This is a genomic window from Nocardioides sp. Z13_37, from assembly GCF_058355585.1.
This window is the reverse complement of record NZ_JBZGDV010000003.1, coordinates 170263-225614: the sequence shown is the minus strand read 5'-3', so window position 1 is coordinate 225614 and position 55352 is coordinate 170263. Positions and strand designations below refer to the sequence as shown.

Here is a 55352-nt window from a genome sequence, read left to right as displayed (position 1 = left end):
GGCTTCAACCTCGTCGGCTACGGCTGCACCACCTGCATCGGCAACTCCGGCCCGCTCATCCCGGAGGTCAGCCAGGCGGTCAACGCCAACGACCTCGCGGTCGTGTCGGTGCTGTCGGGCAACCGCAACTTCGAGGGCCGGATCAACCCGGACGTCAAGATGAACTACCTCGCGTCCCCGCCGCTCGTGGTGGCCTACGCGCTGGCCGGCTCGATGGACGTCGACCTGTTCAACGACCCCCTGGGTCAGGACACCGACGGCAACGACGTCTACATGCGCGACATCTGGCCGACGGCCAAGGAGATCGAGGACGTGATCGCGCAGGCGATCAGCTCCGACATGTTCGACTCCAGCTACCAGGACGTCTTCGCCGGCGACGAGCAGTGGCGCTCGCTGTCCACTCCCGAGGGCAACACCTTCGAGTGGGACGAGGACTCCACCTACGTGCGTCGTCCTCCCTACTTCGACGGGATGCCGCAGGACCCGGAGCCGGTGCAGGACATCGTCGGCGCGCGGGTGCTGCTCAAGCTGGGCGACTCGGTCACCACCGACCACATCAGCCCGGCCGGCGCGATCAAGAAGGACAGCCCGGCGGGCACCTACCTCGCCGAGCACGGCGTCGAGCAGCGCGACTTCAACTCCTACGGCTCGCGCCGCGGCAACCACGAGGTGATGATCCGCGGCACCTTCGCCAACATCCGGCTGCGCAACCAGATCGCACCCGGCACCGAGGGTGGCGTCACCAAGGACTTCACCAAGGACGGCGAGGTCACCAGCGTCTACGAGGCCAGCCAGAGCTACCAGGAGGCCGGCGTCCCGCTGGTCGTCCTGGCCGGCAAGGAGTACGGCTCGGGCTCGTCGCGCGACTGGGCGGCCAAGGGCACCGCGCTGCTGGGCGTCAAGGCCGTCATCGCCGAGTCCTACGAGCGCATCCACCGTTCCAACCTGATCGGCATGGGCGTCATCCCGCTGCAGTTCCCCGAGGGCAAGACCGCCGACGACCTGGGCCTCACCGGTGCCGAGATCATCTCGATCTCCGGCATCACCGAGCTCAACGACGGCACCACGCCCAAGACGGTCACCGTCAAGGTCGAGCCCGCGCCGGGCACCGACCAGGCGCACGGTGAGGCCAGCGAGTTCGAGGCCGTCGTCCGCATCGACACCCCGGGCGAGGCCAACTACTACCGCAACGGCGGCATCATGCAGTACGTCCTGCGCAACCTGCTTCGGGGATGAACGACCACGCTGCCGACCCGGCAGCGGTGTGGCGCGGCCGCGTCCAGGACGACCTGGACGCGGCCGGCCGGCCACCGCTCGGCGCGATGGCCGACTGGGAGGTCTTCCCCTTCGAGCGTGACGGGCTGAGCCCGAACGCGATGGGGGAGCGGGTCGTCCCCGAGCCCGTCCGGGCCCGCGACGCCGCGGCCGTGGCGTTGTCGTGACCGACCGGCCCGGCGACGTGGTGGACGCCCCCGACACCTCCGGCCCAGCCGGTACGACCGGGGCGCCCGAACGGTCCGACGCGCGGCCCGCCGAGTGGCCCGCCGAGCCGTCCGACGCGCCGGCCGGGCCGCCCGCGCCACTGCCGGCGTACCCGCCCGTCGCCGAGGAGCCGCGCCGCAGCCTGCCCCTCGTGCTGGCCGGCGTCGCCTCCGCGCTGGTGCTGGGTGCCGCGCTCGTGGCACCGCTCGTCGACCGCGCCGTCCGTGGTGACGAGCGTGCGCAGCGCGCCCTGGACCTCACGCTGGTCGAGACGTGGGACATCACCGACCGGACCCACACGATGGGCGACGTCGAGTACCCCCACGACCCGCCCGCGGGCGGGCCGCACGCGCCGGTCTGGCTGGCCTGCGGCGTCTACGACGAGCCGGTGCGCGAGGAGAACGCGGTGCACGACCTCGAGCATGGCACCGTCTGGATCACCCACGCCCCCGACCTGTCCGAGGCCGACCGCGCCCTGCTGGCCGAGCAGCTGCCCGACAACGGCATCATGTCGCCGCGCGAGGGCCTTCCCTCGCCCGTCGTGGTGACGGTGTGGGGCGCCCAGCTGCGCCTCGACGGAGCCGACGACCGCCGGCTCGGGCTGTTCCTCGCGGAGTATGGCGACGGGCACACCGCCCCCGAGTTCGGGGTGAGCTGTCGCGGCGGTACGCCCGACCCGCAGGGTGGGCTCCCGGGCGAGGGCACCAACGCCTGACCTCGGCTCCGGCCGCAGATCGTGGAGGATCGGCGTCACCAGGTGACGCGGATCCTCCACGATGTCGTGGTCAGCGCGCCAGGAACTCCAGCAGCGCCCGGTTGAACTCGTCGGCGTGGCTCACGTTGAGGCCGTGGGGCGCACCCTCGACGACCACGAGCTCGGAGCCGCCGACCGCCTCGTGGGTGCGCCGGCCCGAGCCCTCGAAGGGGACGGTGGCGTCGCTGTCGCCGTGGATGACCAACGTCGGCACCGTGATGGCCGTGAGGTCGTCGCGGAAGTCGGTCGTGCCGAACGCCTCCATGCAGCCCAGGGCGGCCTTCTGGTCGCTCTGGTGGCACAGCACGATGGCCTCCTGGCGCTGCGCCTCGGTGACCTTGAGCTCGCCGTCGGCGGAGAAGAAGTCGCGCATGAACCCGTCGAAGAAGCCGACCCGGTCGTCGGCGAGGCCGGCGGCCATCGCGGCGGCGGCCTCCTCGGTCAGCGGGCCCTCGGGGTTGTCGTCGCTCGCGAGGAGGTAGGGCGGCACGGCTGCCGCGAAGACCACCGAGCGCAGCCTGTCCTGGCCGTGGCGGGCGACGTAGCGGGCGACCTCGCCGCCACCCATGGAGAAGCCGACGAGCGTGGCGTCGGTGAGGTCGAGCTCGGAGAGCACGCCGTCGAGGTCGTCGGCGAGGGTGTCGTAGTCGTAGCCGCCCGAGGGCTTGTCGCTGTGGCCGAAGCCCCGTCGGTCGTAGGCCACGACCCGGTGGCCGGCCGCGCTGAGCGGTCCGACCTGCTCGCTCCAGGACTCGGACGAGAGCGGCCAGCCGTGGATGAGGACGACGGGACGGCCGGTGCCGCCCGAGTCCTCGACGTGGACCTTCGTGCTGCCCAGCAGCCCTGAGCTCGCGGTGACGTCAGGCACGGCGCTGTCCCTTCGTTGAGGCCCTCGCAGAGGGCCGTGGGGTCGTGCTTCGACCGTAGGCACGCCTGCGGGCAGGACATCCCACCCGCCGGGGTGGCCGGGGTCGGGCGGCCGGGAGGGGGCCCCGGGACGTGGCATAGCGTGGGCGACATGATCGTCGCCTTCTCCCTCTCACCCATGTCCAGCGACCCGACCGGGTCGGTCACCGACGCGGTCGCCGCCGCCGTGCGTGTCGTGCGCGAGTCGGGACTGCCCCACGAGACCAACGCCATGTTCACCAACATCGAGGGGGAGTGGGACGAGGTGATGGCGGTGGTCAAGCGCGCCGTCGACGTCGTCGCCGCGGTGTCCCCGCGGGTCGGGCTCGTGCTGAAGGCCGACATCCGCCCCGGCTACGACGGCCAGCTGACGGCCAAGGTCGAGCGGATCGAGGAGGCGTTGCGCGATGGACAGTGAGGTGCGCACCTACCGCACCGGTGGTGACGAGGTCGTGCTCGACCTGACCCGCGACGCGGCCGACTTCGTGTCGGGGCGCGGCGACGGGCTCCTGCAGGCCTTCGTCCCGCACGCGACCGCGGGGATCGCGGTCATCGAGACCGGTGCCGGCTCCGACGACGACCTGCTGGCCGCGCTCGGCGACCTCCTGCCCGCCGACGACCGGTGGCGCCACCGCCACGGCTCACCGGGCCACGGACGCTCCCACGTCATGCCCGCGATCGTGCCGCCGCACTGCACCGTGCCGGTGCTCGACGGACAGCTCGCGCTCGGCACCTGGCAGAGCATCTGCCTGGTGGACCTCAACGTCGACAACGCCGAGCGCCAGGTGCGCTGGTCGTTCCTGGCGGGCTGACACCGTGAGCGACGAGAAGGCGGTCGACGGCACGGTCGAGGTGCGCGAGGCCGGCGACGTGGACACGCCGGCCGTCGAGACCGTCGTGGAGGCCGCCTTCGGCGAGCACGGGGTGGCGATCAACGACGTGATGGCGCGCCTGCGAGGGGTGGAGGACATGGCGGTCGAGCTCGTCGCCGTCGCGGACGACGAGGTGGTCGGCTGCGTCGCGCTGTCGCGTGCCTGGCTCGACGCGCGCGAGCGGCTCGTCGACGTGCTGGTGCTCAGCCCGCTGGCGGTCGCCCCGGACCACCAGCGCAAGGGGATCGGGAACCGGCTGCTCGCCGAGGCCCGGGAGGCGGCCGAGCGTCTCGGTGCTCCCCTCGTGTTCCTCGAGGGCGACCCCGGCTTCTACGGCAGCCGCGGGTGGAGCGCCGCCTCGAACCACGGGCTCGAGCGACCCTCACGCCGCATCCCGGAGCCGGCCTGCCAGGTCCTGCTCCTCAACGGTCACGAGCCGTGGATGACGGGGCGGCTGGTCTACCCCGACGCGTGGTGGCGCCTGGACCTGGTCGGCCTGCGCGACCCGGAGCTCGCCGAGGTGGAGAAGGCGCTCGACTCCGACTGAGGCATCGAACAGATGTTCGATACGATGCCTGGGTGTTCCCCGCGCCGCAACCCCGCCAACGGCCCACGCCGCCCTCGGGACATGCGGGCGTGGCGCCGCCCGGCTGGCCGCGGCAGGTCCGGCCGCCCGACGCCCCCGACTGGGAGGTGACCGCCGCCAGCTGGCTGCTCGACCTCTGCCCGCCCGACTACCGCCGCTTCCCTGGCCTGCGCCGCCACGTCGTCGTGCTTGCTCGCTTCGCCGTGCTGCACGTCGAGGCCCAGCAGCTCGCGACCCGCCGCGGACTGAGCGAGATCCGCGGCGACCTCAAGGACGTGGCCGACGAAGCGGTCGTCCTCGCCGCGGTGCAGACCTTCCAGCTCGAGGACGCCCGCCTGCTCGGCGTACGCCGCGAGGTGGGCCTCGTCGAGGACGCGCTCCGCGGGCGTCGCTACCGGGTGCGCATGTGAGGGCTGGCTAGGGTCGGCGGATGCCCAACCCCGATCCCGACGCCCGTCCCGACCCCGGCCCCGACCCGCGCCGCTTCGCCGGCGTCATCCTGGTCGACCGGAGGGGCTGGATCCTGCTGCAGGAGCGCGACGAGCACCCGCGCATCGACCCCGAGAAGTGGGGACTCGCCGGAGGCCACGTCGAGCCCGGGGAGGACTTCGAGCCGGCCGCCCACCGCGAGCTGGAGGAGGAGACCGGCGTACGCCTGCCGCCCGGCGGGCTGCGGCTCTTCCGCGAGTTCGTCGTCGACCACCGGGAGGCCTACGGCACCTGGGACGTCATGCAGGTGTTCGTCGCCGCCACCGACCTCACCGACGCCGACATCGACTGCCGCGAGGGCCGCCGGATCGTCTTCGTCGACCCCGAGGTCGCGCGCGGGCTCGACCTGACGTCGGCCGCGATCGACATCGTTCCGGCCTTCCTCGGCAGCGACGCCTACGCCACGATGACCCCATGAGCCGCCCCCGCCTGACCGTGCACCCCGTCCCGTCGATGGGTGCCGAGGACGTGGTCGTGGCCGCGGACGGCACCGTCCTCACCGGCACGGAGGACGGCGTGATCTGGGCGCTCGACCCGGCCACGGGCAGCACCCGGCGGGTCGCCGACACGGGTGGCCGCCCGCTCGGGCTCGAGCTGCTGCCGGACGGCGACCTCGTGGTGTGCGATGCGCGCCGTGGCGTGCTGCGGGTGTCCGTCGGGACCGGCGCCGTGGAGGTGCTGGTCGACCGGGTCGAGGGCCGGGCGATGATGTTCTGCAACAACGCCGCCGTCGCGGCCGACGGCACCATCTGGTTCAGCGACTCCTCGCTGCACTTCGGCGTGGAGCGGTGGAAGGACGACTTCGTCCAGGACACCCGCACCGGCCGGCTGGTGCGCCGCGACCCCGACGGCTCCGTCGAGGTGGTGCTCACCGGGCTGGCGTTCTCCAACGGCGTGGCGCTGGCCGCCGACGAGTCCTACGTCGCGGTGGCCGAGTGCCGCGGGCGCACCGTCGTACGCCTGTGGCTGGCCGGGCCGAGGGCGGGGGAGCGCGACCACCTGGTCACCGACCTGCCGGGCTACCCCGACAACATCAGCCGGGGGAGCGACGGGCTCATCTGGGTGGCCGTGGCGAGCCCGCTCGACGGCCTCGTCGAGCGGCTGGGGTCCGCGCCGCTCCTGCTGCGCAAGGCGGTCACCCGGATCCCCGAGGCGCTCCAGCCCAAGCCGGCGCAGACGATCCGCGTGCAGGCCTACGACGACACCGGGCGGCTGGTGCACGACCTCGACCTCGAGCGGCCCGGCCACGGCCCCGGTTTCCACATGGTGACGGGTGTGCGGGAGCACGACGGACGGGTGTGGCTGGGCAGCCTCCACGAGCCGTCGGTAGCAGTCCTCGACCGCCCATGAAATAGACTCCTGCCCCATGGCTCTCCTCGACTCGATCGCCTCCCCGCGCGACCTCCGCGGCCTCACCGCGGAGCAGCTCGACGAGCTCGCGGCCGAGATCCGCGACGTGATGATCCGCACGGTCGCGACCAACTCGGGTCACCTGGGCCCCAACCTCGGCGTCGTCGAGCTGACCCTCGCGATCCACCGCGTGTTCGACTCGCCCCACGACCGCGTCGTCTTCGACACCGGGCACCAGTCCTACGTCCACAAGCTCGTCACCGGGCGCCACGCCGACTTCGACACCCTGCGCAAGGAAGGTGGCCTCAGCGGCTACCCCAGCCAGGCCGAGTCCGAGCACGACATCGTGGAGAACTCGCACGCCTCCACCGCGCTGTCCTACGCCGACGGACTCGCCAAGGCGTACGCGATCCGCGGTGACGAGCGCCACGTCGTCGCCGTGATCGGTGACGGCGCCCTGACCGGCGGCATGGCGTGGGAGGCCCTCAACAACATCGCCATCGCGAAGAAGAGCCGCCTGGTGATCGTGGTCAACGACAACGAGCGCTCCTACACGCCGACGATCGGCGGGCTCGCCACGGCGCTGACCTCGCTGCGCACCAACCCCCGCTACGAGCAGGTCCTCGACCTGGTGAAGAAGCGGCTCAACGCGGTGCCCGGCGTCGGCCACGCGGCCTACGACGCGCTCCACGCGGTCAAGAAGGGGATGAAGGACGCCATCGCCCCGCAGGGCCTCTTCGAGGACCTCGGCCTGAAGTACGTGGGGCCGGTCGACGGGCACGACCGCGCCGCGATGGAGCAGGCGCTGGCCAGCGCCAAGCGCTTCGACGGACCCGTGATCGTCCACGCGCTGACGCACAAGGGCCAGGGCTACGACCCGGCGCTGCGCCACGAGGCCGACCAGTTCCACGCACCCGGCCCGTTCGACGTGCAGACCGGGGCGGAGAAGCCCAAGGGCAAGATCTGGACCGACCACTTCTCCGAGGCCATCGTCGACCTCGGCGCCCGCCGCGACGACGTGGTGGCGATCACCGCGGCGATGGTGCACCCCGTCGGCCTCGACGTGTTCGCCGAGAAGTACCCCGAGCGCACGTTCGACGTCGGCATCGCCGAGCAGCACGCCGTCACGTCGGCCGCCGGCCTGGCGATGGGCGGCCTGCACCCCGTCTTCGCCGTCTACGCGACCTTCCTCAACCGCGCCTTCGACCAGGTGCTGATGGACGTCGCGCTGCACCGGTGCGGCGTCACGTTCGTGCTCGACCGCTCGGGCGTCACCGGCGACGACGGCGCCAGTCACAACGGCATGTGGGACATGTCGATCCTCCAGGTCGTCCCGGGCCTGCGCCTCGCGGCCCCGCGCGACGTCACGCGGCTCAACGAGCTGCTCGACGAGGCCGTCCAGGTCGACGACGCCCCGACCGTGGTGCGCTTCCCCAAGGGGCCGCCGCCGGAGGACATCCCGGCCATCGGGCGTGCCGGCGGCGCCGACGTGCTCGTCCGCTCGGGTGAGCGCGACGTGCTGATCGTGGCCGTCGGGTCGATGGCCACGACCGCGGTCGACGTGGCCTCGCGACTGACCGCCCAGGGGATCGGCGTCACGGTCGTCGACCCCCGCTGGGTGAAGCCGGTCGACCCCGCCCTGATCGACCTCGCCGGCGAGCACCGCCTCGTGGTGAGCGTGGAGGACAACGGTCGCGTCGGCGGGTGCGGCACCGCGCTCCTCCAGGCGCTCAACGACGCGGGCGTGCGTACGCCGTTCCGCCTCCACGGCATCCCGCAGGAGTTCCTCGACCACGCCAAGCGCGACGCGATCCTCTCCCGCATCGGGCTCGACGCCCAGACCCTCGCCCGCTCGATCGTGGAGGACGTCACCGCCCTCGACCGGGGGCTCACCGTCGTCGAGGTCGACCACACCGCCTGAGCCGTGCCCGGGCTGCCGCCCGGTGCTTCATACGAACCCGCACGTATGGGTGGCAGCTCGTATGACGCAGAGGAGCGCGCCAGCCAGGCACCCAGGGGAGGGCTCGACGGAGGGAACCGGGCGGTCCTAGGTTGCTTGGATGAGTCTCTTCCGGACGAAGTCAGTCGAGCAGTCGATCGCCGAGACCGACGAGCCCGAGCACCGGTTGAAGAAGAACCTCGGCGTCCTCGACCTGATGGTGTTCGGGGTCGGGGTCATCATCGGGGCCGGCATCTTCGTGATCACCGGCACGGTCGCCAAGACCAACGCCGGACCCGCGATCACCCTGGCCTTCGCGATCGCGGGCCTGGCCTGCGCGCTCGCCGCGCTCTGCTACGCCGAGTTCGCCTCGACGGTGCCCGTCGCGGGCAGCGCGTACACGTTCTCCTACGCCACCTTCGGCGAGCTGATCGCCTGGATCATCGGCTGGGACCTGGTCCTGGAGTTCACCATCGGGTCGGCGGCGCTCGCGACCAGCTTCTCGGGCTACTTCCAGGAGGTCTTCGACGGCACGTTCCTGGAGGTGCCGACCGCGCTGGGCTCGGCCGCCGACGGCACCATGGACCTCCCGGCGATCATCATCTCGCTGCTGGTGACGGGCGTGCTGATCGCCGGCATCAAGTTCTCCAGCGTGCTCAACCAGGTCGTCGTCGCCATCAAGCTGCTGGTCGTCGCGGCCGTCATCGTCTTCGGCATCAGCCACATCGACACCGCCAACTACTCGCCGTTCATCCCGCCGTCCGAGCCGGCGCCTCCGGGCGACGCCGGCTTCATGGACTCCTCCCTCATCAGCACCCTCCTGGGGAGCGACCCGGCGGTCTACGGCGTCGCAGGCGTGATCGCCGCCGCGGCCACGGTGTTCTTCGCGTTCATCGGCTTCGACATCGTCGCGACGACCGCCGAGGAGACGCGCAACCCCCAGCGCGACGTCCCGCGCGGCATCCTCGGGTCGCTGGCGATCGTCACCGTCCTCTACATGGCGGTCAGCCTCGTCGTCACCGGCATGCAGAACTACCGCGACATCGACGAGAACGACGCCGCCCCGCTGGCGACGGCGTTCGACGCGGTCGGCATGGAGTGGATGGGACGGCTCATCGCGATCGGCGCCTGCATCGGCCTGATCGTGGTCGTGATGATCCTGATGCTCGGCCAGACCCGCGTGGGGTTCGCCATGGCGCGCGACGGTCTCCTTCCCCGCCGCCTGGCGAGGGTCCACCCGCGGTTCGGGACGCCCTACATCTTCACCGCCATCACCGGCGTCGCCGTGGCCTGCCTCGGTGGCTTCGTCGACCTGGCCACGCTGGTGGAGATGGTCAACATCGGCACCCTGTTCGCGTTCGTGCTCGTCAGCGCCGGCGTCGTGGTGCTGCGTCGCCAGCGTCCCGACCTCCCACGCGGCTTCCGTACGCCCGCCGCCCCGCTGGTCGCGTCCGTCTCGGTGCTGATGTGCGGTTACCTGATGCTCAACCTGAAGGGCGACACGTGGGTCCGGTTCGTGGTGTGGATGGCGATCGGCCTGGTCGTCTACTTCGCCTACGGCCGCTCGCACTCCCGCCTGGCCGCCCGCGTCCCCGAGGACGTCACCTGACGCGGGCCCGGCTCACCAGCTCTCGCCGCGGGGGAGCACGAGGGCGGTGTCGCCGACCAGGTCCTCACCGGTGACGACGGGCTGGCAGCGGCCGGTCGCCACCTCGCACCGCATGAGGTCGACGCTCTCGTCCCGGAGGCCCTTCATCGCCAGGGCCGCGTAGGTGTCGTCGTCGAGCCAGCGATAGCCGGCGAGGAACGCGTAGTCCCCGATGTCGAACGGCAGTCGCTCGCCGGTCATCGTGTCGGAGACGATGTTCACGTCGGCGGTCTCGGAGATGAGGTGGCGGCCGTCGGGGGACAGGATCCCGTCCCAGCTCTCCACCTCGACCCCGGTGGCGAGGTCCGGCCCGACGACGTAGGCCTCCTCCTTGTCGGCGGGCGTTCCGCCCGCCCGGTGGTAGTGGAACACCCCGTTCTTGACGTCCTCCACCACTACGCGCGTGCCGGGCGCTCCCGTGAGCGGCTCGAGGCTGGTGTCGCCGCTGAACGGCTCCCACGCCGTGACGCCGTCGGCGGTCCGCAGGTAGACGGTCCGGCCGTCGACCGCGGCCACGGCGGCGGTCATGTCGGCCTCTCGCTCGAGCGGGGTGGCGGTCCCGTCGGTCACCGGGAGCCGGGTGACGCCCGAGCCCTGGGCCAGGTCGATGACGGCGTACGCCGGGTCGCCCTCGTCGGCGTCCACCCAGGCCACGACGTCGCCGTCGGACTCGAACCGGGCGGCCTCGGGGGCCGCCAGCACGCCCACCTCGAGCACCTCGCCGTCCAGCACGGCGTGGACGCTGCCGTCGGCCTCGGAGAAGACGAAGCCGGACGTCCCCTGCACCAGCGACACCGGTGCGGTGCCCCGGGCGCCCAGGTCGACGGTGGGCCCGTCGGGAGACATGTGCAGGACGGTGCCGCGCACCCACGCGACGGGGTCCTCCTGGTCCGCGGGCGCGGCGGCGACCAGGCCGTCGTCGTCGCCTCCGGCGCCGGCGAGCACGCCGGGGAGAGCGACGACGGCCGCGAGGGCGGCGGCTGCGGCCACCACCGCCCCGGCGTACCGGCGGCGGCGCACCCTCCCGTGGGCCGCGGTCATGATGGCGGACACGTCGACGACCGGAGGGTCGAGGCGGTCGGCACGCTCGGTCATCAGCTCACGCAGGTCGGTGGTCATCGCGTCGCCCCCATCAGCTCGTCCTCCAGGAAGGTGGTGTCCCGGCCGCGGTCGGCCATGGCCGTGCGCAGCTTGGCGAGCCCGGCGGAGACCTGGCTCTTGACGGTGCCGGGCGCGCAGCCCATCACCTCGGCGGTCTGGGCCTCGCTCAGGTCGTCGTAGAACCGGCAGACCAGCGCGGCCCGCTGCCGAGGCGGCAGGGCGAGCAGCGCCTGCCAGAGCCAGTCCCGCTCGGCGACCTCGGCCTCGTGACCCGGACGACCCGGGTCCGGCGGCTCCGCGCCCGGGCGCTCCGCGGTCCATCCCTTGCGTCGGTACCAGCCGATCGCCGTCGTGGTGATCGCCTTGCGCGTGTAGGCCTCCGCCTTGGCGGGGTCTCGCAGCCGCGGCCAGGCGACGTACGTCTTGGTCAGCGCCTCCTGGAGGAGGTCCTGGGCCAGGCCGCGCTCGCCGACCAACAGGTACGCCGTGCGATGCAGGGCGGCCGACGACGCGGCGACGAAGTCGGTGAAGGCGTCGGGGTCACGCCGCTCCATCGGTGCTCCTGCAGGTGGGTGGTCTCATGCCCCTCCTGACGCGACGGGGGCTCGGTCCGGTTCGGTGCCGGGGCGAGCAGTCTCCCGGAGACACCACGCCGGAGTGCCGAGTGGGCGCATCATGGGTCGGAAATGCCGCCGAGTCGGCGCATCATGGCTCGGAAATGCCGCCGAGTCGGCGCATCCTGCGGTCAGGATGCGCCGACTCGACGTGGTGTGAGCGTCAGGACGGGCCGACTCGGCCCGGTCGCGGGCTCAGTGGAACCGCTTGCCGGTCACCTTCTCCGAGATGCCCTGGACGTCGAGCATGAAGGTGAGCCCGCCGTTCCAGAACGAGAACCCGGCGCCGGTGATCATCGCCAGGTCGATGTCCTGCGGGGCGGCGACGACACCCTCGTCGAGCATCAGGCGCGCCTCCTCGGCGAGCCCGGAGAGGGCCGCCACGCGCAGCTCCTCCTTGGTCAGCTCGACCGGGGACTCCGGCTGCTCCTGCAGCGCCTTGATCTGCGGGTCGATGGAGAGGTCGGGCAGGTAGAACGAGGTCTTCTTCTCCGCCACGACCCGCTCGAGGAGCGGCGAGACGTAGAAGCGGTCCGGGAACGCCTTGACCAGCGTCTCGTTGTTGTGGAGCGCGATCGCCGGGCCGACGAGGCCGAGCAGCATGAACGGCGGCATGGGGGCGATGCCGGCGAACGCGGCGTCCGCGGTCTCGATCGGGGTGCCGGCGTCCACCGCCTTGGCGACCTCGCCCAGGAAGCGGCCGAGGAGGCGGTTGACGATGAACGACGGGCTGTCCTTGACCAGGATCGAGGTCTTCTTCAGCGCCTTGCCGGTCGCGAACGCGGTGGCCAGCGTGGCGTCGTCGGTCGCGTCGCCCTTCACGATCTCCAGCAGCGGCATGACCGCGACCGGGTTGAAGAAGTGGAAGCCCACGACCCGCTCGGGGTGCTGGAGGTCGGCCGCCATCTCGGTGATCGACAGCGAGGAGGTGTTGGTCGCCAGCACGCACTCGGGCGAGACGACCTGCTCGACGTCGGCGAAGACGGTCTTCTTGACCGACATCTCCTCGAAGACCGCCTCGATCACGAAGTCGGCGTCACCGAAGGCGACCTGCTTGTCGGTCTCTCCCGTGACCAGCGCCTTGTGCCGGTTGGCCTTGTCCTGGTTGATCCGGCCCTTGGCGAGCAGCTTGTCGATCTCGGCGTGGACGTAGGCCACGCCCTTGTCGGCGCGCTCCTGGTCGAGGTCGGTCAGCACGACCGGCACCTGGAGACGACGGACGAACAGCAGCGCGAGCTGGCTGGCCATCAGGCCGGCGCCGACGATGCCCACCTTCGTCACCGGGCGGGCGAGCGACCGGTCGGGCGCCCCGGCGGGACGCTTGGCGCGCTTCTGCACGAGGTCGAACGAGTAGAGCGAGGCGAGCAGCTCGGCGGTCTTCGACAGCGCCTCGAGGGCGTCGTCCTCGGCCGCGAAGCCGGTGTCGCGGTCGCTGTCGCGCGCCGCGGCGATGAGCTCGACGGCCTTCGCGGCGGCAGGGGACGCGCCGCCGGTCTTGGCCGCGACGATGCCCCGGGCGCGCTCGATCGCGGCGTCCCAGGCCTCGCCCCGGTCGACCTCGGGGCGATCGACGACGGTCTCGCCGCGTACGACGGACGCGGCCCAGAGCAGCGACTGCTCCAGGAAGTCGGCACCGCCGAAGACCGCGTCGGCCAGCCCGAAGTCGTAGGCCGCCTTCCCGCCCAGCGTCCTGCCCTGGTTGAGCGGGTTCTCGATGATCAGCGTCACTGCCTTGTCGGCACCGACCAGGTTGGGCACCAGCCAGGCGCCGCCCCAGCCGGGGACCAGGCCGAGCATGACCTCGGGCAGGCCGAGGGCCGGCGCGGAGTCCATGACGGTGCGGTAGGTGCAGTGCAGCGCCACCTCGAGGCCGCCGCCGAGGGCGAGGCCGTTGACGAGGCCGAACGACGGCTTGCCGCCGTCCTGGAGCTTGCGGAACACCGCGTGGCCGAGCTCGCCGACGGTGCGCACGGCGTCGGGGCCGCCGCCCTGGATGGCGGTGAGGTCGGCGCCGGCCGCCAGGATGAACGGCTTGCCCGTCACTGCGATCGCGTCGATCGTCTCGTCGGCGAGTGCCGCGTCGATCGCGTCGTTGAGGGCGAGCAGCGAGGCCGGGCCGAACGTGTTGGGCTTGGTGTGGTCCTCGCCGTTGTCGAGGGTGATCAGCCCGAACGTCACGCCCGGCAGCGCCACCGTGCGCAGGTGGGCGCGGGTCACGCGCTCGGCGTCGGAGACGATCGCCTGCGCGCGCTCGTAGATGCTGGTCTCGTGCGTGCTCACTTGGTCTCTCCCGTCGAGTCGGAGCTGCTGGAGCCGGCGCCGGTCCAGTGCGGGTTCTCCCAGATCACGGTGCCGCCCATGCCGATGCCGATGCACATGGTCGTCAGGCCGTAGCGGACCTCGGGGCGCTCCTCGAACTGGCGCGCCAGCTGGTTCATCAGGCGTACGCCGGAGGAGGCCAGCGGGTGGCCCATCGCGATCGCACCGCCGTAGGGGTTCACGCGCGGGTCGTCGTCGGCGATGCCGTAGTGCTCGAGGAACGCGAGCACCTGCACGGCGAACGCCTCGTTGACCTCGAACGCGTCGATGTCGTCGATGGTGAGGCCGGCGAGCCTGAGCGCCTTCTCGGTCGCCGGGATCGGGCCGGCGCCCATCACCTCGGGCTCGACGCCGACGAAGGCGTAGGTGACCAGGCGCATCTTCACCGGGAGCCCGAGCTCGCGCGCGGTCTCCTCGTCGGCGAGCAGCGCGGCGGTGGCGCCGTCGTTGATGCCGGCGGCGTTGCCCGCGGTCACGTTGCCGTGGGAGCGGAACGGGGTCTTGAGCCCGGCCAGCGACTCCATGGTGGTCTCGGGCCGCATCGGCTCGTCGAGCGTGGCCAGGCCCCAGCCCGCCTCGGCGGAGCGGGTCGCGACCGGCACCAGGTCGGGCTGGATCTTGCCGGCGTCGTAGGCGGCCTTGGTCTTCTGCTGGCTGCGCACGGCGTACTCGTCGACGCGCTGCTTGGTGATCGTGGGGTAGCGGTCGTGGAGGTTCTCGGCCGTCTTGCCCATCACGAGCGCGTCCGGGTCGACGATCCGCTCGGAGAGGATGCGGGGGTTGGGGTCGACGCCCTCGCCCATGGGGTGGCGGCCCATGTGCTCCACGCCGCCGGCGATCGCGACGTCGTAGGCACCGAACGCGATGCCGGACGCCGTGTTGGTCACGGCCGTCATCGCGCCAGCGCACATGCGGTCGATGGAGTAGCCGGGCACGCTCTGCGGCAGTCCGGCGAGGAGGGCGGCGGTGCGCCCGATCGTCAGGCCCTGGTCGCCGATCTGGGTGGTGGCGGCGACGGCCACCTCGTCGACGCGCTCGGGCGGCAACGACGGGTTGCGGCGCATCAGCTCGCGGATGCACTTGATGACGAGGTCGTCGGCCCGCGTCTCGGCGTACTGGCCCTTGGCCTTGCCGAACGGGGTGCGTACGCCGTCGACGAAGACGACCTCACGCTGTGGTCGGGACACTGGCTACTCCCAGGCTCTCAGTGGACAGGGTGAGATCACGTTACCCTTGGGTAACAACGCCTGCCCATCATCGGCGGGTGTGTGTCGGGTCACGAGGTCGGACTCACTAGGCTCCTGTCATGGCCGAACGACTCGTGCACATCGTCGACGACGCCGAGCTGTCGATGCCGGCCGACGCCGGCGACCTCACGCTCGTCGTCGTCCTCACCGGATTCCTCGACGCCGGCAAGTCCGCCGAGCTCGCCGCGCGCCACCTCGCGGGGCTGACGGAGGGCAAGGTCGTGGCGACCTTCGACGTCGACTCGCTGCACGACTACCGCGCCCGTCGCCCACCGGTGACGTTCATCCGCGACCACTACACCGACTACGAGGCGCCCCGGCTGGTGGTGCGCGCGATGCGCGACACCGGCGGTACGCCGTTCCTGCTGCTCGCCGGCCCGGAGCCCGACATCCGCTGGGAGGGCTTCGCGCGCGCCGTGCGGGAGGTCGTCGAGCGGTTCGGCGTCTCGCGGGTGGTCAGCATGGGCGCCGTGCCGATGGCGGTGCCGCACACCCGCCCGATCGCCATCACGCCCCACGCCAACCGCCCCGACCTCGTGCCGGGCGAGAGCCCGTGGCAGAGCGAGCTGCGGGTCCCGGCCAGCGCGCAGGCGCTGCTGGAGATCCGGCTGGGGGAGTGGGGCGTCGACGCGCTCGGCTTCGTCGCGCACATCCCGCACTACCTCGCCCAGATGGAGTACCCCCAGGCGGCGCTCGTGCTGCTCGAGCACCTCGAGATCGGCGGCCACCTCACCATCGACCTCACCGATCTCCGCGAGGCCGCCGAGATCACCATGACCGAGGTCGACCGCTACCTCGCCAGCCACGACGAGGTCGGCGACGTGGTGCGTGGCCTCGAGCAGCAGTACGACTCCTTCCGCGAGGCCGAGGCGAGCGGGTCGTCCCTGCTGGCCGGCGACGGGCCGCTGCCCACCGGCGAGGAGATCGGCAGCGCGTTCGAGGCGTTCCTGGCCGACCTCGAGGTCGACCCCAAGGACGACTCGGGCTCCCGCGACGACGATCCCGGCTGGGACGGCCGCTGATGGCCGGCAGTGCCCGGGAGCTCACGGCGCTCCTCGACCTCGAGCAGCTCGAGGTGGACCTCTACCGGGGCGCCCAGGCCGACACCGAGCGGCAGCGGGTCTTCGGCGGTCAGGTCGCGGCCCAGGCCGTCGTCGCAGCCACCCGCAGCGTGGACAGCGCCTTCGTGATGCACTCGATGCACTCCTACTTCCTGCACCCCGGCGACACCACGGTCCCGATCGTCTACGACGTCGAGCGCATCCGCGACGGCCGCTCGTTCGTCACCCGGCGCGTCTCGGCGCGCCAGCACGGGCGGGCGATCTACTACATGACGGCCGACTTCCAGGTGCTCGAGCCCGGCCTCGAGCACCAGGACCGGATGCCCGAGGTGCCGGCCCCCGAGCAGGGGATGCCGCTGGCGGAGCTCGCGCGCGGCCTGTCACCCGGGTCCATCGGGCAGTGGGAGCGGGAGTGGGCGGCGCTCGACATCCGCCACGTCGGCATGACGGGGCGCGGGATTCCCGACGATCCTGACCAGCCGGCGCGCGCCCGGCTCTGGATCCGGGTCGACGGCGACCTCGGCGACGACGCCACGACGCAGCAGGCGGCGTTCACCTACGCCAGTGACCTCACGCTCCTCGGCGCGACCCTGGTCCCGCACGGCGTCCACATCGGCTCGCCCCGCCTCCAGCCCGCCTCGCTCGACCACACGATCTGGTTCCACCGCCCCTTCCGCGCCGACGACTGGTGGCTCTACGACCAGTTCTCGCCCTTCGCCGGCGGCGCGCGCGGGCTCGCGCTGGCGCGGGTGTTCTCGCGTACGGGCGAGCTGGTCGCCACGGTCGCCCAGGAGGGCCTGATCCGGATGCGCGACGACCGCCCGTAGCCCGCCCGCGGCCGCCGCGCCGTCGTTGGTTCATCAAGGTATGTCGGTGAACCGGCACTTCCCTCGATCAGTTCACGCCGGGAAGTGCGGGTTGGTCTGCATACCTTGATGAACCGTCAGGCCGGGGAGGTGCGCCCGAGGAGGTGCGGGGAGCCGTCGGTGGGGTTGGTCATCGCGAACGTCCACCCGTCGTCGTGGCGCCGCGCCGCGTAGGCGACGGTGCCCGGCAGGAGCACCGGCTTCTTGAACGCCGCCTCGAGCGTCACGGCGGCCGGCAGCCGGTTCTCGATCGCGGCCACCGAGCGGGCTAGCGTCCACATCCCGTGGGCGATCTGGCGCGGGAAGCCCAGCGCCCGCGCCGTCAGCGGATGGAGGTGGATCGGGTTGGCGTCGCCCGACACCGCGGCGTACGTGCGGCCGAGGCCGGCAGGAAGGCGCCACGCCATGCCCCCGCCGGGCGGGTCCGGGACGTGCAGCCCGGCGGCGGGCTCGCCGTCGACGGACCGCCCGCGGCGCAGGTAGGTGGAGGTGGACTCCCACGCCGTGCCGTCGTCGCCGGAGACCGTGGTGGTGAAGTCCAGCAGCACGCCCCTCGCGTGCGGCCGCGGCTCGCCCGCCGCGGTGGTGACGTCGAGCCGCTCGCCCACCGCGACCTCGCGGTGGGCGGTGATGGCGTTCTCGACGTGGACCAGACCGATCGCGGCGTAGGGGAACGCGGGGTCGGCCATGATCGCCATGTGCAGCGGGAACGCCAGCACGTGCGGATACGTGAGGGGTACGACGTCGCGGCGGGGGAAGCCGCACACGTCGGCGTACGCGTCGACGCGGGTCCGCTCGACGACCACGCCACCGCGGCAGCGTGCCAGGCCGCTGAAGTCGCCGACGTCGCCCTTGCGGATGCCGGGCAGCCGGTTGACGAGCGGCACCGCCGGGAGCGCGGCCCGCACCAGCGCGGTCAGGCGGGCGGGCTCGCCGGACATCAGGCCCCCAGCATCATCTGGCCGCACACCCGCACGACGTTGCCGTTGACGGCCGCCGACCCGGGACTCGCGAGCCACGCGACCGTCTCGGCGACGTCGATCGGCAGGCCGCCCTGCGACATGGCGTTGAGGCGCTGGCCGACCTCCCGGGTCAGGAACGGCACGGCCTCGGTCATCCGGGTGACGATGAAGCCGGGAGCGACGGCGTTGACGGTGGTGCCGTCGTCGAGCTCGTCGCGCAGGCTGTCGACGAGGCCGATGACGCCGGCCTTCGACGTGGCGTAGTTGGTCTGGCCGACGTTGCCGGCGATGCCCGAGGTCGAGGCGACGCCGACGATCCGGCCGCCGGCGTGCAGGACCCCCGAGTCGAGCAGCTCGCGGGTGATCCGCTCGGGCGCGGTGAGGTTGACGGCGATGACGCTGCTCCAGCGGTCGGCGTCCATGTTGGCGAGCCTCCGGTCGCGGGTGATGCCCGCGTTGTGCACCACCACGTCGACGCCGCCGTGGTGCTCGCGCAGGTGGTGGGCGATGCGCTGCGGGGCGTCCTTGACGGTGATGTCGAGCACGAGGTGGTCGCCGTCGAGCTCGGCCATGAGGGTCTGCAGCTCGCTGGCCGCCTGCGGCACGTCGACCCCGACGACCCGCGCGCCGTCGCGGTGCAGCACGCGGGCGATCTCCTCACCGATGCCGCGGCTGGCCCCGGTCACGAGCGCGACCTTGCCGGCCAGGGGGCGGTGCGGGTCGGTGGCCGGCACCGTGGTCGCGGCGCCGTGGCTGCCGATGCGCACCACCTGGCCGGAGACGTAGGCCGACTTGGGGGAGAGGAGGAACGCCAGGGTCGAGGCGATCGCGCCGTCGACGGCCGGGGCGACGTAGACGAGCTGGACGGTGCCGCCGCGGCCGATCTCCTTGCCGAGCGAGCGGGTGAACCCCTCGAGTGCGCGCTGGGCGATGCGCTCGGAGCCGGTGCGCTGCTCGGGCGGCGTGCCGAGGACCACGACCCGCGGGCACGACTCCAGGCGCCGCATGAGCGGGGTGAAGAACTGCTGCAGCGCGACCAGGCCGGTGGTGTCGGTGATGCCGGTGGCGTCGAAGACGAGCGCCTTGGCGCGTACGCCCTCCTCGAGGGTCGTGGCCGACGCGATGCCGAGCCCGTCGAGCATGGTGGGGAGGGCCTCGGCGAGCCGGCCGGCGCCGCCGAGCACGACGATCCCGTCGACCAGGGGCGCGCCCTCGGACCAGCGGTCGAGCCGGGTCGGCTCGGGCAGGCCGAGGACCTTGACGAGCTGCTTGCCGATCGGGGAGGACACGAAGCCCTGGTAGCGGTCGCTCATGGTCGGTGCTTCCCTCTTCCGGGTGGGGGACGGGACGGGTGCGGCTGGGACACGGGTGGTGACGTGGCCCTCACGCCGTTGGCGGCGGCCGGCTCTGCGGCAAGGATAGGAACATGCAGCCCACCACCCGCCCCGTCGCCGTCGTCGGCGGCAACCGCATCCCGTTCGCGCGCTCCAACACCGTCTACGCCGGGGTCTCCAACCAGGAGATGCTCACCGCGGCGATCGACGGCCTGGTCGACCGGTTCGACCTGCGGGGCGAGCGGCTCGGCGAGGTCGTCGCCGGAGCCGTGCTGAAGCACTCGCGCGACTTCAACCTCACCCGCGAGTGCGTGCTCGGCTCGCGCCTCGCGCCCGAGACCCCGGCCATCGACATCCAGCAGGCCTGCGGCACCGGTCTGCAGGCGGCGATCCAGGTCGCCAACAAGATCGCCCTCGGCGTCGTCGACGCCGGCGTCGCGGGCGGCACCGACACCACCTCCGACGCCCCGGTCGCGATCAGCGACAAGCTCCGTCGCAAGCTGATGCGGGTCAGCGCCGCCAAGGACACCCCCGGCCGGCTCAAGGCCCTCGCCTCGATCCGTCCCGGTGACATCGGCCTCGACATCCCGCAGAACGGCGAGCCCCGCACCGGGCTCTCCATGGGCGAGCACGCGGCGCTGACCGCGCTGGAGTGGCGCATCACCCGCGAGGCACAGGACGAGCTCGCCGCGCGTTCGCACCACAACCTCGCCCGCTCGTACGACGAGGGCTTCCACGACGACCTCGTGACGCCGTTCCGTGGGGTGGAGCGCGACAACAACCTGCGCCCCGACACGTCGGTGGAGAAGCTCGCGGCCCTCAAGCCGGTCTTCGGCAAGGGCGCGGCGGCCACGATGACCGCGGGCAACAGCACCCCGCTGTCCGACGGTGCCTCCGCGGTGCTGCTCTCCAGCGACGAGTGGGCGCAGGAGCGTGGCCTCCCGGTGCTCGCGCACCTCGTCGACGCCGAGACCGCGGCCGTCGACTACGTCAACGGCCACGAGGGCCTGCTGATGGCGCCGGCGTACGCCGTGCCGCGGATGCTCGCGCGCAACGGGCTCACGCTGCAGGACTTCGACTACTACGAGATCCACGAGGCGTTCGCCTCGCAGGTGCTGGCGACGCTCGCGGCCTGGGAGGACCCGGTGTTCTGCACCGAGCGCCTCGGCCTCGACGCCCCGCTCGGCGCCATCGACCGCCACCGGCTCAACGTCAACGGCTCGTCGCTCGCCGCGGCCCACCCCTTCGCCGCCACCGGGGGCCGGATCCTGCCGGTGGCAGCCAAGCTGCTCGCCCAGAAGGGCTCGGGCCGGGCGCTGATCTCGATCTGCGCCGCCGGCGGCCAGGGCGTCGTCGCCATCCTGGAGCGCTGAGCCTCCCGGGACCCCGGACAGGATCAGGTGCGGGTGAGGCGGAACCACTCCCCGCGACGCCCGCCGGGCGCGCGGGCGGGAGCTGCGGCGTCGGTCGAGCCGATGCCCGACACGGCCGTCACGTCCCAGCCGCGGTAGGCGCGCTCGATGTCGTGGCGCACGGCGTTGCGCGCCCGGATGGGCCACGCCCGCGGGCCGCCCGTACGCATCAGGATGGTGGCGTCGGGCTCGGCGAGCTCGGTGACACCGCCGGCCATGAGGGTGCGCCCGGCGTCGTCGAGGCTCTGGAAGCAGCCGACGTCGAGGAACAGGTCGAACCGGTTGCCGACGCCGGAGTGCACCAGGTGGCGCACGTCGCCGATGACGAACCGGGCGTCGTCGAGGCCGTTGCGGCGCACGGCGACGTCGACGGCCTGGCGGACGAAGTCGACCCCCATCGCGTCCCAGCCGCGCTCGACGAGGAGCTTGGTGTTGGCGCCGCGGCCGCAGCCGAGGTCGATCGCGCGACGGAGCCGGTCGGGGCGCAGTGCCTCCTCGTGGTCGAGGAGGTGCAGGAGGGTGGGCTGGTCCTCGCGGCTCGCCTTCTCCCAGGGGGTGATCCCGGCGCGATATGCGGTGGCGTAGCCGATGCCCATATGAAGTTCCTGACCTGCGTGAGCGGAGAGTACCGCTGCCCTGGGAGCGTACTCCTCTTCCCGCTCGGGACCGCCTCGGCTGCTAGGGTCGCTCCCGATCGACATCCTTTAACGAGCCGTCCCGTGAGGCGGAGAAGGAGGTCCGGCGCGCAGATGCCTGCCACCGACGACACCGCGACCGACGACGCCGTGCCCGACGCGACCGCACCGACCGGACGCGCGGACCGCACCGAGCGCACCGTCCTGGACTCCCGCGACATCTCCCGGGCGCTGACCCGGATCTCGCACGAGCTGCTCGAGCGCAACAAGGGCGCCACCGACCTGGTGCTGCTCGGCCTGCACACCCGCGGCGTCCCCCTCGCGCGGCGCATCGCCGAGAAGATCACGGCCGTCGAGGGCGCCCCGGTCGCGGTCGGCGAGCTCGACGTGACGATGTACCGCGACGACCTGCGCTCACAGCCCACGCGGCGCGCGCACAAGACGGCGCTGCCCCCCGGTGGCATCGACGGCAAGGTCGTCGTCCTGGTCGACGACGTGCTGTTCTCCGGGCGCACCATCCGCGCGGCGCTCGACGCGCTGGCCGACCTCGGGCGACCCGGCGCCGTACGCCTCGCCGTGCTGGTCGACCGCGGCCACCGCGAGCTGCCGATCCGCGCCGACCACGTCGGCAAGAACCTGCCCAGCGCCCTCGCCGAGCGCGTCAGCGTGCGGCTGGCCGAGGTCGACGGCGCCGACGAGGTGACGATCTCGTGAAGCACCTGCTCTCCATCGACGACCTGACGACCGACGAGATCCTCGAGCTGTTCGAGACGGCCGCCGACATGCACGACGTGCAGAGCCGCGACGTCAAGAAGCTGCCTGCCCTGCGCGGTCGCACGGTCGTCAACATGTTCTTCGAGGACTCCACCCGCACCCGGTCGTCGTTCGAGATCGCCGGCAAGTGGCTCTCCGCCGACGTCATCAACGTCAGCGCCAAGGGCTCCAGCACGTCCAAGGGCGAGAGCCTGCGCGACACCGTGCTCACCGTCTGCGCGATGGGCGTGGACGGCCTGGTGATCCGCCACCCCGCCAGCGGCGCGGCGCTCCAGGTCAGCCAGTGGGTCGACGCGGCCGTCGTCAACGCCGGCGACGGCATGCACGAGCACCCCACCCAGGCGCTGCTGGACGCCTACACGCTGCGGCGCCACCTCGGCTCGCTCGAGGGCCGGCACGTCGCGATCATCGGCGACCTGACCCACAGCCGCGTCTTCCGCTCCAACGTCCAGTGCCTGACCAGGCTCGGGGCGCGGGTCACCGTCGTGGCGCCGCCCACGCTGATGCCGAGCGGGATCGCCGCCTGGTCGGCCGCGGCGGGCTTCGAGACGTCGTACGACATCGACGCGGTGCTGCCCGACGCCGACGCCGTGATGATGCTGCGCGTCCAGCGCGAGCGGATGTCGGGGGCGTTCTTCCCGAGCCCGCGCGAGTACACCGTGGGCTACGGGCTCACCCGCGACCGGCTCGCGCTGCTCAAGCCCGACGTGCCGATCTGCCACCCGGGCCCGATGAACCGCGGTCTGGAGATCGCCGCCGACGCCGCCGACGCGGCCCAGTCGGTGGTGCTGGAGCAGGTCTCCAGCGGGCTCGCGATCCGGATGGCCGTGCTCTACCACCTGCTGGCCGGGGAGACTCGGGAAGGGAACGCCTGATGTCGCTGGTGATCAAGGGGGCCTCGCTGCTCGGCGAGGGCGCCGCGGACCTGTACGTCGACGACGCGGGGCGGCTGGTCGACGAGGCGCCGTCCGGCGCCGAGACCATCGACGCCGACGGCCTGGTCGCGCTGCCCGGGCTCGTCGACCTGCACACGCACCTGCGTGAGCCCGGCCGCGAGGACGCCGAGACGATCCTGACCGGCTCCCGCGCTGCTGCCCTCGGCGGCTACACCGCCGTGCTCGCGATGGCCAACACCTCGCCGGTGACCGACACCGCGGAGGCGGCCACCCGGGTGTGGGAGCTGGGCCGCGAGGCCGGGCTCGTGCACGTGCAGCCCGTCGGGGCGGTGACCCGCGGGCTGGCCGGCGAGGAGCTGGCCGAGCTCGGGCTGATGCACCGGTCCCGGGCCGCCGTCACCGTGTTCTCCGACGACGGCAAGTGTGTCCACGACGCGCGCGTGATGCGTCGTGCGCTGGAGTACGTCAAGGCGTTCGGCGGCGTGGTGTCCCAGCACTCGCAGGACCCGAGCCTCGCCGGGCCGGCCGCCTGCTGCCACGAGGGCGAGCTCTCCGGTCGCCTCGGCCTGCCCGGCTGGCCAGGGATCGCCGAGGAGGTCATCGTCGCCCGCGACGTGATGCTCGCCCGGCACACCGGCTCGCGCGTGCACGTCGCGCACGTCTCGACCGCCGGCTCCGTCGAGGTGCTCCGGTGGGCCAAGGCCCAGGGCATCGACGTCACCGCCGAGGTGACTCCCCACCACCTCCTGCTGACCACCGACCTGCTCACCGGCTACGACCCGACGTTCAAGGTCAACCCGCCCCTGCGCCCGCAGGAGGACGTCGACGCCCTTCGCGAGGCGCTGGCCGACGGCACGATCGATGCGGTCGCCACCGACCACGCGCCGCACGCCCGCCACGACAAGGAGCACGCCTTCGTCGACGCAGCCTTCGGCATGCTCGGCATCGAGACCGCCCTCGCGGTCGTGCGCACCGCGCTGCCGGAGCTGTCGTGGAGCGACGTCGCGCGGGTCATGTCGGCGACACCGGCGCGGATCGCCGGGCTCGCCGACCAGGGCCGTCCGCTCGCCGCGGGATCGCCGGCGCACGTCGTGCTCGTCGACCCCGACGCGCAGGTCGTCGTGGACCGCGACGGCTCGGCCTCGCTGTCGCGCAACAACCCGTGGCACGGCCGCAGCCTCACCTCACGGGTCGTGCACACGGTCTACGGCGGCCGCGTCACCGTGCGCGACGGCGCCCTGGCCTGAGGCCGGAGCCGCGCCCTCAGCCGGCCCGGCCGGTGGCCGGGTCGCGGTCGGTCAGGCAGTAGACCTGCCCGCCCGGTGCGGTGAGCACGGTCCAGTGGTCGTGCACGGCCTCGAGCCGGGCGCCGAGCCGTACGTGCTCCGCGACGTCGGACGCGCGATCCGCGGTCGCGAGGTCGGGGTGGGCGCGCACCGTCCCGTCGGGCTCGTCGAGGCGCTGCAGCAGCAGGCGGAGCATGCCGTACTCGACGAGTCGGACGAACCCGGGGGACGAGCCCTCCTGCGGCCCGCGCCCGGTGAGGTCCGCCCAGAAGGCGACCTCGGCGTCCCACTGGCGGGCGGGCACGTCGAGGCAGACCTGGTCGAGGATCGTGGAGCCGTCGCGCACCAGGCTCGGCTCGCCGTCCACCAGCGTGTGGCAGAACAGCAGGCCGCCGGGGGAGCGCATGACCTCGACGTCGTCGTACGTCCAGGCCGGGGTCGCGCCCAGAGAGCTCGCGCGGGCCACGGCCGCCGCCCGGTCGGAGGAGTCGAGGTCGAGGTGCACGCCCGCCGGGCCGTCGACGGCCTGCACCTTGACGTACGCCGCACCCGAGGCGGGCAGCAGGGTGAGGAACTGGTCGTCCTCCCCGCGCCGCTCGGACGGCGTCCACCCGGTCACGGCGGACCAGAACGCCACCGCCTCGTCGAACGCGCTCACGGGCGTGTCGAGGAATGCCTGGATCCACGCGGTCATGTCGCCCATCCTGCCATCGGAGGCGGGTAGCGTCGGCGCCATGAGCACCCCGACGACCCAGCACGAGGCCGCGTGGCCAGCCGTCACCACACCCGAGCAGCTCGAGGCGCTGGTGGGACGGCCGGGGGAGCGCGCGCTCATCAAGGAGCGTTCCCGGCTCTCCGACATCGACCGCGCCTGGCTCGCGGCGTCGCCGTTCTGCGTGCTGGCCACCTCCGACGCCGACGGACGCTGCGACGCCAGCCCGAAGGGCGACCCGGCGGGCACGCTGGTGCACGTGGTCGACGACGCGACCATCGCGATCGCCGAGCGGCCGGGCAACCGACGCGTCGACGGCTACCGCAACGTGCTGGCCAACCCCCACGTCGGCCTGGTGTTCGTGGTGCCCGGGCGTGGCGACACGCTGCGGATCAACGGGCGCGCGCGCCTGGTGTCCGACGCGCCGTTCTTCGACGCCCTCGCGGTGCGGGGTCGCCGGCCGGTGCTGGCGATGGTCGTGGAGATCGAGACGATCTTCTTCCACTGCTCGAAGGCGTTCCGCCGAGCGCAGCTGTGGGAGCCCGGCACGTGGGATCCCGAGCAGGTGCCGCCGCGCGCCGTCATCGCCCACGAGCTCGAGCCGATCGCCGGTCAGGGGCTCGCCGAGCTGGAGGACTACTACCGCCCGGACAACTACGACAAGAGGCTCTACTGATGAGCGACTTCCCGCCCGTCGTCCCGCACCTGCTCCACACCGTCCTCGACGCGGTCGACGTCCGCCGGGAGGCGGAGTTCTGGCGGGGCCTGCTCGGCCTCGTCTACCGCGCAGGCGACGAGCCTCCCGACGACGGGTCTGCCGACGACACGGACTGGGTGGTCCTCACCCATCCCGACGGGCACCGCGCCCTGGCGATCCGGCAGGTCGACGCGCTCCCGCCGAGCCGCTGGCCCGAGCCGGGACACCCGACGGTGTCGCACCTCGACACGACCGTGCCGTCGGTGTCGGCGCTGGACGCCGTGCACGACCTGGTGCTCGAGCTCGGGGGCGAGCCGCGGCTGGACCGCACCGACGACGAGGAGGAGCCGCTGCGGGCGTACGCCAGCCCCGCGGGGCACGTCTTCTGCGTGTTGGTGTCCTGACGCAGGCTCGCTCCTCCCACGACGGGACGTCATGAGGACGTCCGGTCGGGACCGGGGATTCTCATGACGTCCGGATGCCCACGGTGGCGCAGCCGGTCAGGCCAGGCCGAGTGCCCGCGCCTCCTCCCAGAGGTCGTCGCGCACGCTCGGGTGGGCGGCGTGCTCGATGAGGTTGCGGGCCTGCTCGCGCTCGGTGCGCCCCCACATCCATGCCACGCCCTGCTCGGTGACCACCGCGCCGTGCTGGAGCGAGGTCACCGGCTCGTCGACGAGCGGCACGATCGTCGACACGTCCGCGCGCGGGTGCCAGCTGCGCAGCGCCATGAACGCCCGCCCGCCCGGCGAGTGGCTGGCCCCCACCGTGAAGTCGGTCTGGCCGCCGAACCCGCTGTGGATCCGCGCCCCGATCCGCGAGGCGTTGGCCTGGTCGAACAGGTCGACCTGGAGCGCCGTGTTGATCGACGTCATCGCCGGCTGCTGGGCGATGGCGGCGGGGGAGTTGGTCGTCTCGGTGCGCAGCATCCACACCCGCGGGTTGTCGTCGACCCACTCGTACAGCTCGCTGCTGCCGAACACGAAGGACGTGCGCACCGGGGTGCCGGGGTCGAGCGCACCCGCCCGCTCCAGCACCAGGACGCCGTCGCTGAACATCTCGGTCCAGACCTTGAGCCCGCGCCGCTCGAGCACCCCGGCGATCGTGGCATCGGGCACCTCGCCGATGCCGGCCTGCAGGGTCGCGCCGTCGCCGATCTCGGCGGCCACCAGCGAGCCGATGAGGCGGGCGTCGTCGCCGGGCGGGCGGGCCACGTGGGTCGTCATCGCGACGTCCACCTCGACGCCGACGTCGAGGTCGTCCACGGGCACCACGGCGTCGCCGAACGTCCACGGCATCCGCGGGTTGAGCTGGGCAACGACCAGGGCGCCGCGCTCGCGGGCCGCCTCGATCGCCGCCGGGAGCACGTTGACCTCCAGGCCCAGCGAGACCTGGCCGTCGCGTGGCGTGGTCGTGTGCACCACCACCACGTCGGGAGCCAGCGGGCCGTGGAAGAGCCGCGGGACCATCGAGAGCCGGCAGGGCACGTAGGCCAGCCGCGGGTGCCGGCGGAACCCCGGCCCGACGAACGTCGTCTCGGGGACCACGCCGTCGTGGATCGGCAGGCCGGGCTGGGCGTTGAGGGCGTGGAGGCGGGCCTGCGGCAGCTCCGCCAGCAGGGGACCCAGGAGGGCCACCGGGGTGGCGTAGTTGCCACTGGTCACCACCCGCGGACTCTCGAGTGAGGCGCAGTGCTCCCGCACCTCGCGGACGGCCTGATCGATCTCGACGACGCGCATGGCCACAGCGTGGCAGCCGCGCGCCGACAACCGCTGGGCCGACAGGCCCGAGCGGACTAGGCTGTTGGTCACCATGTGGGTCCAGGACTGACCCGACTCGCGTCCGCGGCGGCGCCCCCGAGCTGACCCTGTCGCCCTGGGCATCGCGGTCCTGACGTCCGGCCGAGCATCCACCGGTCCCGAGCGTCTCGACAGGCCGGCACGATGCCGGAGGGACGCGGTCTCGCTGGTAGGGTCGGGACCGGCTCGAACATCCTTTAACGATCCGTCCCGTGAGGCGGAGAAGGAGGTACGGCATGGCTCTGCCTGCCCCAGCGCTCTTGGTCCTCGAGGACGGGCGCACCTTTCGCGGTGAGTCGTTCGGAGCCGAGGGTGAGACCTTCGGCGAGGCGGTCTTCTCCACCGGCATGTCCGGCTACCAGGAGACGCTGACCGACCCCAGCTACCACCGCCAGGTCGTCGTGATGACGGCCCCGCACGTCGGCAACACCGGCATGAACGACGAGGACGCCGAGTCCTCGCGGATCTGGGTCGCCGGCTACGTCGTGCGCGACCCCGCCCGCGTGCCGAGCAACTGGCGCAGCGTGCGCACCCTCGACGACGACCTGCGCACGCAGGGGGTCGTCGGCATCAGCGGCGTCGACACCCGCGCGCTGACCCGCCACCTGCGTGAGCGGGGCGCGATGCGCGTGGGCATCTCGACGACCGAGACCGACCCGCAGCGCCTGCTCGACCGGGTGCGGGAGTCGGCGCAGATGAGCGGCGCCAACCTCAGCGAGGCCGTCAGCACCGCGAAGCCGTACGTCGTCCCCGCGGTGGGCGAGAAGCGCCTCACCGTCGCCGCCGTCGACCTCGGCATCAAGGCCAACACCCCGCGGATGATGAGCGAGCGGGGCATCGAGGTGCACGTGCTGCCGGCCACCTCCAGCATCGACGACGTGCTCGCGGTGGCCCCCGACGGTCTCTTCTTCTCCAACGGTCCCGGCGACCCGGCCGCCACCACCGGCCAGGTGCGGCTGCTGCAGGACGCGCTGCGCGCCGGCGTCCCCTACTTCGGCATCTGCTTCGGCAACCAGCTCTTCGGCCGCGCGCTCGGCTTCGGCACCTACAAGCTGAAGTACGGCCACCGCGGCATCAACCAGCCGGTGATGGACCGCACCACCGGCAAGGTCGAGGTCACCGCGCACAACCACGGCTTCGCGGTCGACGCCCCGCTGGAGGGCTCGACGACGACCGAGTTCGGCGAGGCGTCGGTCAGCCACGTGTGCCTCAACGACGACGTCGTCGAGGGACTCGAGCTGCGCGACGCCGAGGGCCGGTTGCTGAGCTTCTCGGTGCAGTACCACCCCGAGGCGGCGGCGGGCCCGCACGACGCCGCCTACCTGTTCGACAGGTTCTGCGACCTGATGACCCAGCGGAAGGACGCCTGACATGCCCAAGCGCACGGACATCGAGAGCGTCCTGGTCATCGGCTCCGGGCCGATCATCATCGGCCAGGCCTGCGAGTTCGACTACTCCGGCACCCAGGCGTGCCGCGTGCTCCGCGAGGAGCGCCTGCGGGTCGTCCTGGTCAACTCCAACCCGGCCACGATCATGACCGACCCGGAGTTCGCCGACGCGACCTACGTCGAGCCGATCACCCCCGAGTACGTCGAGAAGGTGATCGCCAAGGAGCGTCCCGACGCCCTGCTGGCCACCCTCGGCGGGCAGACCGCGCTCAACTGCGCGATGGCCCTCGACAAGGCCGGCGTGCTGGAGAAGTACGGCGTCGAGCTGATCGGCGCCTCGATCGAGGCGATCGAGCGCGGCGAGAACCGCCAGCAGTTCAAGAAGATCGTCGAGCAGCTCGGCGGCGAGTCGGCCCGCAGCGTCATCTGCCACTCGGTCGACGACCTGCTCGCCGCCGCCGACGACCTCGGCTACCCGATGGTGGTCCGCCCGTCGTTCACCATGGGCGGCACCGGCTCCGGCATGGCCTACGACGAGGCCGACCTGCGCCGCATCGGCGGGGCCGGCCTGGCCGCCAGCCCGACCACCGAGGTGCTCCTCGAGGAGTCGATCCTCGGCTGGAAGGAGTACGAGCTCGAGGTGATGCGCGACAGCGCCGACAACAGCGTCATCGTCTGCTCCATCGAGAACCTCGACCCGATGGGCGTCCACACCGGCGACTCGATCACGGTCGCGCCTGCGATGACGCTCACCGACCGCGAGTACCAGGCGATGCGCGACCTCGCGATCGGCATCATCCGCGCGGTGGGCGTCGACACCGGCGGCTGCAACATCCAGTACGCCGTCAACCCCGAGGACGGCCGGCTGATCGTCATCGAGATGAACCCCCGGGTGTCGCGGTCCTCCGCGCTGGCCTCCAAGGCCACCGGCTTCCCGATCGCCAAGATCGCGGCGAAGGTCGCCATCGGCTACACCCTCGACGAGATCCGCAACGACATCACCCAGGAGACCCCGGCCTCCTTCGAGCCGACCCTCGACTACGTCGTGGTCAAGGTGCCGCGCTTCGCCTTCGAGAAGTTCCCCGAGGCCGACCCGACGCTGACCACCCACATGAAGTCGGTCGGCGAGGCGATGGCCATCGGGCGCAACTTCACCGAGGCGCTGCAGAAGGCGCTGCGCTCCTTGGAGAGCAAGCACGCGCCGTTCGACTGGCACAAGGAGTTCGTCGAGCTCGACAAGGCGGCGCTGCTCGAGGAGATCAGCGTCCCGCACGACGGGCGGCTGAAGAAGGTGATGGACGCGATCCGGGCGGGTGCGACGCCGGAGGAGATCTTCGAGGCCACTGCCATCGACCCGTGGTTCGTCGACCAGCTCGCGCTGATCAACGAGGTCGCGGTGGAGCTCATCGGGGCCACCGAGCTGACCCCCGGTCTGCTCCGCCTCGCCAAGCGCCACGGCTTCTCCGACGAGCAGATCGGCAAGATCCGCGGCCTCAGCGCCGACGTGGTGCGGGGCGTACGCCACGCGCTGGGCATCCGGCCGGTGTTCAAGACCGTCGACACCTGCGCCGCCGAGTTCGCCGCGCGCACGCCCTACCACTACTCCTCCTACGACGAGGAGACCGAGGTGCAGCCCCGCGCCGAGGGCAAGGAGGCGGTGATCATCCTCGGCTCGGGCCCCAACCGGATCGGCCAGGGCATCGAGTTCGACTACAGCTGCGTCCACGCCTCCCTCGCGCTGGCCGAGGCCGGCTACGAGACGATCATGGTCAACTGCAACCCCGAGACGGTGAGCACCGACTACGACACCTCCGACCGGCTCTACTTCGAGCCGCTCACGCTGGAGGACGTCCTCGAGATCGTCCACGCCGAGCAGCTGGCGGGCCCGATCGCCGGGGTGGTGTGCCAGCTCGGCGGCCAGACGCCGCTCGGCCTCGCGCAGGGCCTCGCCGACGCCGGCGTGCCGATCGTCGGCACCACGCCGGAGTCGATCCACCTCGCCGAGGAGCGCGGGGCGTTCGGCCGCGTCCTCGCCGACGCCGGCCTGCCGGCTCCCAAGCACGGCACCGCGACGTCCTACCCCCAGGCCCAGCGCATCGCCCACGAGATCGGCTACCCCGTGCTGGTGCGGCCGTCGTTCGTCCTCGGCGGCCGCGGCATGGAGATCGTCTACGACGACGCCGCGCTGGAGGCCTACCTCGAGAAGTACGTCGCCAACGGGCTGATCAACGAGCGCCAGCCGGTGCTGGTCGACCGGTTCCTCGACGACGCGGTGGAGATCGACGTCGACGCGATCTTCGACGGCCAGGAGCTCTTCCTCGGCGGGGTCATGGAGCACATCGAGGAGGCCGGCATCCACTCGGGCGACTCCTCGTGCGCGCTGCCGCCGATCACGCTCGGCCGTGAGGAGGTCGAGCGCATCCGTCGCTCGACCGACGCCATCGCGCGCGGGCTGGGGGTGCGCGGGCTGCTCAACATCCAGTTCGCCCTCGCCTCCGACGTGCTCTACGTGCTGGAGGCCAACCCGCGCGCCTCGCGCACCGTGCCGTTCGTCTCCAAGGCCACCGCCACGCCGCTCGCCAAGGCCGCGGCCCGGGTCATGCTGGGGGAGTCGATCGCCGACCTCCGCGCAGCCGGGGTGTTGCCGGCCGAGGGCGACGGCGGCCACCTGCCCGACGGGTCGCCGATCGCGGTCAAGGAGGCGGTCATGCCCTTCGACCGCTTCAAGACCGCCGACGGCCGCACGGTCGACGCGCTCCTCGGCCCCGAGATGCGCTCGACCGGCGAGGTGATGGGCTTCGACGCCTTCTTCGGCACCGCCTTCGCCAAGGCCCAGGCCGCCGCCTACGGCTCGCTGCCGTTGTCGGGCAAGGTCTTCGTGTCGGTCGCCAACCGCGACAAGCGGCACATGATCTTCCCGGTCAAGCAGATCGCCGACATGGGCTTCGAGATCCTCGCCACCGCCGGCACGGCCGAGGTCCTGCGGCGCAACGGCGTCCAGGCCACCGTGGTGCGCAAGCAGTCCGAGGGCGAGGGCCCCGGCGGCGAGCGCACGATCGTGGGCCTGATCCGCGACCGCGAGGTCGACCTGGTGATCAACACGCCCCACGGCGCCACCAGCGGTGGCTCACCGCGTGCCGACGGCTACGACATCCGGACGGCGGCGGTGCTCACCGACATCCCGTGCATCACCACCATCCAGGGCCTCGGCGCGGCGGTGCAGGGCCTGGAGGCGATGCGCCGCGGCGACATCGGGGTTCGGTCGTTGCAGGACTGGGCGGCGCTCAGCGCCGAGCGGAACGCCTGACCGTGCGGGCCTACGACGTCGTCTTCGAGCGGGGCCTGACCCGGATCGACCCCGAGCGGGCCCACCACGCCGCGTTCCGGGCGATCCGCGCGGCGACGCCCGTGACCGCCCGGGCCCTGCGCGTGCCGGCCAGGCCCGTGCGCGCCCTCGGCCTGAGCTTTCCGCACCCGCTCGGCCTGGCCGCCGGCTTCGACAAGAACGCCGTCGGGATCGACGGGCTCGCCGCGCTCGGCTTCGGGCACGTCGAGATCGGCACCGTCACCGGTGAGGCACAGCCCGGCAACCCCACCCCGAGGCTCTTCCGGCTGACCGACGACCGCGCGATCGTCAACCGGATGGGGTTCAACAACGACGGCGCGGAGGTCGTGGCCCGCCGGCTGGCGGCCTGGCGCGCGGACGGCGGCTCGACCGTCCTGGGCGTCAACATCGGCAAGACCAAGGTCGTCCCCGAGGAGGAGGCCGCCCGCGACTACGAGAAGTCGGCCGGCCTGCTCGCGCCCTACGCCGACTACCTCGTCGTCAACGTGTCCTCGCCCAACACGCCGGGCCTGCGCGACCTCCAGGCGGTGGAGAAGCTCGAGCCGCTGCTGCGCGCCGTACGCCGTCGCGCCGACGAGGTGCGCCCGGACGACCGGGTGCCGCTGCTGGTGAAGATCGCGCCCGACCTGAGCGACGACGACGTGCTGGCCGTGGCCGACCTCGCCCTCGCGACCGGGCTCGACGGCATCATCGCCACCAACACGACGATCAGCCGTGACGGCCTCGCCACCCCCGCCGCCCGCGTGCAGGAGGTCGGCGCCGGCGGGTTGAGCGGGCGTCCGCTCACCCAGCGGTCCGAGGACGTCGTCCGGATGCTGCGGGAGCGCGTGGGCCCTGACCTGACCCTCGTCGGGGTCGGCGGCATCACCACGGTCGACGACGCGCGGCGCCGGCTCGCGGCCGGAGCCGACCTGCTGCAGGCCTACACGGCGTTCGTCTACGAGGGTCCGCTGTGGCCGCGGCGCATCGTGCGGGGTCTCGCCACGGATGGCTGAGCCACGGCCGGTGCCGGGCGGCGGGCAGGCGAGCGACCGGGCGAGCGACCGGGGGCGGGTCCCTGCCAGCGTCCACGTCGACGGCGAGGTCGTCGGCACCAAGCGCGCCGGGCGCTACCGCCACCTGACCCTGACGGCGCCGGGCGTGCCCGAGCGCTTCCGCGCCGGCAACTTCGTCGCCGTCAGCGTCGCCGGGCACGTCGCGCGGCGTGCGCTGTGGATCCACCGGGTGCGCGCGTCGAGCGCGTTCGGCCCCACCCTCGACGTCGTCGTCGAGCCGCGGGGGAGCGGCACCGAGTGGCTCGCCGCCCAGCCCGTCGGCGCGAGGATCGCGATCACCGGACCGCTCGGGCGGCCGTTCGCGCTGCCCAAGGACGCCGTGTCGTGCCTGCTGGTCGGCGAGGGCTACGCCGCCGCGCCCCTCTTCCCGCTCGCCGAGCGCCTGCGCGAGCGCGGGTGCGCGGTGTCGCTGGTGGTCTCCGCCCCCGACGAGTCGCGCCTGCTGTCCGCCCTCGAGGCCCGCCGCTCGGCCCGGTCCGTCACCGTGCTCACCGCCGACGGCTCGGTCGGCCAGCGCGGGCTGGTCGCCGACCACGTCGCCGACCTCGTCCGCCGCAGCGACGCCGACGTGGTCTACGCCGCCGGACCCCACGACGTCCTCCGCAGCGCCGCGGCCGCCGCCGAGCGCGCGGGGGCCTGGAGCCAGGTCGCCGTGGAGGCGCCGACGCCCTGCGGCACCGGGCTGTGCCACGGGTGCCCGCTGCCCGTCGTCGGGGAGGACGGCGTCGAGCGCGTCGTCCGCGCCTGCACCGAGGGTCCCGTCGTGCGCGGCGACCGGGTCCAGTGGGACGCCCTGTGAGCGCCGCCCCGCCCCTCGGCCTGCCCGGGCCGGTCATGGTCGCCGCCGGGTGCGGGGGCACCGGCCGCGAGCTCGAGGCGTACGCCGGTCCCGACGGCCTGGCCGGGCTCGCCTTCGTCACCCGCTCGATCACCCTCGACCCCCGCAGCGGCGGCCCCGGGCCGCGCGTGGCCGAGGTGCCGGGAGGCCTGGTCAACGCCGTCGGCCTGCCCAACCCCGGCCTCGAGCACTTCCTCGCCACCGAGCTGCCGTGGCTGGTGCGCGCCGGCGCCGCCGTCCTGGTCTCGATCGCCGGCGCGACGATGGGGGAGTACGCCGACCTCGCCCGCCGGCTCAGCCGCGCCCCCGGGGTCGCCGGACTCGAGGTCAACGTCGGCGCGCCGGACGAGGCGGGCGCCGGGCTGTTCGAGGTGCGCGAGCCCTACCACGCGGCCAGCGTGATCGCCGCGGTGCGGCGCGAGTTCCCCTCCGACCGGCCGGTCCTGGCCAAGGTGCGTCCCGACGTGTCCCGCGTCGTCGAGGCAGCCCGCGCCTGCCACGAGGCGGGCGCGACGGCCGTCGTGATCGGCAACGCCGTCCCCGCCGCCCTCCTCGACGGGCGGCCCGGTGGCCTCAGCGGCCCCGCGATCGCCCCGATCGTCCTGCGCTGCGTCGCAGAGGTGCGCCGCGCCCTGCCCGACGTGCCGGTCGTCGGGTGCGGGGGCGTCCACGACGTGCGCTCGGCCGAGGCCTACCTCGACGCCGGCGCGAGCGCCGTGCAGGTCGGCACGGCCCTGCTCCACGACCCCACGACCGTCACCCGGCTGCGCGCCGACCTCGCAGCCCGACCCGAGGAGACCCGATGACCCCGTTCGGCACCCGCCTGGCCCACGCCATCGAGGAGCGGGGGAGGTTCTGCGTGGGCATCGACCCGCACGCCGGGCTGCTGCGCGAGTGGGGGCTCGGCGACGACGTGGCCTCGCTGGAGCGCTTCGCGCTCACCGTCGTCGAGGCGGTCGCCCCGGTGGTCGGCGTCGTCAAGCCGCAGAGCGCGTTCTACGAGCGCTTCGGCAGCCGCGGCATCGCCGTGCTCGAGCGGGTGGTGGCCGAGTCGCGGGCGGCGGGCGCGCTCGTCCTGATGGATGCCAAGCGCGGCGACATCGGCTCGACGAGCCAGGCCTACGCCGACGCCTACCTCGACCCCACGTCGCCGCTCGGCTCCGACGCCGTCACGGCGAGCCCGTACCTCGGCTTCGGCTCGCTCGACCCCATGCTCGAGGCCGGGCGGCGCCACGGCGGCGGGGTGTTCGTGCTCGCGCTGACCTCCAACAAGGAGGGCCCCGAGGTGCAGCACGCCCGCACCGGCGACACGACGGTCGCGGGCAGGGTGCTGGCGCACCTCCGGGAGGCGAACGCCGGGGCGGAGCCGGTCGGCTCCTTCGGGGCCGTGGTCGGGGCGACGATCGGGCACACCGACGAGGACCTCGACATCAACGGACCGCTGCTCGTACCCGGCTACGGCGCGCAGGGCGGCACCGTCGACGACCTGACCCGCATCCTCGGCGCCGCGGCGCGCTGGGCGCTGCCGAGCTCCTCGCGTGAGGTGCTGCGGGCCGGGCCCGACGTCGCCGCGCTGCGTGACGCCGCCCGGCGGGGCAACGACGCCGTGCGGGGCCCCGGGGCGTGAGACGCCTGGTCCCGGCGCTGCTGCTGGCGAGCCTCGCCGTCGGTGGATGCTCCGGTGACCGGCAGCAGGACTACTGCGCGGCGGTCGAGGAGCACCAGGCCGAGCTCGCCGAGGTGGCCGCGTCCGGCGACCCGATGGCCGTCCTCGAGGCGCTGGACGCCTACGACGACCTCGCCGGGCGAGCGCCACGCGGCATCGCCGACGACTGGTCGGCGGTCCTGCGGCCGCTGCACCGCCTGGACCGCGCCCTGACCGAGCACGACGTCGACCCCTCGACCTACTCCGCCCAGGACCCGCCCGCCGGACTGTCCAGGGACGCCCGGGCCGAGATCGAGTCGGCCGCCCGGGCCGTCGGCTCCGAGCCGACCGTCGAGGCGATGGCCGAGATCGAGCAGCACGCGCTGGACGTGTGCGGCACGCCGCTGTCGGGCTGACGAGGCCCGGGCGGCGCGCCGGCGCCGCCCCGACGGTGCGTCCCACCGCTCGACGGGAGGACGGGGGACGGGCGCGGACGTGGCACGACCGACGAGGACTGCCGCGGTTCGGGTGGGTCTCACGATGGTCCCGGCCACGGGGTCGATCTCGCCGCGACCGCGGCAGTGTCGCGGGCGTCACGCTGCGGGCGCAGTGGCCGCGGGCCCGATTGCCCGACCACTCGCGACCTGACTAGATTGAGCCGAACCAGCCGGAACCCGCTTCCGACCCGTGCCCGACCCCGAAGGATCCCTTCCGTGGCCTTGCCCCCTCTGACGCCCGAGCAGCGCCAGGCAGCCCTCGACAAGGCTGCGGCCTCCCGACGCGAGCGGGCCGAGGTGAAGAACCGACTGAAGAACTCCGGCGGCTCCATCGTCGACGTCCTCCACGAGGGCCAGGTCAACGAGGTCATCGGCAAGATGCGCGTCGTCGAGCTGCTCCAGTCGGTGCCCGGCCTGGGGCGCGTGCGCGCCCGCCAGGTGATGGAGCGCCTCGGCATCGCCGAGAGCCGCCGCGTGCGCGGGCTCGGCGTCAAGCAGGTCGCCGCGCTCGAGCGTGAGTTCGGCCCCGACGCGTCGTGACCGACCCCGCTGCCACGCCTGTCACCGACCCGCCCGGCGCCCGACCGACCCGTTCGCGCCTGATCGTCCTCGCCGGCCCGACGGCCGTCGGCAAGGGGACGGTCGCCGCCGCGGTGCGCGAGACGCACCCCGAGGTGTGGATCTCGGTCTCCGCCACCACCCGCGCCCCGCGTCCGGGCGAGGAGGACGGCGTGCACTACTGGTTCGTCTCCGACGACGAGTTCGACGCGATGGTCGCCCGGGGTGAGCTGCTCGAGTGGGCCGTGGTCCACGGGGCCGCCCGCTACGGCACCCCCCGCGGTCCCGTCGACGCCGCGCTGGCCGCCGGCCGCCCGGCGATGCTGGAGATCGACCTGCAGGGCGCGCGCCAGGTGCGCGAGACGATGCCCGACGCGCTGTTCGTCTTCCTCAAGCCGCCGTCGTGGGACGAGCTCGTCCGCCGACTCGTCGGACGCGGCACCGAGACCGAGGCCCAGCGCGAGCGTCGGCTGGAGACCGCCCGGGCCGAGCTGGCCGCCGAGAGTGAGTTCGACGTCACCATCGTCAACCACGAAGTTCACGCTGCAGCCGAGGAGTTGGTAGCCTTGATGGTTGGACCTGCTCCGTCCACACCCTTCACCACCGACTAGCGAGGCACCCACACCGTGGCATCTCCCACCATCGCCGCCGAGGGCGTCACCAACCCCTCGATCGACGACCTGCTCACCAAGACCGACAGCAAGTACAAGCTGGTGCTCTACAGCGCCCAGCGTGCCCGCCAGATCAACGCCTACTACTCCCAGCTCGGCGAGGGCCTGCTGGAGTACGTCGGCCCGCTCGTCGACACCCACGTGCAGGAGAAGCCGCTCTCGATCGCGCTCCGCGAGATCAACGACGACCTCCTGACCTGCGAGGACATCGACCCCGCCGCCGAGGCCGCTGCCGCCGAGGCCGCTGCCGGCGACACCACGGAGTGACGCGAGCCTCTCGATGACCGCACGGGTCGTCCTGGGCGTCTCCGGCGGGATCGCGGCCTACAAGTCCTGCGAGCTGCTGCGCCGGTTCACCGAGTCGGGGCACGACGTCACCGTCGTGCCCACGGCCTCGGCGCTGGAGTTCGTCGGCGCGCCCACGTGGGCTGCGCTGTCCGGCAAGCCGGTCGCGACCGACGTGTGGACCGGCGTCCACGCCGTGCCCCACGTCCACATCGGCCAGCAGGCCGACGTGGTCGTGGTCGCCCCGGCCACCGCCGACCTGCTCGCCCGGGCGGCACACGGCCTCGCCGACGACCTCCTCACCAACACCCTGCTCACGGCGCGCTGCCCCGTGGTGTTCGCCCCGGCGATGCACACCGAGATGTGGGAGCACCCCGCGACCCAGGCCAACGTCGCGACGCTGCGGCAGCGGGGAGCGGTCGTCATCGAGCCCGCCGTGGGGCGCCTCACCGGTGCCGACACCGGCAAGGGCCGCCTGCCCGAGCCCGGTGAGATCTTCGAGCTCGTGCGCCAGGTCCTCGACCGCGGCGCCGACGCCGCGCAGGACCTGGCCGGACGCACGGTGGTCGTCTCCGCCGGCGGCACCCGCGAGTACCTCGACCCCGTCCGCTTCCTCGGCAACCGGTCCTCGGGCCTGCAGGGCTACGCCCTCGCCCGGGCCGCCGCCGCGCGGGGCGCGCACGTCATCCTGGTCAGCGCCAACGTGAGCCTGCCCGACCCGGCCGGCGCCAGCGTCGTACGCGTCGAGACCACTGCGCAGCTGCGCGACGCGGTCGTCGCCGCGACCGCCACGGCCGACGCGGTCGTGATGGCCGCGGCTCCCGCCGACTTCCGCCCCACCGCGACGAGCGAGGCGAAGATCAAGAAGGCCGACGACGGCTCGGCGCCCGCCATCGAGCTCGAGCAGAACCCCGACATCCTGGCCGAGATCTCCCACGACCGGGCCCGCGAGGGCGCCGTGATCGTCGGCTTCGCGGCCGAGACCGGCGACGCCACCGGATCCGTGCTCGACCTCGGCCGGGCCAAGCTCGCGCGCAAGGGCTGCGACCTGCTCGTCGTCAACGACGTCAGCGGGGGAGCGGTCTTCGGCAGCGCCGACAACGAGGCTGTGGTGCTCGCTGCCGACGGCGCGGCCGTCGAGGTGCCCCGGGGCTCCAAGACCGCGCTGGCACACGTGATCTGGGACCAGGTCGTCCGGCGATTCGCCGGCTGAGACATCGGTCCCAGAGGCTGGTCAACAGGTACGTTTTCATCCGACCGACCCAGAGAAGAATCGAGAGCACCGTGGCTGGACGCCTGTTCACCTCCGAGTCAGTGACCGAGGGGCACCCCGACAAGATCGCCGACCGCATCAGCGACTCGGTCCTCGACCACCTCATGGCCGTGGACCCCGACAAGGCCAACCTGCGCGTGGCCGTGGAGACGCTGCTGACCACCGGCCTCGTGGTCGTCGCCGGTGAGGTGCGCACGGGTGCCTACGCCCCGGTCGCCGACATCGTCCGCCGGGCGATCCTCGAGATCGGCTACGACTCCTCGGAGAAGGGCTTCGACGGCCACACCTGCGGCGTCCAGGTCGCCATCGGTGCCCAGTCGACCGACATCGCCGCCGGGGTCGATGCCGGCCACGAGTCGCGGGTCGGCTCGTCGGAGGACGAGCTCGACAAGCGCGGCGCGGGGGACCAGGGCCTGATGTTCGGCTACGCCTGCGACGACACCCCGCAGCTCATGCCGCTCCCGATCACCATCGCCCAGCGGCTCGCCCAGCGGCTGACGCAGGTCCGCAAGAACGGCACTCTCGGCTACCTGCGCCCCGACGGCAAGACCCAGGTGACGATCGAGTACGACCAGGACGACCGCCCGGTGCGCGTCGACACCGTCGTGCTGTCCACCCAGCACGACCCCGGCGTGGAGCACGCCCGGCTCGAGGCCGAGATCAAGCAGCACGTCATCGACCCGGTGCTCGCCGACGTCGACCTGCCCTCCGAGGGCTACCGCATGCTGGTCAACCCGACCGGCACCTTCGTCATCGGCGGCCCGATGGGCGACGCCGGCCTCACCGGTCGCAAGATCATCGTCGACACCTACGGCGGCATGGCCCGCCACGGCGGCGGCGCGTTCTCCGGCAAGGACCCCTCGAAGGTCGACCGCTCCGCCGCCTACGCCATGCGCTGGGTCGCGAAGAACGTCGTCGCGGCCGGGCTGGCCCGCCGCTGTGAGGCCCAGGTCGCCTACGCGATCGGCAAGGCCGCCCCGGTCGGCGTGTTCATCGAGACCTTCGGCACCGGCGTCGTGTCCGACGAGAAGATCCAGGACGCGGTCCTCGAGGTGTTCGACCTCCGCCCGGCCGCGATCATCCGCGACCTCGACCTGCTCCGCCCGATCTACGCCGAGACCTCCGCCTACGGCCACTTCGGCCGCGAGCTGCCGGAGTTCACCTGGGAGAACACCGACCGCGCCGACAAGCTCAAGGCCGCCGCGGGCATCTGACGCCCTCGGGCGGGCGTACGGCGTCGCACGTCGTCGCTCGTCGTCGAAGTCCCCGCTCGAGCGGGGACTCCGACACCTGGAGGCCGTTGCAACCCCCTCCAGGTGTCAGACTTCCCCACCAAGTACGACGGTCGGTGGCCGCTGACACAATCGCCCGCATGACCTCACGCGAAGCCCCGGAAGCAGACATGCTCCCGGGGCTTCGTGCTGCCGTGGACGACGCCCGCGCCAAGGCGGCCGCCACCCGGCGGCGCAGGGCCGCCGCGTGGGAGCCCGCCGCGGTCGACCCCGTCGCGCGGGTGCTCGTCGACATCGCCCTGGCCCACCTCGACCGCCCCTTCGACTACGCCGTCCCGGTCGCCATGGCCGAGACGGCGGTGCCCGGCGCGCGGGTGAAGGTGCGCTTCGCGGGCCAGGACGTCGACGGCTACGTCGTCGAGCGCGCGAGCCGCACCGACCACACGGGCACCCTTCAGCCGCTGCGCCGGGTGGTGAGCCCGGAGCCGGTGCTGGCGCCGGAGATCGCCGAGCTCAGCGGCGCGCTCGCCCGTAGGTACGCCGGCGCGCGCTCCGACGTGCTGCGGCTGGCGGTGCCGCCCCGCCACGCCGCCACCGAGAAGCAGCCCTCCCCGCCCGCACCGCCCACGCCGGACCCGGTCGCGCCGGCGGCCTGGGCGGAGGTCCCGCACGCCGACGCGTTCCTGCGTCACCTCGCCACCGGCGGGTCCCCGCGGGCGGTGTGGTCGGCCGCCCCGGGCGACGACTGGCCGGCCATGATCGCCGAGGCCGTGGCCGCGACCTATGCCGCCGGACGGGGAGCGCTGGTCTGCGTGCCCGACCGCCGCGACGTCGCGCGCGTCGGCGCTGCGCTGCACGAGCTGCTGGGGGAGGACCACCACGTCTGCCTGACCGCCGACGGCGGCCCCGCCGCGCGCTACCGCGACTTCCTCGCCGTCTCCCGCGGCGCCAGGCGGGTCGTCGTCGGCACCCGCTCGGCCGCCTTCGCGCCGGTGCACGACCTCGGGCTGGTCGTGCTGTGGGACGACGGCGACGACCTGCACGCCGAGCCCCGCGCGCCCTACCCCCACACCCGCGAGGTGCTGCTGCTCCGCGCCGAGCAGCAGGGCACCGCCGCGTTGCTCGGCGGCGTCGCCCGCACGCCCGAGGCCCAGCAGCTGGTCGCGACCGGCTGGGCCCACGAGCTGGCCGTGCCGCGCGAGGTGCTGCGGCGCCGGGTGCGGGTCGAGGCGGTGCCGGCCGAGGACCGCTCCGTCGGCACGCGCATCCCGCGGGCCGCCTACGACGCGATCCGGCAGGGCCTGACCACCGGCCCGGTGCTCGTGCAGACGCCCCGCGCGGGCTACGCCGCCTCGTTGGCCTGCGACACGTGCCGTACGCCCGCCCGGTGCACCGCCTGCACCGGCCCGCTGGTGGTCGACGGCCCCGCGGTGCCGCCGCGGTGCCGCTGGTGCGGGCACGTCGAGTCGCCGTGGTCGTGCCCGACCTGCGGCGGCCACGGCCTGCGCGCCCCCGTGCGGGGCGGGGCCCGCACCGCCGAGGAGCTGGGGCGGATGTTCCCCGGCACCACGGTGCGCACCTCGAGCGGCGAGCGGGTGGTCGACCGGGTCGACGGCGCCGCCGACCTCGTCGTCGCGACCGTCGGGGCCGAGCCGGTCGCCGACGGGGGATACGCAGCCGTCGTCGTCCTCGACACCTGGCTGAGCCTGGCCCGCGACGACATGCGCGCCGCGGAGGAGGCGCTGCGGCGCTGGCTCAACGCCGCCGCGCTGGCGCGGGTCGGCGGTCACGTCGTCGCCGTCGGCGACCCGGCCCACCCCGCCCTGCAGGCGCTGGTCCGGTGGGACCCGGCCGGCTTCGCGCGCCGCGAGGCCGAGGAGCGCTCCCAGGCCCACCTGCCGCCGGCGGCACGCCTGGCGACCGTCACCGGCGACCTCGGCGCCCTCGACGACGTCCTCCACCTGCTCGACCTCCCCGACGGCGCCGAGGTGCTGGGCCCGGTCCCCGTGGACGACGAGCACCGCGTGCTGCTGCGGGTGCCCCGGGCGAGCGGCGAGGCACTGTCCCGCTCGCTGGGCGACCTCCAGCGGATCCGCTCGGCCCGCAAGCTCGACCCCGTCCGGGTGCAGGTCGACCCGCTCACGGTCTGAGCCCGCCGACCCGGCCGCCATGACGGCGTCGCGGGCGCGTCCCTAGACTTGGCGCCGCCTGACCAGGCCCCACCGTCCACCTCGTCCAAGGGAGCTCCGTGGCCGTCCAGCCCATCCGCCTCTTCGGTGACCCCGTGCTCCGCCAGCGAGCGATCGAGGTCGACGACTTCGACCGCGAGGTCCGCCAGCTCGTCACCGACCTCACCGACACGATGCTCGCCGCGCCCGGCGCAGGGCTCGCGGCACCGCAGATCGGCGTGGGCCTGCGGGTCTTCACCTGGAACGTCGACGGCGAGGTCGGCCACCTGGTCAACCCCACGCTGGAGCTCTCCGACGAGACCCAGGACGGCGCCGAGGGGTGCCTGTCGCTGCCCGAGCTGACCTACGACTGCATCCGCGCGCTGTCGGTGGTCGCGACCGGCTTCGACATGCACGGCGAGCCGCAGCGCATCGTGGCCTCCGACCTGCTCGCCCGCGCGATGCAGCACGAGACCGACCACCTCGACGGCATCCTGTTCATCGACAAGCTCGACACCGCCGCCCGCAAGGCGGCTATGAAGGAGATCCGCGAGTCCGACTGGTTCGGCCTCGAGCGGCCGACTGTCCGGGTCAGCCCGCACGCCACCAACGGACTGGGACTCTGATGCGCGTCGTCTTCGCCGGCACCCCCGAGGTCGCCCTGCCCGCCCTCGACGCGATCGCCGGGAGCCGGCACGAGCTCGTCGGCGTCGTCACCCGTCCCGACGCCCCCAGCGGGCGCGGCCGCAAGCTGGTCGCCAGCCCGGTGGCCCAGAGGGCCGAGGAGCTCGGCGTCCCCGTGCTCAAGCCGGAGCACCCGCGCGACCCCGAGTTCCAGGAGGCGCTCGCCGCGCTGCGCCCCGACGCGTGTCCGGTGGTGGCCTACGGCGCGCTGCTGCCGCAGTCGGCGCTCGACCTGGTGCCGCACGGCTGGATCAACCTCCACTTCTCCGTCCTCCCGTCCTGGCGCGGTGCCGCGCCGGTGCAGCACTCGCTCTGGGCCGGTGACGAGGTCACCGGCGCCACGACGTTCCGCATCGTCAAGGCCCTCGACGCCGGACCCGTCTTCGGGGTGATGACGGAGCGGATCCGCCCCACCGACACGGCGGGCGACCTCCTCGCCCGGCTCGCGGAGGGTGGTGCGGGACTGCTGGTGCAGACCCTCGACGGCATCGAGGACGGCACCCTCGAGGCCCGCGAGCAGCCCGAGGACGGCGTCTCGTTCGCCCCCAAGATCCTCGTCGAGGACGCCCAGGTCGACTGGACCCACCCGGCCGTGGCCATCGACCGCCAGGTGCGCGCCTGCGACCCCGCGCCCGGCGCGTGGAGCACCTTCGGGGGCGAGCGCATCAAGCTCGGTCCCGTCCGCCCGGTCGACCGCGACGCGCTGGCCCCCGGCGTCCTCGAGGTCACCAAGAACGCCGTCTTCGTCGGCACCGCCACCACCCCGGTGGAGCTGGGGCAGGTCAAGGCGTTCGGCAAGAAGCAGATGGCCGCGGCCGACTGGGCCCGGGGCGTACGCCTGCAGTCCGGGGCGACGCTCGGCGAGGCGGACGCGCCGTCGTGAGCAGGCCGGCCCGCCCCGAGGACGTCGACGAGATCTGCGGCGCCCTGCCGGAGACCGAGCTCGGGATCTCCTGGGGCGACCGGCCCACCTGGAAGGTCCCCCGGGGGGACAAGGGCAAGGGCTTCGTGCTCTACCGGGCACCCCACAAGACAGCCGTCGACCCCGTGACGGGGGAGATGTACGACGACCTGGTGGTCATCACGACCCCGACCGAGGTCGAGAAGGAGGCGCTGGTGGCCGATGCCTCGACCCCGTTCTTCACCATCGACCACTTCCGCGGCCACAGCGCGGTGCTGGTGCAGCTGTCGCGGCTCGGGGAGATCGGCCGCGACGAGCTGGAGGAGATCATCACCGATGCCTGGGCGGCCAAGGCGCCGAAGCGGCTCGTGCGGGAGCACCTCAGTGGCTGAGCGACGCCGCCCGGTCGACAAGGCGCGTCGTGCGGCGCTCGACGTGCTCACCGCGGTGCGCGTGGATGACGCGTACGCCAACCTCGTGCTGCCGCAGGTGCTGCGCAAGCACGGCCTCGACGGCCGCGACGCCGGCCTCGCCACCGAGCTGGCGTCCGGCGCCATCCGGATGCACGGGCTCTACGACCCCGTCATCGACGCCTGCCTCACCCGTCCGCGCCTGCAGCCCCAGGTGCGCGACGTGCTCCGGCTCGGCGCGCACCAGCTGCTGTCCATGCGGGTGCCCGACCACGCCGCCATCTCCACCAGCGTCGACCTCGTCCGGGCGACCGTGGGCCAGGGTCCGGCGGGGCTGGTCAACGCCGTCCTGCGCACCATCAGCCGCCGCGACCTCGCCGGATGGATCGCCGAGGTCGCGCCCGACCCGGGCAGCGACCTGCACGGCCACCTCGCCGTCGCCCGCTCCCACCCCCGCTGGGTGGTCGACGCGCTGGCCGAGGCGCTCGGCTCCGACGACGAGCTGGACGCGCTCCTCGAGGCCGACAACGCGGCCCCGCGGGTCACCCTCGTCGCCCGGCCCGGCCTGGCCAGCGTCGAGGAGCTGGAGGACGCCGGCGGCACCCGCACCGGTCGCTCGCCCTACGCGGTCACGCTGGCCGGTGGCGACCCGGCGTCCGTCCCGGCCGTCGCCGAGGGCCGCGCCGGCGTGCAGGACGAGGGCTCGCAGCTCGTCGCGCTCGCGCTCGCCGACGCCCCGCTGGAGGGGCGGGACTCCCGGTGGCTCGACGTGTGCGCCGGCCCCGGCGGCAAGGCGGCGCTGCTCGGCGCCCTCGCCGCGAGCCGCGGAGCCGTGCTCCTCGCCAACGAGCGCCAGCCCCACCGCGCGGCGCTCGTCGCGTCGGCGCTGCGGGCGCTGCCCAGCGGTGCAGCCCGGGTCATCGCCGGCGACGGCGTGCGACCTGCGTGGGTGCCGGACACCTTCGACCGGGTGCTCGTCGACGCCCCCTGCTCGGGGCTCGGCGCGCTCCGCCGCCGGCCCGAGTCGCGGTGGCGGCGCCGGCCCGAGGACGTGACAGAGCTCGTGGGCCTCCAGCAGGCGCTGCTCGACGCGGCACTGGAGTCGGTGCGACCCGGCGGGGTGGTGGTCTACGCGACCTGCTCGCCCGTCGTCGCGGAGACCACCGAGGTGGTGGGTGCGGTGCTCGCCCGGCGCGGCGACGCCGACGAGGTCGACCGCTTCCAGCTCTGGCCGCACCGCGACGGCACGGACGCGATGTTCGTCTCGACCCTGCGGCGCCGGGGCTGAGCCGGCGGGGCGACCCGGTGGGGGTCAGTCGTCCTGCAGGTGCCGCAGGTAGGCCCACGGGTCGGTGAGGTAGCGCCGCCAGTGATCGACCACCTCGAGCTCGTCCCAGGCCGCCTCGCGCAGCCCCCACGGCCCGGCCTCGAGGATCCGCGCCCCGGGCATGGCGGCCAGCACGGGGGAGTGCGTCGCGCAGAGCACCTGACCGCCTCGCGCCACCACCCTCTGCAGCGCCGCGACCAGGCCGAGGGTCGACGAGAACGACAGGGCGGCCTCGGGCTCGTCGAGGCAGAAGAACCCGGGCCCGGTGAACCGCGACTCCAGCACCGCCAGGAACGACTCGCCGTGGCTCATCTCGTGGAACGCGACGTCGCCACCGATGCCCTCCATGTAGGAGTACCACCCGTGCATCGTCTCGGCACGAAGGAAGAAGCCCCACTTGCTCGCCCCCGCGCCGCGCACCAGCTGCAGGGCGTCGCTGAGCGGGGACTCGGTGGGCCGTGTCGAGTGCCTGCTGTGGGTGCTGCCGCCCTCCGGGGACAGGCCGAACGCGATGGCCGCCGCCTCGACCAGGGTCGACTTGCCCGAGCCGTTCTCGCCGACGAGGAAGGTGACCCCGGGCGCCAGGTCGAGGCCCTCGCGCAGCACCTGGGCGACGGCCGGGACGGAGGCGGGATAGCGGTCGGGAGCGAGGTCGTGGTCGCGGCGCGCCTCGATCCGGCGGACGGGATGGCGGGCGACGTCCTCTCCCCGCAGCGGCATGACGACAATTTAGCGAGCACGCGCGGCCCCCGGCCGAACGGCCCGGGGCGGGCCGCCATCGGGGTGACTTCGGGGCCCAGTGGTTCACATCCTGCTGACGGGCGAGCATGATGGAACCCAGCTCGGCGCACCGAAGGGGCGTGCCGGAGCACGGGGAGCAGGAGACATGCAGGTGCGCAGGACCTTGGCGGCCATCGCCGCCACCACGCTGACGGTGACGCTGGGGACGACCCTGGCCGGTCCCGCCGGCGCCGAGGGCGGCTCCCGCACGCTGTCCGGTCCCGCCACGGGCGACCCCGACGTCTACCTCACCTACGTCCGCTGCGACGACCTGATGGCCGATGCGACGGCGCCCGGATCGCGGATCAACCTCGGCCCCTACGCCGCCCCGCTCGGCCGCCGCTCGCTGGGCCTCGTGCCCGCCGCGGCGGGCAGCGCCGCCGGGCCCTACTCGCCCTTCCCGTCCCTGGCCCGCCTCGACTCCTCGGTCGCGGTCGCGGCGACCGGCGGCAGCTCCGGCGTCTCGTGGGTCATGGCCGTCACCCGGCAGAGCCCTCGTGGCACCGCGTGGCGAGGCCGGGCCGCCGTCTCGGCGCCGCCCGGGGGATGGACGACCGTGTCGACCTCCGCGACCACCTACGACTGGGCGCTGGTCGACCTGGCCTCCGGCGCGGTGCTCGAGCGGGCCGGCACGGCGACGCCGGCCGGCTTCGCGGCCCAGCACGGCGACGGCCCGGGCTTCGCGGTCACCGGCTTCGGCTGTGACGGCGGGGCGTTCAACCTCGACGCCGTGCGTGCCTCCGGGTCCACCTTCGACTTCGAGGGCGTCGCGCTCACGACCGCCGTCGCCGCGGGGAGGCAGCAGGTGCAGGCGGGCCAGCAGGTCGAGCTCACCGGGCGCGTCACCGACGCCTCCGGACGCCTGACCGGCGACCCGCTCGTGCTGGAGTCCCGCGCTCCCGGCGGTCAGTGGGCCCCGGTCGGCAAGCCCGTCCTCGCCGGCCGCGACGGCGTCTCGCGCGTGGTCGTCCCCGTCTCGGCCACCACCGACTACCGCTGGCACCGCCCCGAGAGCCAGTACGCCGACGAGGGCTGGTCGGACACCGTCACGGTCACCGTCGCGCCCCAGGAGACCCCGGCAGAGGGCGGGGGAGACGGTCAGGGCGGTCAGGGAGACGGTCAGGGCGCAGGCCAGGGCCAGGGCGGGGGGCAGGCGGCGGAGCAGCCCGCGTCGGAGACCCCCACCCCGCAGTAGCGCGCCGGAGGCGCCGCTCCCGGCTAGGCTCCTGACGTGCCGTCGCCGTTCACCGAGATCGAGGTCGACGACCGCGTCGTCAAGGTCACCAACCCCGACCGCGTCTACTTCCCGCCCACGGAGGCCGCGCCGCAGGGGGCGACCAAGCTCGACCTCGTCGAGTACTACCTCGCCGTGGGCGACGGGATCGTCAACGCCCTCCTCGAGCGACCGTGCATGCTGCACCGCTTCCCCAAGGGCCTGGCGGGCGACAAGGTGCACCAGAAGCGGCTGCCGGCCGGCGCCCCGGACTGGGTCGAGACGGTGGAGCTGTTCTTCCCGCGCTGGAAGCGCACGGCCGACGAGCTGTGCGTCACCGAGCTGGGCAGCGTGATCTGGGCCGTGCAGATGTCGACCGTCGAGTTCCACCCGTGGAACAGCCGGCGCTCCGACACCGAGAAGCCCGACGAGTGGCGCATCGACCTCGACCCCGGCCCGGAGTGCCCCTGGGAGACGGTGCAGCGGGTCGCCCACGTGGCCCACGAGGTGCTCGACGAGCTCGGCGCGGTCGGCTTCCCCAAGACCAGCGGCGGCTCCGGGATGCACGTCTACGTGCGGATCCCGCCCGACCACGGCTTCCAGGACGTACGCCGCGGCGCGCTGGCGTTCGCACGGGAGGTCGAGCGGCGCGCCGGGGGAGAGGTCACCACCGCGTGGTGGCGCAAGGACCGCGACCCCTCGCAGCTCTTCGTGGACTACAACCAGAACGCCCGCGACCACACGATCGCCGCGGCCTACTCGGTGCGCGGCGTCCCGGAGGCCCGGGTCTCCGCGCCAATCCGGTGGGACGAGGTCGACGACTGCGTGCCCGACGACTTCACCATCTTCACGATGCCCGAGCGGTTCGCCGAGATCGGCGACCTCCACGCCGACATCGACGACCACCCCTTCGACATCGCGCCCCTGCTCGCGTGGGCCGACCGCGACGAGGCCGAGGGCGCGCAGGCGCCGCCCGAGCCCGAGGACGCGTAGTCCACAGCCCCACGGACCGCGGCGGCCCGACGGCCGTCAGCGGGTCGTGGGCGACCGCCGACCCGCTGCCCTGACGCGACGGACGTGGGCCTCCCACTGGGCCCACGTCATCGTCTCGTCCATGTCCCACTCGGGGTGGTCGAGCGCCGTGGACGAGACCGCCGCCGTCGCCTGCAGCGCGGGAGCGCCGGCCATGACCGCGCGGTAGACCATGTACTCACGTCGCGTGAACACGCGGTCCCGGGCGTCGCGGGCAGCCGAGCTCATGGCGGGCGACACTACGTGAGGAGTCGCGTCCGGGCCACGCCTCCAGGGCGGTGGTGCGTCGCCCGGCAGATCCGCGACGATGCCCGCCCGGGAGCAGTCGGACGCCACGGTCACCACGGGTCGAGACGACCAAATCCCGTGCGACCCGGCACACTCACTAGGCTCGTCCCCGTGGGCATCCAGATCACACCGAGCATCCTCAACGCCGACCTGTCTCGCCTCGCCGACGAGGTGGCTCGGATCCCCAGCGCCGACTGGGTCCACGTCGACGTGATGGACAACCACTTCGTCCCCAACCTGACGCTCGGCCTGCCGGTCGTCGAGGCCCTCGGCAGGCACGCGAGCCAGCCCCTCGACGCGCACCTGATGATCGAGGACGCCGACCGGTGGGCGCCGGCGTACGCCGAGGCGGGCTGCGGGTCGGTGACCTTCCACGTCGAGGCGACGCGAGCGCCGGTGCGGCTCGCCCGCGAGATCCGGGCGCAGGGCGCCCGCGCGTCGATGGCGCTCAAGCCGGCCACGCCGATCGAGCCCTACGAGGCGCTGCTGCCCGAGCTCGACATGGTGCTGGTGATGACCGTCGAGCCCGGCTTCGGCGGCCAGAAGTTCCTCGACCTGTGCCTGCCCAAGATCCGCACCGCGCGCCAGCTGATGCGCAAGCACGGCGTGGAGACGTGGCTCCAGGTCGACGGCGGGGTGTCGCTGGAGACCATCGAACGCTGCGCCGAGGCCGGAGCCGACGTCTTCGTCGCGGGCTCGGCCGTCTACTCCGCCGACGACCCCGACGCCATGGTGCGCGAGCTGCGCGCGGCCGCCGAGGCGGCCACGAGCTGAGCCGGCCCGAGCCGACCTGCCGGCGTGGGGGACGCCCGTAGGTTGGGTCCATGACCGAGTCCGTGTGGGACTACCCCCGCCCGCCGCGCGTCGACCCGAGCGGCGAGCACGTCGTCGTCACCCACCGCGGTGTCGTCGTCGCCGACAGCACCAGGAGCCTGCGGGTGCTGGAGACCAGCCACCCGCCGACCTACTACCTGCCGGCCGCGGACTTCGCCGAGGGCGTGCTGCGACCGGGCGAGGGCTCCTCGTGGTGCGAGTGGAAGGGTCGGGCGGCCTACTACGACCTGGTCGTCGGGGACGAGGTCCTGCCAGCCGTGGCGTGGACCTACCCGTCGCCGTCGCAGGGCTTCGAGGCGCTGGTCGACCACGTCGTGCTCTACCCGGGGCGCGTCGAGAGGTGCACGGTCGACGGCGAGGTCGTGCAACCGCAGCCGGGCAGCTTCTACGGCGGCTGGATCACCTCGCGGGTCACCGGACCGTTCAAGGGCGTGCCGGGCTCGTCGGGCTGGTAGCGCCGGCGCCGCGGGTCAGTGCCGCGGGTCAGTGGAGGCCGCGGTCACCGACCTGCTGGCTGCGCAGGTGCGAGCCGTGCCGCGTCTGCTCCTCCATCCGCCGGTGGTCGGCCATCAGGGTCTCGCCCTCCAGCTCGTCGGCGCGGGCCTGCGCCTGCTCGAGCCGGGCGATCCAGGTGTCGACGTCGCGCGCCACGTCGTCGAGCCGGGCGGCGGGCAGCACGATCGCGTCGCCCTCGCTCCGCAGTCCGGGCTCCGCCGACGCCAGCCCGTCCGCCTCGTGGGTCGTCAGCGGCCTGGTCAGCCGGATCCGCACTGGGTAGGTCTCACGATCGACGTCGGCCGGGTCCACCGCGAGCTCGACGATCCCGAGTTCCGGCCTGTGCCTGCGTGTCGCCATGTTCGTCGTCCCCTCACCGGGTCCGGGGTGGCCCCGCTCCTTCGAGTCGACCACCGCCGGCAGGGGACGTACATGGGGTCCGCACCCCATCAACGTGGAAGATCCGAGCCACCAGGTGACTCGGATCTTCCACGGTCTTGTCGAAGTCCCCGCCTGAGCGGGGACTCCGACAAGCCGGCCGAACGACGCCCAACCGACAGCCGACCAACGACCAACGACAAGCCGGCACACGCCGGAAGCCGGGCGTCAGCCCGTCAGGCCGTCAGCCCGCGAAGAGGGTGAGCCGCTGCCGGATGATCTTGCGGCGCAGCACGACCCGGCGCTTGCCGTCGTGGCCGATGCGGAGCCGGTCGAGCTCCCAGCCGCCGTGCTCGGCCCGCTCGACGAGCATCCTGGTCACCACGTTGCGGGAGAAGTCCTTGGGCAGCACGAGCGTCTCGAACTCCCACTCCACGCCGCGCCCGGGTGGGCGGCGCTGGGTCCTGGGCATGTGCTCGCTCCCTTCTCGCGAGGGTGGGACGTCAGTCGGTGGACACGTCGTCGAGGGCCTCGACGATCTCCGGTGGCAGGGTCAGCTCCTCGGTGCCGAGGGCCCCGTCGAGCTGGGCGGCGGTGCGCGCACCGACGATCGGGGCGGTGACCCCGGGTCGGTCGCGCACCCACACGAGGGCGACCTCCAGCGGCGACCAGCCCAGCCCGTCGGCGGCGCGGGCGACGGCCTCGACGATCCCGCGGCCCCGCTCGTCGAGGTAGGCGCCCACGAAGCGGCCGAAGTGCTCGGTGGCGGCGCGGGAGTCCGACGGCGTGCCGGTGCGGTACTTGCCGGTCAGCACGCCGCGGCCCAGCGGCGACCAGGGCAGCACGCCGAGGCCGAGTGCCCGGGCCGCGGGCACGACCTCGTGCTCGACGTTCCGGTTGAGCAGCGAGTACTCGACCTGGGTGGACGCCAGGGGCGTACGCCCGGGGACCGCACGCTGCCACGTGGCGGCCTGGGCGGTCTGCCACCCGGCGTAGTTGGAGATCCCGACGTAGGACGCGCGACCCGTGGTGACGGCGAGGTCGAGGGCGCTGAGCGTCTCCTCGAGCGGGGTCTCGTCGGTCCACACGTGCACCTGCCACAGGTCGACGTGGTCGACGCGCAGCCGCTTCAGCGACGCGTCGAGCGCGGTGAGCAGGTGGCCCCTCGAGGTGTCGGTCACCCGCTCGCCGGTGCGGCGCGAGATGCCGGCCTTGGTGGCGAGCACGAGGTCGTCGCGGGCGACGACGTCGCCGACGAGCGTGCCGATGAGCTCCTCGCTCGCGCCGTCGCCGTAGCCGGCGGCGGTGTCGAGCAGGGTGCCACCGGCCTCGGCGAACGCGACGAGCTGGTCGCGCGCCTCGTGCTCGTCGGTGTCACGGCCCCAGGTCATGGTGCCGAGGCCGAGCCGGGAGACCTTGAGCCCGGTCGCGCCGAGGGAACGCTGCTGCATGGGGGTGAGGGTAGCCACGGGGCGTGCACGGATCACACCTGACTCGCCCGTAGGCTGATCTCCCGTGACCGATCTCCTCAAGGCCGTGGTCCTCGGCGTGATCCAGGGGCTGACCGAGTTCCTGCCGATCTCCAGCAGCGCCCACCTGCGCATCTTCCCCGAGCTCTTCGGCTGGGGGGACCCGGGAGCGGCGTTCACCGCCGTCATCCAGATCGGCACCGAGCTCGCCGTGCTCATCTACTTCCGCAAGGACATCTGGCGGATCGGCAACGCCTGGGTGCGCTCGCTGTTCAAGGCCGAGTACCGCGGCAGCTTCGACGCGCGGATGGGCTGGTTCATCATCGTCGGCTCGCTGCCGATCGTGGTCCTCGGCGTGCTGCTCAAGGACGTCATCGAGCGCGACTTCCGCAACCTGTGGATCGTGGGCTGCACGCTGATCGTGATGGGTGTCGTGCTCGGCATCGCCGACCGCGTCGGGCGGACCGACCGGCCGCTGCGCAAGCTGACGCTCAAGGACGCCGTGCTGATGGGGGCCGCGCAGGCGCTCGCGCTGATCCCCGGGGTCTCGCGCTCCGGTGCCACGATCTCGATGGGCCGCTTCCTCGGCTTCGAGCGCGAGGCGGCGACCCGGTTCGCGTTCCTGCTCGCCATCCCCGCCGTGGTCGGCGCGGGGCTGTTCGAGCTCAAGGAGATCCCGAGCGGGCACAACGACTTCGGCTGGGGGCCGACCATCACCGCGACGGTCGTCTCCTTCGTGGTCGGCTACGCCGCCATCGCCTGGCTGCTGCGCTACGTCAGCACCCGGTCCTACACGCCGTTCGTGGTCTACCGGATCCTGTTGGGCGCAGGCACGCTGATCCTGCTCGGCGCCGGGGTGCTGGCCGCCTGACCGGGTCGGCGCCGGGTCACGCCGGGTCGCCTCACAGCCAGCCGGACCGCTTGAACCAGACGATGAGCACCACGGCGGACCCGACCATGAGCAGCAGCGCGAACGGGTAGCCGTAGGTCCACTGCAGCTCGGGCATGTGGGTGAAGTTCATCCCGTAGATCCCGGCGATCAGGGTGGGCACCACGATCACCGCGGCCCCGGCGGAGATCTTGCGCATGTCGTCGTTCTGCTGCACCGAGATGCGGGCGGTGTGCGCGTCGAAGGCCGTCGACAGCAGGGCGTCGAGGTTGTCGACCACCTCGGCGACGCGTTGCAGGTGGTCGACGACGTCGCGGAAGTAGGTGGCGGTCTCGGCGGTGATCCGGTCGTCGCCACCGGCCGCGAGCTGGCGCATCGGCTCGCGGAGCGGGAGCACGGCGCGCCGGACCTCGGCGATCTCGCGCTTGAGGACGTAGATGCGGGAGGAGTCGTCGGTGCGCATGGCGGAGAACACCGAGGCCTCGACCTCGTCGACGTCCTCCTCCAGGGACGCGCCCACGCGCTCGTACTCGTCGACGACCCGGTCGCAGATCGCGTAGAGCACCGCCATCGGTCCGTGCTCGAGCACGGACCCCCGGCGCTCGAGGTCGCGGCGGGAGGCGGCGAGGTCGATGCCCTGCCCGTGGCGGACCGTCACCACGAAGTCCGTGCCGACGAACATGTTGATCTCGCCCGTCTCGACCGCGTCGTCCTCGTCGACGTACCAGAGCGTCTTGATCACCAGGAAGAGCGTGTCGCCGTAGCGCTCGAGCTTGGGCCGCTGGTGGGAGTCGCCGGCGTCCTCGACCGCGAGGGGGTGGAGGTCGAAGATCCGGGCCACGTCGTGGAGCTCCTCGGGGCTCGGGTCGTGCATGCCGACCCACTGGAAGTCGCCGGGGTCGCACGGGACGCGGGCGAAGCCCAGACTCTGGTCGTCGCTGCTGGTGAGCGGGACCCGCCTGCCCTGGTGGTAGAGCGCGTTGTCGACGATCACACGACGAGGCTAGCCCCACTAGCCTCGGTGCATGCCCACCGTGATCCTCGTCCGCCACGGCCGGTCGACGGCCAATGCCACCGGCGTCCTGGCCGGCCGACTGCCCGGCGTCCACCTCGACGAGACCGGCGTGCGGCAGGCGGTCGCGGTCGGCGTGCGGCTGGCGGGCGTACGCCTCGCTGCCGCGGTGACCAGCCCGCTCGAGCGCTGCCGGGAGACGTGCCGCGAGATCACCAGGCGCCAGGGCGCCCCGCTGCGCGCGAGCACCGACAAGCAACTGTCGGAGTGCGACTACGGCGACTGGCAGGGCCGCCCGCTGAAGGACCTCGCCAAGGAGAAGCTCTGGACGACCGTCCAGGCGCAGCCGTCGGCGGCGACCTTCCCGGGCGGGGAGTCGATGCGGGCCATGCAGGACCGCGCGGTGGCGGCCGTACGACGCCACGACGCGCGCATCGCGGCCGAGCACGGCGACGACGCCGTGTGGGTCGCGGTGAGCCACGGCGACGTGATCAAGTCGGTCCTCGCCGACGCGCTGGGCACGCACCTCGACCTCTTCCAGCGCATCCACGTCGACCCGGCCTCGGTGTCGGTGGTGCGCTACACCGAGTCGCGGCCCTTCGTCATCGGCACCAACACCCATGCCGGCGACCTCGCCTGGCTGACCCCGCCGCCGAAGGCCCGCCGCGCCTCGCGGAGCCGACGCGCGGACGCCGAGGTGGGTGGAGGCGCCGGACCCCAGACAGAAGGGTCCTAGGGTGAGTGACATGCCCGTCGTGCACCGCTTCGACCCGCCCGAGCGCTTCGTCGCCGGCACCGTTGGCGAGCCCGGCCAGCGGACGTTCTTCCTCCAGGCCCGCGACGGCGCGCGAGTGGTGAGCGTCTCGCTGGAGAAGCAGCAGGTCCAGGCGCTCGCCGAGCGGATCGACGAGCTGCTCGACGAGCTGATGCGCGCCGCCGGCGGCGA

The 55352-nt window shown here is 73.2% G+C and carries 59 protein-coding genes (2 of these 59 only partly in view); 43 read left to right on the top strand and 16 right to left on the bottom strand.

The window, feature by feature from the left end:
- The 3 genes in view from AC4H2S_RS10720 to AC4H2S_RS10710 are tightly spaced (each overlapping or abutting the next) and all read left to right on the top strand, a layout consistent with a single transcriptional unit that may run on beyond the window.
- Positions 1 to 1236: the end of an aconitate hydratase gene (locus AC4H2S_RS10720; protein ID WP_491496963.1), read on the top strand. It extends 1665 nt beyond the left edge of the window; the window shows 1236 of its 2901 coding nt (coding positions 1666-2901); the start codon falls outside the window, past its left edge; the stop codon is at positions 1234 to 1236.
- Complete coding sequence (locus tag AC4H2S_RS10715; protein WP_491496962.1) at positions 1233 to 1442, top strand: hypothetical protein; 210 nt, start codon at positions 1233 to 1235, stop codon at positions 1440 to 1442. Before AC4H2S_RS10720 ends, AC4H2S_RS10715 begins: the two co-directional genes overlap by 4 nt.
- Complete coding sequence (locus AC4H2S_RS10710; RefSeq protein ID WP_491496961.1) at positions 1439 to 2197, top strand: thioredoxin-like domain-containing protein; 759 nt, start codon at positions 1439 to 1441, stop codon at positions 2195 to 2197. The genes AC4H2S_RS10715 and AC4H2S_RS10710 overlap by 4 nt, the downstream gene beginning before the upstream one ends.
- A 70-nt stretch (positions 2198 to 2267) precedes the next feature.
- Here the strand turns inward: AC4H2S_RS10710 and AC4H2S_RS10705 are convergent, their stop codons facing one another.
- Positions 2268 to 3104, bottom strand: coding sequence for an alpha/beta fold hydrolase (locus AC4H2S_RS10705; RefSeq protein WP_491496960.1), 837 nt, complete (start codon positions 3102 to 3104; stop codon positions 2268 to 2270).
- Between the two features lie 150 nt (positions 3105 to 3254).
- On the opposite strand from AC4H2S_RS10705, the gene AC4H2S_RS10700 reads away from it, so the two are divergent.
- The 8 genes from AC4H2S_RS10700 to AC4H2S_RS10665 all read left to right on the top strand — a co-directional run bounded on the left by AC4H2S_RS10700 (position 3255) and on the right by AC4H2S_RS10665 (position 9987).
- A complete protein-coding gene (locus tag AC4H2S_RS10700) occupies positions 3255 to 3560 on the top strand; it encodes a thiamine-binding protein (RefSeq protein ID WP_491496959.1) in 306 nt (101 codons plus the stop codon).
- Complete coding sequence (locus AC4H2S_RS10695; RefSeq protein WP_491496958.1) at positions 3550 to 3954, top strand: YjbQ family protein; 405 nt, start codon at positions 3550 to 3552, stop codon at positions 3952 to 3954. Before AC4H2S_RS10700 ends, AC4H2S_RS10695 begins: the two co-directional genes overlap by 11 nt.
- Positions 3955 to 3958: 4 nt before the next feature.
- Entirely contained in the window at positions 3959 to 4561 is a 603-nt protein-coding gene (locus AC4H2S_RS10690; protein WP_491496957.1) for a GNAT family N-acetyltransferase, read from the top strand.
- A gap of 89 nt (positions 4562 to 4650) precedes the next feature.
- Positions 4651 to 5010: a hypothetical protein gene (locus AC4H2S_RS10685; RefSeq protein WP_491496956.1), complete on the top strand. Its 360-nt coding sequence runs from the start codon at positions 4651 to 4653 to the stop codon at positions 5008 to 5010.
- 20 nt (positions 5011 to 5030) lie between these two features.
- Entirely contained in the window at positions 5031 to 5507 is a 477-nt protein-coding gene (locus AC4H2S_RS10680) for an NUDIX domain-containing protein (RefSeq protein WP_491496955.1), read from the top strand.
- On the top strand, positions 5504 to 6439 hold the full coding sequence (locus tag AC4H2S_RS10675) for an SMP-30/gluconolactonase/LRE family protein (RefSeq protein WP_491496954.1): 936 nt from the start codon (positions 5504 to 5506) through the stop codon (positions 6437 to 6439). The genes AC4H2S_RS10680 and AC4H2S_RS10675 overlap by 4 nt, the downstream gene beginning before the upstream one ends.
- A 16-nt stretch (positions 6440 to 6455) precedes the next feature.
- Positions 6456 to 8360, top strand: a complete 1905-nt coding sequence (dxs, locus tag AC4H2S_RS10670; RefSeq protein WP_491496953.1) for a 1-deoxy-D-xylulose-5-phosphate synthase — start codon at positions 6456 to 6458, stop codon at positions 8358 to 8360.
- 139 nt (positions 8361 to 8499) lie between these two features.
- The gene (locus AC4H2S_RS10665; RefSeq protein WP_491496952.1) at positions 8500 to 9987 is read left to right on the top strand and encodes an amino acid permease; all 1488 of its coding nucleotides are present in this window, start codon (positions 8500 to 8502) and stop codon (positions 9985 to 9987) included.
- A gap of 12 nt (positions 9988 to 9999) precedes the next feature.
- Here AC4H2S_RS10665 and AC4H2S_RS10660 read toward each other — a convergent pair whose 3' ends face one another.
- From AC4H2S_RS10660 to AC4H2S_RS10645, 4 genes are all read right to left on the bottom strand, one after another.
- Positions 10000 to 11145, bottom strand: coding sequence for a hypothetical protein (locus AC4H2S_RS10660; protein ID WP_491496951.1), 1146 nt, complete (start codon positions 11143 to 11145; stop codon positions 10000 to 10002).
- Positions 11142 to 11681, bottom strand: coding sequence for a SigE family RNA polymerase sigma factor (locus AC4H2S_RS10655; RefSeq protein WP_491496950.1), 540 nt, complete (start codon positions 11679 to 11681; stop codon positions 11142 to 11144). Before AC4H2S_RS10655 ends, AC4H2S_RS10660 begins: the two co-directional genes overlap by 4 nt.
- A gap of 255 nt (positions 11682 to 11936) precedes the next feature.
- A complete protein-coding gene (locus tag AC4H2S_RS10650; RefSeq protein WP_491496949.1) occupies positions 11937 to 14021 on the bottom strand; it encodes a 3-hydroxyacyl-CoA dehydrogenase NAD-binding domain-containing protein in 2085 nt (694 codons plus the stop codon).
- Positions 14018 to 15247 carry a thiolase family protein gene (locus AC4H2S_RS10645; RefSeq protein WP_186342097.1) on the bottom strand — a complete coding sequence of 410 codons (1230 nt, stop codon included), beginning with the start codon at positions 15245 to 15247 and terminating at the stop codon, positions 14018 to 14020. Before AC4H2S_RS10645 ends, AC4H2S_RS10650 begins: the two co-directional genes overlap by 4 nt.
- A 119-nt stretch (positions 15248 to 15366) precedes the next feature.
- Here AC4H2S_RS10645 and AC4H2S_RS10640 point away from each other — a divergent pair, with 119 nt between their 5' ends.
- Both AC4H2S_RS10640 and AC4H2S_RS10635 read left to right on the top strand, forming a co-directional pair.
- Positions 15367 to 16329, top strand: coding sequence for a PAC2 family protein (locus tag AC4H2S_RS10640; protein ID WP_491496948.1), 963 nt, complete (start codon positions 15367 to 15369; stop codon positions 16327 to 16329).
- Positions 16329 to 17195, top strand: coding sequence for an acyl-CoA thioesterase (locus tag AC4H2S_RS10635; protein WP_491496947.1), 867 nt, complete (start codon positions 16329 to 16331; stop codon positions 17193 to 17195). The genes AC4H2S_RS10640 and AC4H2S_RS10635 overlap by 1 nt, the downstream gene beginning before the upstream one ends.
- A gap of 116 nt (positions 17196 to 17311) precedes the next feature.
- Here the strand turns inward: AC4H2S_RS10635 and AC4H2S_RS10630 are convergent, their stop codons facing one another.
- On the bottom strand, positions 17312 to 18175 hold the full coding sequence (locus tag AC4H2S_RS10630) for a MaoC/PaaZ C-terminal domain-containing protein (protein WP_491496946.1): 864 nt from the start codon (positions 18173 to 18175) through the stop codon (positions 17312 to 17314).
- Entirely contained in the window at positions 18175 to 19509 is a 1335-nt protein-coding gene (locus tag AC4H2S_RS10625) for a 3-oxoacyl-ACP reductase (protein ID WP_491496945.1), read from the bottom strand. The genes AC4H2S_RS10630 and AC4H2S_RS10625 overlap by 1 nt, the downstream gene beginning before the upstream one ends.
- A gap of 113 nt (positions 19510 to 19622) precedes the next feature.
- Between AC4H2S_RS10625 and AC4H2S_RS10620 the strand changes: the two genes are divergently transcribed.
- On the top strand, positions 19623 to 20903 hold the full coding sequence (locus AC4H2S_RS10620) for an acetyl-CoA C-acetyltransferase (RefSeq protein ID WP_491496944.1): 1281 nt from the start codon (positions 19623 to 19625) through the stop codon (positions 20901 to 20903).
- A gap of 23 nt (positions 20904 to 20926) precedes the next feature.
- On the opposite strand, the gene AC4H2S_RS10615 is transcribed toward AC4H2S_RS10620, so the two are convergent.
- Positions 20927 to 21538, bottom strand: a complete 612-nt coding sequence (locus tag AC4H2S_RS10615) for a class I SAM-dependent methyltransferase (protein ID WP_491496943.1) — start codon at positions 21536 to 21538, stop codon at positions 20927 to 20929.
- A gap of 153 nt (positions 21539 to 21691) precedes the next feature.
- On the opposite strand from AC4H2S_RS10615, the gene pyrR reads away from it, so the two are divergent.
- From pyrR to AC4H2S_RS10600, 3 genes are read left to right on the top strand one after another with little or no spacing between them, the layout of a single operon-like run.
- Positions 21692 to 22291, top strand: a complete 600-nt coding sequence (gene pyrR, locus AC4H2S_RS10610) for a bifunctional pyr operon transcriptional regulator/uracil phosphoribosyltransferase PyrR (RefSeq protein WP_491496942.1) — start codon at positions 21692 to 21694, stop codon at positions 22289 to 22291.
- Positions 22288 to 23226: an aspartate carbamoyltransferase catalytic subunit gene (locus AC4H2S_RS10605; protein ID WP_491496941.1), complete on the top strand. Its 939-nt coding sequence runs from the start codon at positions 22288 to 22290 to the stop codon at positions 23224 to 23226. The genes pyrR and AC4H2S_RS10605 overlap by 4 nt, the downstream gene beginning before the upstream one ends.
- Positions 23226 to 24494, top strand: a complete 1269-nt coding sequence (locus AC4H2S_RS10600) for a dihydroorotase (protein ID WP_491496940.1) — start codon at positions 23226 to 23228, stop codon at positions 24492 to 24494. Before AC4H2S_RS10605 ends, AC4H2S_RS10600 begins: the two co-directional genes overlap by 1 nt.
- A gap of 16 nt (positions 24495 to 24510) precedes the next feature.
- Here the strand turns inward: AC4H2S_RS10600 and AC4H2S_RS10595 are convergent, their stop codons facing one another.
- Positions 24511 to 25227, bottom strand: coding sequence for a VOC family protein (locus AC4H2S_RS10595; RefSeq protein WP_491496939.1), 717 nt, complete (start codon positions 25225 to 25227; stop codon positions 24511 to 24513).
- 40 nt (positions 25228 to 25267) lie between these two features.
- Between AC4H2S_RS10595 and AC4H2S_RS10590 the strand changes: the two genes are divergently transcribed.
- Together AC4H2S_RS10590 and AC4H2S_RS10585 are read left to right on the top strand one after the other, a co-directional pair.
- Positions 25268 to 25921 carry a pyridoxamine 5'-phosphate oxidase family protein gene (locus tag AC4H2S_RS10590; protein WP_491496938.1) on the top strand — a complete coding sequence of 218 codons (654 nt, stop codon included), beginning with the start codon at positions 25268 to 25270 and terminating at the stop codon, positions 25919 to 25921.
- Positions 25921 to 26346, top strand: coding sequence for a VOC family protein (locus AC4H2S_RS10585; protein ID WP_491496937.1), 426 nt, complete (start codon positions 25921 to 25923; stop codon positions 26344 to 26346). The genes AC4H2S_RS10590 and AC4H2S_RS10585 overlap by 1 nt, the downstream gene beginning before the upstream one ends.
- Before the next feature lie 96 nt (positions 26347 to 26442).
- Here the strand turns inward: AC4H2S_RS10585 and AC4H2S_RS10580 are convergent, their stop codons facing one another.
- Complete coding sequence (locus AC4H2S_RS10580; RefSeq protein WP_491497077.1) at positions 26443 to 27606, bottom strand: acetyl-CoA hydrolase/transferase family protein; 1164 nt, start codon at positions 27604 to 27606, stop codon at positions 26443 to 26445.
- Positions 27607 to 27974: 368 nt separating this feature from the next.
- On the opposite strand from AC4H2S_RS10580, the gene carA reads away from it, so the two are divergent.
- The 17 genes from carA (at position 27975) to AC4H2S_RS10495 (ending at position 45977) form a co-directional block, all read left to right on the top strand.
- Positions 27975 to 29108, top strand: a complete 1134-nt coding sequence (carA, locus tag AC4H2S_RS10575; RefSeq protein WP_491496936.1) for a glutamine-hydrolyzing carbamoyl-phosphate synthase small subunit — start codon at positions 27975 to 27977, stop codon at positions 29106 to 29108.
- Between the two features lies 1 nt (position 29109).
- Positions 29110 to 32433 carry a carbamoyl-phosphate synthase large subunit gene (carB, locus tag AC4H2S_RS10570; RefSeq protein WP_491496935.1) on the top strand — a complete coding sequence of 1108 codons (3324 nt, stop codon included), beginning with the start codon at positions 29110 to 29112 and terminating at the stop codon, positions 32431 to 32433.
- 2 nt (positions 32434 to 32435) lie between these two features.
- Positions 32436 to 33467, top strand: coding sequence for a quinone-dependent dihydroorotate dehydrogenase (locus tag AC4H2S_RS10565; protein WP_491496934.1), 1032 nt, complete (start codon positions 32436 to 32438; stop codon positions 33465 to 33467).
- Positions 33460 to 34326, top strand: a complete 867-nt coding sequence (locus AC4H2S_RS10560) for an iron-sulfur cluster-binding protein (protein WP_491496933.1) — start codon at positions 33460 to 33462, stop codon at positions 34324 to 34326. Before AC4H2S_RS10565 ends, AC4H2S_RS10560 begins: the two co-directional genes overlap by 8 nt.
- Positions 34323 to 35171 carry a tRNA-dihydrouridine synthase gene (locus tag AC4H2S_RS10555; RefSeq protein WP_491496932.1) on the top strand — a complete coding sequence of 283 codons (849 nt, stop codon included), beginning with the start codon at positions 34323 to 34325 and terminating at the stop codon, positions 35169 to 35171. Before AC4H2S_RS10560 ends, AC4H2S_RS10555 begins: the two co-directional genes overlap by 4 nt.
- Positions 35168 to 35992 carry an orotidine-5'-phosphate decarboxylase gene (pyrF, locus tag AC4H2S_RS10550; RefSeq protein ID WP_491496931.1) on the top strand — a complete coding sequence of 275 codons (825 nt, stop codon included), beginning with the start codon at positions 35168 to 35170 and terminating at the stop codon, positions 35990 to 35992. The genes AC4H2S_RS10555 and pyrF overlap by 4 nt, the downstream gene beginning before the upstream one ends.
- Positions 35989 to 36426, top strand: coding sequence for a hypothetical protein (locus AC4H2S_RS10545; RefSeq protein WP_491496930.1), 438 nt, complete (start codon positions 35989 to 35991; stop codon positions 36424 to 36426). The genes pyrF and AC4H2S_RS10545 overlap by 4 nt, the downstream gene beginning before the upstream one ends.
- 297 nt (positions 36427 to 36723) lie before the next feature.
- Positions 36724 to 37047, top strand: coding sequence for an integration host factor, actinobacterial type (mihF, locus tag AC4H2S_RS10540; RefSeq protein WP_491496929.1), 324 nt, complete (start codon positions 36724 to 36726; stop codon positions 37045 to 37047).
- The gene (gmk, locus tag AC4H2S_RS10535; protein WP_491496928.1) at positions 37044 to 37676 is read left to right on the top strand and encodes a guanylate kinase; all 633 of its coding nucleotides are present in this window, start codon (positions 37044 to 37046) and stop codon (positions 37674 to 37676) included. The genes mihF and gmk overlap by 4 nt, the downstream gene beginning before the upstream one ends.
- A gap of 15 nt (positions 37677 to 37691) precedes the next feature.
- Positions 37692 to 38003 carry a DNA-directed RNA polymerase subunit omega gene (gene rpoZ, locus AC4H2S_RS10530; RefSeq protein ID WP_491496927.1) on the top strand — a complete coding sequence of 104 codons (312 nt, stop codon included), beginning with the start codon at positions 37692 to 37694 and terminating at the stop codon, positions 38001 to 38003.
- 13 nt (positions 38004 to 38016) lie between these two features.
- Complete coding sequence (gene coaBC, locus AC4H2S_RS10525) at positions 38017 to 39234, top strand: bifunctional phosphopantothenoylcysteine decarboxylase/phosphopantothenate--cysteine ligase CoaBC (RefSeq protein ID WP_491496926.1); 1218 nt, start codon at positions 38017 to 38019, stop codon at positions 39232 to 39234.
- Positions 39235 to 39305: 71 nt separating this feature from the next.
- Entirely contained in the window at positions 39306 to 40508 is a 1203-nt protein-coding gene (gene metK, locus AC4H2S_RS10520) for a methionine adenosyltransferase (RefSeq protein ID WP_491496925.1), read from the top strand.
- Between the two features lie 158 nt (positions 40509 to 40666).
- Complete coding sequence (locus AC4H2S_RS10515; protein ID WP_491496924.1) at positions 40667 to 42676, top strand: primosomal protein N'; 2010 nt, start codon at positions 40667 to 40669, stop codon at positions 42674 to 42676.
- 98 nt (positions 42677 to 42774) lie between these two features.
- Positions 42775 to 43320 carry a peptide deformylase gene (gene def, locus AC4H2S_RS10510; RefSeq protein ID WP_491496923.1) on the top strand — a complete coding sequence of 182 codons (546 nt, stop codon included), beginning with the start codon at positions 42775 to 42777 and terminating at the stop codon, positions 43318 to 43320.
- Positions 43320 to 44261 carry a methionyl-tRNA formyltransferase gene (gene fmt / locus AC4H2S_RS10505; protein ID WP_491496922.1) on the top strand — a complete coding sequence of 314 codons (942 nt, stop codon included), beginning with the start codon at positions 43320 to 43322 and terminating at the stop codon, positions 44259 to 44261. The genes def and fmt overlap by 1 nt, the downstream gene beginning before the upstream one ends.
- Entirely contained in the window at positions 44258 to 44671 is a 414-nt protein-coding gene (locus AC4H2S_RS10500; RefSeq protein ID WP_491496921.1) for an MmcQ/YjbR family DNA-binding protein, read from the top strand. The genes fmt and AC4H2S_RS10500 overlap by 4 nt, the downstream gene beginning before the upstream one ends.
- Entirely contained in the window at positions 44664 to 45977 is a 1314-nt protein-coding gene (locus tag AC4H2S_RS10495; RefSeq protein WP_491496920.1) for an RsmB/NOP family class I SAM-dependent RNA methyltransferase, read from the top strand. The genes AC4H2S_RS10500 and AC4H2S_RS10495 overlap by 8 nt, the downstream gene beginning before the upstream one ends.
- Before the next feature lie 24 nt (positions 45978 to 46001).
- Here AC4H2S_RS10495 and AC4H2S_RS10490 read toward each other — a convergent pair whose 3' ends face one another.
- Positions 46002 to 46736, bottom strand: a complete 735-nt coding sequence (locus AC4H2S_RS10490) for an AAA family ATPase (RefSeq protein ID WP_491496919.1) — start codon at positions 46734 to 46736, stop codon at positions 46002 to 46004.
- Positions 46737 to 46908: 172 nt separating this feature from the next.
- On the opposite strand from AC4H2S_RS10490, the gene AC4H2S_RS10485 reads away from it, so the two are divergent.
- Positions 46909 to 47991 carry a hypothetical protein gene (locus AC4H2S_RS10485; RefSeq protein ID WP_491496918.1) on the top strand — a complete coding sequence of 361 codons (1083 nt, stop codon included), beginning with the start codon at positions 46909 to 46911 and terminating at the stop codon, positions 47989 to 47991.
- Positions 47992 to 48027: 36 nt separating this feature from the next.
- On the top strand, positions 48028 to 49002 hold the full coding sequence (gene ligD, locus AC4H2S_RS10480; protein ID WP_491496917.1) for a non-homologous end-joining DNA ligase: 975 nt from the start codon (positions 48028 to 48030) through the stop codon (positions 49000 to 49002).
- Between the two features lie 36 nt (positions 49003 to 49038).
- On the opposite strand, the gene AC4H2S_RS10475 is transcribed toward ligD, so the two are convergent.
- Positions 49039 to 49269 (bottom strand): hypothetical protein, encoded by a 231-nt coding sequence (locus AC4H2S_RS10475; protein WP_491496916.1) that lies wholly within the window; start codon positions 49267 to 49269, stop codon positions 49039 to 49041.
- A gap of 171 nt (positions 49270 to 49440) precedes the next feature.
- Between AC4H2S_RS10475 and rpe the strand changes: the two genes are divergently transcribed.
- Positions 49441 to 50103, top strand: a complete 663-nt coding sequence (gene rpe, locus AC4H2S_RS10470) for a ribulose-phosphate 3-epimerase (RefSeq protein WP_491496915.1) — start codon at positions 49441 to 49443, stop codon at positions 50101 to 50103.
- A 50-nt stretch (positions 50104 to 50153) separates the two neighbouring features.
- Positions 50154 to 50618 carry a DUF427 domain-containing protein gene (locus tag AC4H2S_RS10465; RefSeq protein WP_491496914.1) on the top strand — a complete coding sequence of 155 codons (465 nt, stop codon included), beginning with the start codon at positions 50154 to 50156 and terminating at the stop codon, positions 50616 to 50618.
- A 28-nt stretch (positions 50619 to 50646) separates the two neighbouring features.
- On the opposite strand, the gene AC4H2S_RS10460 is transcribed toward AC4H2S_RS10465, so the two are convergent.
- The 3 genes from AC4H2S_RS10460 to AC4H2S_RS10450 all read right to left on the bottom strand — a co-directional run bounded on the left by AC4H2S_RS10460 (position 50647) and on the right by AC4H2S_RS10450 (position 52487).
- Positions 50647 to 51018, bottom strand: a complete 372-nt coding sequence (locus AC4H2S_RS10460) for a hypothetical protein (RefSeq protein ID WP_491496913.1) — start codon at positions 51016 to 51018, stop codon at positions 50647 to 50649.
- A 262-nt stretch (positions 51019 to 51280) separates the two neighbouring features.
- The gene (locus tag AC4H2S_RS10455; RefSeq protein ID WP_491496912.1) at positions 51281 to 51508 is read right to left on the bottom strand and encodes a DUF5703 family protein; all 228 of its coding nucleotides are present in this window, start codon (positions 51506 to 51508) and stop codon (positions 51281 to 51283) included.
- Positions 51509 to 51539: 31 nt separating this feature from the next.
- Positions 51540 to 52487, bottom strand: coding sequence for an aldo/keto reductase (locus tag AC4H2S_RS10450; RefSeq protein ID WP_491496911.1), 948 nt, complete (start codon positions 52485 to 52487; stop codon positions 51540 to 51542).
- 64 nt (positions 52488 to 52551) lie between these two features.
- Here AC4H2S_RS10450 and AC4H2S_RS10445 point away from each other — a divergent pair, with 64 nt between their 5' ends.
- The gene (locus AC4H2S_RS10445; RefSeq protein WP_491496910.1) at positions 52552 to 53376 is read left to right on the top strand and encodes an undecaprenyl-diphosphate phosphatase; all 825 of its coding nucleotides are present in this window, start codon (positions 52552 to 52554) and stop codon (positions 53374 to 53376) included.
- A 31-nt stretch (positions 53377 to 53407) separates the two neighbouring features.
- On the opposite strand, the gene corA is transcribed toward AC4H2S_RS10445, so the two are convergent.
- Positions 53408 to 54388 (bottom strand): magnesium/cobalt transporter CorA, encoded by a 981-nt coding sequence (gene corA / locus AC4H2S_RS10440; protein ID WP_491496909.1) that lies wholly within the window; start codon positions 54386 to 54388, stop codon positions 53408 to 53410.
- Between the two features lie 31 nt (positions 54389 to 54419).
- On the opposite strand from corA, the gene AC4H2S_RS10435 reads away from it, so the two are divergent.
- On the top strand, positions 54420 to 55142 hold the full coding sequence (locus AC4H2S_RS10435; RefSeq protein ID WP_491496908.1) for a histidine phosphatase family protein: 723 nt from the start codon (positions 54420 to 54422) through the stop codon (positions 55140 to 55142).
- A 10-nt stretch (positions 55143 to 55152) separates the two neighbouring features.
- A protein-coding gene (locus AC4H2S_RS10430) for a DUF3090 domain-containing protein (protein WP_491497076.1) crosses the window boundary here: on the top strand, positions 55153 to 55352 show its start. It continues 385 nt past the right edge of the window; 200 of the gene's 585 nt are visible here — the first part of the coding sequence; the start codon lies at positions 55153 to 55155; its stop codon lies beyond the right edge, outside the window.

Coding starts and splice junctions, on each gene's coding strand:
- AC4H2S_RS10560 (WP_491496933.1), top strand. CDS start 33,460: ATGGCTGAGCCACGGCCGGTGCCGGGCGGCGGGCAGGCGAGCGACCGG.
- AC4H2S_RS10635 (WP_491496947.1), top strand. CDS start 16,329: ATGGCCGGCAGTGCCCGGGAGCTCACGGCGCTCCTCGACCTCGAGCAG.
- pyrR (WP_491496942.1), top strand. CDS start 21,692: ATGCCTGCCACCGACGACACCGCGACCGACGACGCCGTGCCCGACGCG.
- coaBC (WP_491496926.1), top strand. CDS start 38,017: ATGACCGCACGGGTCGTCCTGGGCGTCTCCGGCGGGATCGCGGCCTAC.
- AC4H2S_RS10630 (WP_491496946.1), bottom strand. CDS start 18,175: ATGTCCGGCGAGCCCGCCCGCCTGACCGCGCTGGTGCGGGCCGCGCTC.
- AC4H2S_RS10665 (WP_491496952.1), top strand. CDS start 8,500: ATGAGTCTCTTCCGGACGAAGTCAGTCGAGCAGTCGATCGCCGAGACC.
- AC4H2S_RS10515 (WP_491496924.1), top strand. CDS start 40,667: ATGACCTCACGCGAAGCCCCGGAAGCAGACATGCTCCCGGGGCTTCGT.
- AC4H2S_RS10465 (WP_491496914.1), top strand. CDS start 50,154: ATGACCGAGTCCGTGTGGGACTACCCCCGCCCGCCGCGCGTCGACCCG.
- AC4H2S_RS10455 (WP_491496912.1), bottom strand. CDS start 51,508: ATGCCCAGGACCCAGCGCCGCCCACCCGGGCGCGGCGTGGAGTGGGAG.
- AC4H2S_RS10675 (WP_491496954.1), top strand. CDS start 5,504: ATGAGCCGCCCCCGCCTGACCGTGCACCCCGTCCCGTCGATGGGTGCC.
- AC4H2S_RS10595 (WP_491496939.1), bottom strand. CDS start 25,227: ATGACCGCGTGGATCCAGGCATTCCTCGACACGCCCGTGAGCGCGTTC.
- AC4H2S_RS10640 (WP_491496948.1), top strand. CDS start 15,367: ATGGCCGAACGACTCGTGCACATCGTCGACGACGCCGAGCTGTCGATG.
- carA (WP_491496936.1), top strand. CDS start 27,975: ATGGCTCTGCCTGCCCCAGCGCTCTTGGTCCTCGAGGACGGGCGCACC.
- AC4H2S_RS10585 (WP_491496937.1), top strand. CDS start 25,921: ATGAGCGACTTCCCGCCCGTCGTCCCGCACCTGCTCCACACCGTCCTC.
- AC4H2S_RS10615 (WP_491496943.1), bottom strand. CDS start 21,538: ATGGGCATCGGCTACGCCACCGCATATCGCGCCGGGATCACCCCCTGG.
- carB (WP_491496935.1), top strand. CDS start 29,110: ATGCCCAAGCGCACGGACATCGAGAGCGTCCTGGTCATCGGCTCCGGG.
- AC4H2S_RS10490 (WP_491496919.1), bottom strand. CDS start 46,736: ATGCCGCTGCGGGGAGAGGACGTCGCCCGCCATCCCGTCCGCCGGATC.
- pyrF (WP_491496931.1), top strand. CDS start 35,168: ATGACCCCGTTCGGCACCCGCCTGGCCCACGCCATCGAGGAGCGGGGG.
- AC4H2S_RS10680 (WP_491496955.1), top strand. CDS start 5,031: ATGCCCAACCCCGATCCCGACGCCCGTCCCGACCCCGGCCCCGACCCG.
- AC4H2S_RS10660 (WP_491496951.1), bottom strand. CDS start 11,145: ATGACCACCGACCTGCGTGAGCTGATGACCGAGCGTGCCGACCGCCTC.
- AC4H2S_RS10695 (WP_491496958.1), top strand. CDS start 3,550: ATGGACAGTGAGGTGCGCACCTACCGCACCGGTGGTGACGAGGTCGTG.
- fmt (WP_491496922.1), top strand. CDS start 43,320: ATGCGCGTCGTCTTCGCCGGCACCCCCGAGGTCGCCCTGCCCGCCCTC.
- AC4H2S_RS10475 (WP_491496916.1), bottom strand. CDS start 49,269: ATGAGCTCGGCTGCCCGCGACGCCCGGGACCGCGTGTTCACGCGACGT.
- AC4H2S_RS10460 (WP_491496913.1), bottom strand. CDS start 51,018: ATGGCGACACGCAGGCACAGGCCGGAACTCGGGATCGTCGAGCTCGCG.
- AC4H2S_RS10655 (WP_491496950.1), bottom strand. CDS start 11,681: ATGGAGCGGCGTGACCCCGACGCCTTCACCGACTTCGTCGCCGCGTCG.
- AC4H2S_RS10590 (WP_491496938.1), top strand. CDS start 25,268: ATGAGCACCCCGACGACCCAGCACGAGGCCGCGTGGCCAGCCGTCACC.
- AC4H2S_RS10715 (WP_491496962.1), top strand. CDS start 1,233: ATGAACGACCACGCTGCCGACCCGGCAGCGGTGTGGCGCGGCCGCGTC.
- AC4H2S_RS10625 (WP_491496945.1), bottom strand. CDS start 19,509: ATGAGCGACCGCTACCAGGGCTTCGTGTCCTCCCCGATCGGCAAGCAG.
- AC4H2S_RS10620 (WP_491496944.1), top strand. CDS start 19,623: ATGCAGCCCACCACCCGCCCCGTCGCCGTCGTCGGCGGCAACCGCATC.
- AC4H2S_RS10435 (WP_491496908.1), top strand. CDS start 54,420: ATGCCCACCGTGATCCTCGTCCGCCACGGCCGGTCGACGGCCAATGCC.
- AC4H2S_RS10700 (WP_491496959.1), top strand. CDS start 3,255: ATGATCGTCGCCTTCTCCCTCTCACCCATGTCCAGCGACCCGACCGGG.
- dxs (WP_491496953.1), top strand. CDS start 6,456: ATGGCTCTCCTCGACTCGATCGCCTCCCCGCGCGACCTCCGCGGCCTC.
- AC4H2S_RS10450 (WP_491496911.1), bottom strand. CDS start 52,487: ATGCAGCAGCGTTCCCTCGGCGCGACCGGGCTCAAGGTCTCCCGGCTC.
- AC4H2S_RS10600 (WP_491496940.1), top strand. CDS start 23,226: ATGTCGCTGGTGATCAAGGGGGCCTCGCTGCTCGGCGAGGGCGCCGCG.